Genomic DNA, 53,354 nt, shown 5'->3' with positions numbered 1-53,354 from the left:
TGCCGCGGTTCAGGTCGCATTCGGCAAGCGTCGTGCTAGCCGTCTGGTCAAAGCTGCGGCGGGTCACCTTGCCAAGGCCGGTGTCGAGCCGAGCCGGGGTCTCAAGGAGTTCCGTGTCGAGGGTGAGCAACTCGCCGGTTTCAAGGCGGGGGATGTCATCTCCGCGGAGATCTTTTCCGTTGGTCAAAAGGTTGATGTGACGGGTGTATCGATCGGTAAGGGTTTCTCTGGTCCGATCAAGCGTCATAACTTCTCTTCTAACCGTGCTTCCCACGGTAACTCCATTTCCCACAACTCGCCGGGCTCCATTGGTATGGCGCAGGATCCGGGTCGCGTTTTCCCGGGTAAGCGCATGGCTGGCCAGTACGGCGCTGCTCAGCGCACCACGCAAGGGCTGGAAGTGGTTCGTGTGGATGCCGAGCGTCAGCTTCTGCTGATCAAGGGTGCGGTGCCTGGTGCCAAGGGCGGCGACGTTGTCGTTCGTCCGGCGGTCAAGGCCTAAGGGGAGTTACGCAATGGAATTGAAACTCTTGAACGATCAGGGGCAGGCGGCGGCTACGCTGCAGGCTTCCGATACCCTGTTCGGGCGCGACTACAACGAAGCGCTGGTCCATCAGGTGGTTACCGCCTACATGGCGAACGCCCGCTCCGGCAATCGCGCCCAGAAGGGGCGGTCCGAAGTCTCCAAGTCGACGCGTAAGCCTTTCCGTCAGAAGGGTACGGGTAACGCGCGTGCCGGTATGGCGTCCAGCCCGCTGTGGCGTGGCGGCGGCAAGATCTTTCCGAACTCGCCTGACGAGAACTTCAGCCAGAAGGTCAACCGCAAGATGTATCGGGCTGGTGTGGCTTCCATTCTTTCTCAGCTGGCGCGTGAAGATCGCTTGGCGGTGGTGGAGAGCTTCAGCGTCGAGGCGCCGAAGACCCGCCTGCTGACCCAGAAGCTGAAGGGCATGGGTTTGGAGTCGGTGCTTGTGATTACCGACGAAGTCGATGAGAACCTGTTCCTGTCTGCCCGCAACCTGCATAAGGTTCTGGTGCTCGAGGTCCAGGAAGCCGATCCGGTGTCGCTGGTTCGTTTTCCCAAGGTCCTGGTGACCAAGGGTGCGCTGGCGAAGATGGAGGAAGCCTGGCAATGAGCGCAATCAATCAGGAGCGTTTGCTGCAGGTGCTGCTGGCGCCGCAGATCTCCGAAAAGGCGACTTTCATCGCCGAGAAGAATGAGCAGGTTGTTTTCAAGGTGGCTTCCACCGCAACCAAGCCTGAAGTGAAGGCGGCTGTCGAGTTGCTGTTCAAGGTTGAAGTGAAGTCGGTCCAGATCGCGAATGTGAAGGGCAAGACCAAGCGCTTCGGCCGCTCCATCGGTCGGCGCAAGGACTGGAAGAAGGCGTTTGTCTGCCTGAAGCCTGGCCAAGAAATCAACTTTGCGGCTGGGGAGTAATTGATCATGGCACTGGTAAAACTCAAGCCGACATCCGCAGGCCGTCGTGCGATGGTCAAGGTTGTCAACCCTGACCTGTACAAGGGCCGCCCGTTCGATGGTCTGATCGAGAAGAAGACCAAGAATGCCGGTCGTAACAACGGCGGTCGAGTGACCGTTCGTCACCAGGGTGGCGGCCACAAGCAGCACTATCGGGTGATTGATTTCCGTCGCAACAAGGATGGAGTCGTCGCCAAGGTCGAGCGTCTGGAATACGACCCCAACCGCTCTGCGAACATCGCGTTGCTCTGCTATGCCGATGGCGAGCGCCGATACATCATTGCTCCGCGTGGTGTCGAGGTCGGCCAGCAGATCGTGAGTGGCGCCGAGGCGCCGATCAAGCCGGGTAACGCCCTGCCGATCCGCAACATCCCGGTGGGCTCCACCATTCACTGCGTCGAGATGATGCCGGGTAAGGGGGCTCAGCTCGCCCGTGCTGCCGGTACCTCGGTCCAGCTGCTGGCGCGCGAAGGGGTGTATGCCCAGCTGCGTCTGCGCTCCGGTGAAATCCGTCGCGTGCACGTCGAGTGCCGCGCGACCATCGGTGAGGTGGGGAACGAAGAGCATAGCCTGCGCAAGATCGGCAAGGCGGGCGCGAACCGCTGGCGCGGCATCCGTCCGACCGTTCGCGGCGTGGCGATGAACCCGGTGGATCACCCGCACGGTGGTGGCGAAGGTCGCACCGGCGAGGGCCGTGTTCCGGTCAGCCCGTGGGGGCAGCCCACCAAGGGCTACCGTACTCGCCGCAACAAGCGCACTGACACGATGATCGTGCAGCGTCGTCACAAGCGTTAAGGGGTAACAGATGGCTCGTTCTATCAAGAAAGGCCCGTTCATCGACGCGCACCTCCTCAAGAAGGTGGACGCCGCACGGGCGAGCAATGACAAGCGTCCGATCAAGACCTGGTCTCGCCGTTCCACGGTGCTGCCCGACTTCGTCGGCCTGACGATCGCTGTGCATAACGGCCGTCAGCACATCCCGGTGTATGTGTCCGAGAACATGGTCGGCCACAAACTGGGCGAATTTGCGCTGACGCGTACCTTCAAGGGTCACGCCGCCAGCAAGAAAGCGAAGAGGTAAGAAGACATGGAAACCAAAGCCGTTCTCCGTGGCGTGCGCCTGTCGGCCCAGAAGGGCCGTCTGGTTGCCGACCTGGTGCGGGGCAAGTCGGTCGACCAAGCTCTGAACATCCTCGCTTTCTCTCCCAAGCGTGGTGCAAAGATCATCCGCAAGGTTGTCGAATCCGCTATCGCGAATGCCGAGCACAACGACGGTGCCGACATTGATGCGCTGAAGGTCAAGACGATCTACGTGGAAGAGGGTGCGACGCTGAAGCGTTTCACTGCTCGCGCAAAGGGCCGGGGCAACCGCATTCTCAAGCCCACCTGCCACATCTACGTGTCTGTCGGCGAGTAAGGAGTATTCATGGGTCAGAAAATTCATCCCACCGGATTCCGTCTCGCTGTCACGCGCGATTGGGGTTCCCGCTGGTTTGCTTCCAGCCAGGATTTCTCGAAGATGCTGCACGAGGATCTCAAGGTCCGCGACTACCTGAAGAAGCGCCTGGCGCACGCTTCGGTTGGCCGTGTAATCATCGAGCGTCCGGCCAAGAATGCGCGCGTCACGCTCTACAGTGCGCGTCCGGGTGTCGTTATCGGCAAGAAGGGCGAGGACATCGAAGCGCTGAAGCGCGATCTGCAGAAGATCGTCGGTGTGCCGGTTCATGTGAACATCGAGGAAGTGCGTAAGCCTGAAATCGATGCCAAGCTGATCGCGGACTCCATCGCCCAGCAGCTCGAGAAGCGCATCATGTTCCGTCGCGCCATGAAGCGTGCGATGCAGAACGCCATGCGTCTTGGCGCCCAAGGCATCAAGATCATGAGTTCCGGTCGCCTGAATGGCGCCGAGATCGCTCGTACCGAGTGGTATCGCGAAGGTCGCGTGCCGCTGCACACCCTGCGCGCCAACATCGACTACGGTGTTTCCGAGGCGCATACGACCTATGGTGTGATTGGCATCAAGGTCTGGGTTTTCAAAGGCGAAATGCTTGGTCGCAACGAGCAGCCGGTGGCTGCCGAGCCTGAAGCCGACAATCGCCGTGGTCGCCGGGGTGCCCCGCGTGACGGCGAAGGCCGTCCGGGTCGCCGTCCTGCCCGCCGGGGTGGCGACGGCCAGGGCCGGCAAGAAGAAAGCAGGAGTGAATAATGCTGCAGCCCTCGAGAAGAAAGTATCGGAAGGAGCAGAAGGGCCGTAACACCGGGCTTGCTACGCGCGGTGCCAAGGTCAGCTTCGGCGAGTACGGGCTCAAGGCGGTGGGCCGTGGTCGGCTGACTGCGCGCCAGATTGAGTCTGCGCGTCGCGCGATGACCCGCCACATCAAGCGGGGCGGTCGGATCTGGATCCGGATTTTCCCGGACAAGCCGATCTCCAAGAAGCCCGCTGAGGTTCGGATGGGTAACGGTAAGGGCAACCCCGAGTACTGGGTCGCTGAGATCCAGCCCGGCAAGGTGCTCTACGAAATGGATGGCGTGGACGAAGCGCTCGCGCGTGAGGCATTCCGGCTTGCAGCCGCTAAGCTTCCGCTGGAGACGGTGTTCGTTACTCGCCAAGTGGGGTAAGCATGAAAGCGAGTGAACTCCGCGCCAAGGGCGCAGAAGAACTGAACCAGGAGTTGCTTGAGTTGTTGAAGGCCCAGTTCTCGCTGCGGATGCAGCTGGCGACTCAGCAACTTAGCAACACGAGTCAACTCGGGAAGGTGCGTCGCGACATCGCGCGTGTCCGGACCATCCTGCGCGAGAAGGCGGGTCAGCAATGAGCGAGCAGCAAGTTCAGAAGGTTCGCCGCGCCCTGGTGGGGCGTGTGGTCAGCGACAAGATGGATAAAACGGTGACCGTTCTGGTTGAGCGGCGCGTCAAGCACCCTCTGTACAGCAAGATCATTACCCGCTCTGCCAAATACCATGCTCACGTCGAGAATGGCGAGGCAGTGCAGGGTGATCTGGTGGAAATCGAGGAGTGCCGTCCGCTCTCCCGTACCAAGACCTGGCGTGTGACCCGGGTCGTTGAGAAGGCCCGCGTGATCTGAATTCGGGATCGCGAGCCGGTATTTGAAAACAGCTTGGCGCTGCGGCGTCAAGCTGTTATACTTTTAAATCTTTGCTCCGGTGCTCGCTCGGGGCATTCCACCCTGACGGGTTCCAAGACTGACCGCGGTGCGGGATAAGTTGGAGATAAATTCATGATTCAAATGCAGTCCAGGCTGGATGTCGCCGATAACACCGGTGCGCGTTCGGTTATGTGCATCAAGGTGCTCGGTGGTTCCAAGCGCCGTTATGCCGGCATTGGCGACATCATCAAGGTCACCATCAAGGATGCCGCGCCGCGTGGTCGTGTGAAGAAGGGCGACGTTTATAACGCCGTCGTTGTTCGTACCGCCAAGGGTGTGCGTCGCCCCGATGGTTCGCTGGTGAAGTTCGACAACAACGCCGCGGTTCTCCTGAACAACAAGCTCGAGCCGATCGGTACCCGTATCTTCGGGCCGGTTACTCGTGAGCTGCGCTCCGAGCGGTTCATGAAGATCGTCTCGCTGGCGCCTGAAGTGCTCTGAGGAGTCGGTAGATGAACAAGATCCGCAAGGGTGACGAAGTCATTGTGCTGGCTGGCAAAGATCGCGGTCGCCGCGGTACGGTGCTGCGCCGCGTGGATGACGAGCATGTCGTGGTCGAGGGCGTGAATCGCGTCAAGAAGCACGTTCGTCCGAATCCGCTCAAGGGCGAAGTCGGTGGCATCGTCGAGAAGGACATGCCTATCCATATTTCCAATGTCGCGCTGTTCAATCCGGCGTCCCAGAAGGGCGATCGCGTCGGGGTGAAGGTGCTTGAGGATGGCCGCAAGGTCCGCGTCTTCAAGTCGAACGGCGAGCTGGTTGATGCCTAAGGAGTAACGATGGCTCGCTTGCAACAGTTCTACAAGGATTCTGTGGTTCCCGATCTGCAAAAGCAGTTCGGCTACAAGTCCGTCATGGAAGTGCCGCGCATCACCAAGATCACTCTGAACATGGGTGTGGGTGAGGCGGTTGGTGACAAGAAGGTGCTGGAGAACGCGATCGGCGACATGACCAAGATTGCTGGTCAGAAGCCGGTGTCGACGAAGGCGCGTAAGTCCATCGCGGGCTTCAAGATCCGTGAAGGCTACCCGATTGGTTGCATGGTGACCCTGCGCGGTCCCCAGATGTTCGAGTTTCTGGATCGTCTGATTACCATCGCTCTGCCGCGAGTGCGTGACTTCCGCGGTATTGCTGCGAAGGGCTTCGACGGCCGTGGCAACTACAACCTGGGCGTTAAAGAGCAGATCATCTTCCCGGAAATCGAGTACGACAAGATCGATGCGCTGCGCGGGATGAACATCAGCATCACCACGACCGCGAAGAATGACCAGGAAGCCCGTGCCCTGCTCGGCGCTTTCAAGTTCCCGTTCAAGAATTGAGGCTGACATGGCGAAACTCGCTCTGATCAATCGTGAAGAGAAGCGTCGCAAGCTGGTTGAGAAGTTTGCCGCCAAGCGTGCTGCGCTGATCGCTCAGATCAAGGACACGAAACTGTCCGACGAAGAACGCATGTCTGCGCGCCTGGCGCTGCAGCAGCTCCCGCGCAACGCCAGTCCGTCTCGTCAGCGCAACCGGTGCAGCCTGACCGGCCGTCCGCGTGGGGTGTTCCGCAAGTTCGGTCTGTGCCGTAACAAGCTGCGTGAAATTGCTTTCCGCGGCGAAGTTCCTGGCATGACCAAGGCGAGCTGGTAAGGAGAATTCAAAGATGAGTATGTCCGATCCGATCGCCGACATGCTGACGCGCATCCGCAACGGGCAACAGGCCCAGAAGGTGAGCGTGAGCATGCCCTCCTCGAAGCTCAAGGTGGCGATCGCCAAGGTGCTGAAGGATGAGGGTTACATCGATGACTTTTCGGTGCGGGAAGAGAGCGGCAAGGCTGCGCTCGATGTCGCGCTGAAGTACTACGCCGGCCGGCCTGTGATTGAGCGCATCGAGCGCGTCAGCCGCCCTGGTCTGCGAGTGTACAAGGGGAGCAACGATCTGCCGCGCGTCATGAACGGCCTGGGCGTTGCCATTGTTTCCACGCCCAAGGGCGTGATGACCGATCGTGCCGCCCGCGCTAGCCGGGTTGGTGGCGAAGTCATCTGCCTGGTCGCCTAAGGGGAGCGCAATGTCTCGTGTAGCGAAGAATCCGGTCGCGATCCCGAAGGGCGTTGAAGTCACCATCTCCGCCGCTGAGATCGCGATCAAAGGGCCGCTGGGTACGCTGCGCCAGTCCATTCATCCTGCTGTTAGCGTGGAGAAGGATGGTGAGGCCATCGTTTGCAAGGCAAAGGACGGCGCGGATAACGCCCGTGCGATGTCCGGTACCGTTCGTGCCTTGGTGAATAACATGGTGAACGGCGTGACCAAGGGTTTTGAGCGCAAGCTCACGCTGGTTGGCGTTGGTTACCGTGCCCAGGCTCAAGGTGACAAGCTGAATCTTTCGCTGGGTTTCTCCCATCCGGTGGTGCATCAGATGCCCGCCGGCGTGAAGGTTGAGACGCCCTCCCAGACCGAAGTCGTGATCAAGGGTATCGACAAGCAGCAGGTCGGTCAGGTCGCGGCCGAGGTGCGGGCCTACCGCTCTCCCGAACCCTACAAGGGCAAGGGCGTCCGTTATTCGGATGAGGTGGTGGTGCTCAAGGAAACCAAGAAGAAGTAAGGCGGTTCGTCATGAACAAGAAAGAAACTCGTCTTCGCCGTGCGCGCAAAACCCGCGCCAAGCTCGCGGAGCTCAAGGCGGTACGCCTCGCCGTGTTCCGTTCCAACAGCCACATCTACGCGCAGGTGATTTCCGGTTGCGGTTCCCGCGTCCTGGCTGCCGCGTCGACCGTGGAGCCTGCCGTCCGTGCGCAGGTCGCCAACGGTGGCAACAAGCAAGCGGCCGAAGTGGTCGGCAAATTGATTGCCGAGCGCGCCAAGGCTGCCGGGATCGAGACGGTCGCGTTCGACCGCTCGGGCTTCCTGTATCACGGCCGCGTGAAGGCGCTGGCTGAGGCTGCCCGCGAAGGCGGTCTGAAGTTCTAAGCGAGGATTCGTATGGCTAAGCAGCAAACCAAACGCGCGCAGGCCTCCGAGGAGCGCGATGACGGTCTTCGCGAGAAGATGGTTGCGATCAACCGCGTCACCAAGGTGGTGAAGGGCGGTCGTATCCTCGGCTTCGCGGCACTGACCGTAGTGGGCGACGGTGACGGCGGAATCGGCATGGGCAAGGGCAAGTCCCGCGAAGTGCCGGTCGCCGTGCAAAAGGCGATGGACGAAGCTCGTCGCAAGATGACCAAGGTGGCGTTGAAGAACGGCACGCTGCAGCACACGGTTATCGGCAAGCATGGCGCCGCTTCGGTGCTGATGCAGCCGGCGCCTGGCGGTACCGGCATCATCGCTGGTGGTCCGATGCGCGCAGTGTTCGAAGTGATGGGTGTCACCGACATCATCTGCAAGTGCATTGGCTCGACCAATCCGTACAACGTCGTGCGTGCCACCATCAACGGCCTGCTGGCGATCAACACTCCGGCTGAGATTGCTGCCAAGCGCGGCAAGACAGTCGAAGAGATCCTGGGGTAAGCCATGTCCGACAAGAAGATCAAGGTCACGCTGGTCAAGAGCGTGATCGGCACCAAGCAGTCCCACCGCGCTACCGTGCGCGGTCTGGGTCTGCGTCGGCTCAACCACACGGTGGAGCTGATCGATACCCCGGCCGTCCGGGGCATGATCAACAAGGTGTCCTACCTGGTTAAGTGCGAGGGCTGAGATGCGCCTGAATACCATCAAACCCGGTGCCGGCTCCAAGTCGGCCCGTCGCCGTGTCGGTCGCGGCATGGGCAGCGGTCTGGGCAAGACCTGCGGTCGCGGCCACAAGGGTCAGAAATCCCGCGCTGGCGGTTTCCACAAGGTTGGCTTCGAAGGCGGTCAGATGCCTTTGCAGCGCCGCCTGCCGAAGCGGGGTTTCGTTTCGTTGACGCGTGACCGTAACGTCGAAGTGCGTCTGTCCGAACTGGCCAAGCTCCCGGTTGAAGAAGTCGATCTGCTGGTGTTGAAGCAGGCTGGCGTGATTCCTGCCGACGCGCTCTCCGCCAAGGTAGTGCTGTCCGGCGAGATTGCGAAGAAGGTGGTGCTGCGCGGCGTCGGGGCAACCCGAGGAGCGCGTGCCGCCATCGAGGCGGCCGGCGGCTCTTTCGCCGAGTAAGCAAGGGTAACGATTGTGGCGAATCCTGCAGCCACGCTGGGAAATACCGGGCGGTTCGGCGACCTCAAGCGTCGCCTGCTGTTCCTCGTGGGCGCGCTGATTGTTTATCGCATCGGCGCGCACATTCCGGTCCCCGGCATCGATCCCGAGCGATTGGCCGAACTCTTCCAGTCTCAGGCCGGCGGCATTCTCGGTGTATTCAACCTGTTCTCGGGTGGTGCGCTTTCGCGCTTTACCATTTTCGCCCTCGGGATCATGCCCTACATTTCTGCGTCGATCATCATGCAGCTGATGACGGTGGCTGTTCCGCAGTTGGAGGCGCTGAAGAAGGAGGGCGAGGCGGGACGTCGGAAGATAACGCAGTACACTCGCTACGGCACCTTGGTGCTGGCTTTGGCTCAGTCGCTCGGGATCGCTATCGCGCTCGAGGGCCAGCCCGGCTTGGTGCTGGATCCGGGCTTGCTGTTCCGTTTTGTGACCGTGGCGACGCTGGTTACCGGCACTATGTTCCTCATGTGGCTGGGTGAGCAGATCACTGAGCGCGGCGTGGGGAACGGGATTTCCATCATCATTTTCGCGGGCATTGCTGCAGGCCTGCCGAATGCGATCGGTGGTTTGTTCGAGCTGGTGAGAACGGGTGCGATGCATCCCTTCACTGCGCTGTTCATCTGCGTGCTGGTAGTTCTGGTGACGGGTTTCGTTGTGTTCGTTGAGCGCGGTCAGCGGAAAATCCTGGTGAACTATGCGAAGCGCCAGGTGGGGAACAAGATCTACGGTGGACAAAGTTCTCATCTGCCGTTGAAGCTGAATATGTCGGGAGTGATTCCGCCCATCTTCGCTTCGAGCATCATTCTGTTCCCGGCAACGCTGGGGCAGTGGTTTGGCTCTTCGGAAGGCATGTACTGGTTGCGGGACATCGCTTCCACTCTGTCTCCGGGGCAGCCTATCTACGTGATGCTGTACGCGCTGGCAATCGTCTTCTTCTGCTTTTTCTACACGGCGCTGGTTTTCAACGCCCGTGAGACGGCGGACAACCTGAAGAAGAGTGGTGCGTTCGTCCCTGGCATCCGGCCGGGTGATCAGACCGCTCGGTACATCGACAAGATTCTGATGCGGCTGACGCTGGCTGGTGCGGTCTATATCACGCTGGTGTGCCTGTTGCCGGAGTTCCTGATCCTCAAGTGGAACGTGCCGTTCTACTTCGGTGGGACATCGCTGCTGATCATCGTGGTGGTGACAATGGACTTCATGTCGCAGGTGCAGGCTTACGTGATGTCGCACCAGTACGAGAGTCTGTTGAAGAAGGCTAATTTCAAAGGTGCGGGACTCCCGATCAGGTAACCCATGGCCAAGGAAGACGTCATCGAGATGCAAGGGGAGGTCACGGAAAATCTTCCCAACGCAACGTTCAGGGTAAAGCTCGAAAACGGTCACATGGTGCTGGGGCACATCTCTGGAAAGATGCGGATGCACTACATCCGCATTCTCCCGGGAGACAAGGTGACGGTGCAGCTCACGCCTTATGACCTGACCAAGGGCCGGATCGTGTTCCGGACCAAGTGAATAAGTAGAGATACAGGAGCAAGAACATGCGAGTTCAAGCGTCAGTCAAGCGGCTCTGCCGCAACTGCAAGATCATTCGCCGTAAGGGTGTCGTGCGTGTCATCTGCACCGATCCCCGTCATAAGCAACGCCAGGGTTGATCTAGTCAATCCTCGGTATTAAAATTTAATGTTTCGCGTTTTGGGGTAAACGGATGGCCCGTATTGCTGGGGTAAACATTCCCAACCACAAGCATGCCGAGATTGCGCTGACCGCCATCTATGGGATCGGCCGTACGCGTGCTCAGAAAATCTGCGACGCAGCTGGCGTGGTTCGGTCGGCCAAGATCAAGGATCTGACCGAGTCCGACATGGAAAAGCTGCGTGACGAGGTTGGCCGCTTTGTGGTTGAAGGCGACCTGCGTCGTGAAGTCACCATGAACATCAAGCGTTTGATGGACCTCGGTTGCTACCGTGGTGTTCGTCATCGTCGCGGCCTGCCGGTGCGCGGTCAGCGCACCCAGACCAATGCGCGCACCCGTAAGGGCCCGCGCAAGGCAATCGCCGGCAAGAAGTGATAGGGACGAATAATGGCTAAGAGTGCAACGAAGGTCCGGAAGAAGGTCAAGAAGAACGTCGCGGAAGGTATCGCGCACGTTCACGCTAGCTTCAACAACACCATCATCACCATTACCGATCGTCAGGGCAATGCGCTGTCCTGGGCGACTTCCGGTGGTGCTGGCTTCAAGGGCTCGCGCAAGAGCACCCCGTTTGCGGCTCAGGTCGCGGCCGAGGCTGCTGGCAAGGCCGCGCAGGAGTGCGGCGTCAAGAATCTGGAAGTGCGGATCAAGGGGCCTGGTCCCGGCCGCGAATCCGCAGTGCGTGCGCTGAATGCGCTGGGGATGAAGATCTCCAGCATCACGGACATCACGCCGATCCCGCACAACGGCTGCCGTCCGCCGAAGAAGCGCCGTATCTGACAAGGAGTTGAAACGTGGCTCGTAATCTCGATCCCAAGTGCCGTCAGTGCCGTCGCGAGGGCGAAAAGCTGTTCCTGAAGGGTGAGAAGTGTTTCACCGACAAGTGTTCCGTTGAGCGTCGCGCGTATGCTCCTGGCCAGCATGGCCAGCGCTCGGGCCAGCGTCTGTCTGGCTACGGCGTGCAACTGCGTGAGAAGCAGAAGATCCGCCGTCTCTATGGCGTGCTGGAAGCTCAGTTCCGCAAGGTCTACGCCGAAGCCGATCGCCGTCGCGGTCAGACCGGTGAGAACCTCCTGCAATTGCTGGAAGGTCGCCTGGATTCGGTGGCTTATCGCATGGGTTTCGGTGCCTCCAGAGCAGAAGCTCGCCAAGTCGTGCGTCACAACGGTGTGCTGGTGAACGGCAAGCGGGTAAACATCCCGTCCTACACCGTACGTCCAGGCGACATCATCGAACTGTCCGATCGCGCCAAGGCGCATCTGCGAGTCAAGGCCGCTCTCGAGGCTGCCGAGTCCCGTGGGTTCCCCGAGTGGATTGAAGTTGATGCGAAGGCGGCCAAGGGTGTGTTCAAGGCCTATCCGCAGCGTGCGGAACTGCCTGCGACCATCAATGAAGGCCTGGTCGTGGAACTGTACTCCCGTTAATCGGGCGTGCTAAGTCTGTCCTAGTACCGAGGAACTGCTGATGCAAAGCAATGCACTGCTGAAACCGCGCATCATCGACGTCCAGAGCATTTCTCCTGTGCAGGCACGGGTGACGATGGAGCCGTTCGAGCGTGGCTTCGGACATACCCTGGGGAATGCGCTGCGGCGCATCCTCCTTTCCTCGCTGCCGGGTCATGCGGCGACGGAAGTGTCGATCGAAGGTGTGCTGCACGAGTACTCCACGCTCGACGGCATGCGCGAAGACATCGTCGACCTGCTGTTGAATCTCAAGGGCGTGGTGCTCAAGCTGCATAACCGCAGCGAAACGGTGCTGCGTCTGGCCAAGTCGGGCGAAGGCGTCGTCAAGGCGGGGGATATCGAGATCGGGCACGATGTCGAAATCATCAATCCGGAGCACGTCATTGCGCACTTGGCGCCGGGCGGCAAGCTTGATCTGCAGATCAAGGTCGAGGAAGGCCGGGGTTATGTCCCCGGCAATGCTCGCCCCGTCAGCGGCGAGAGCAAGACCATCGGTCGCATCATGCTGGACGCTTCGTTCAGCCCGGTGCGCCGGGTGAGCTACCTGGTTGAAAGCGCCCGTGTGGAGCAACGTACTGATCTGGACCGTCTGGTGATCGACATCGAGACCAACGGTGCGGTGGATCCTGAAGAAGCCATCCGTTACGCCGCTCGCGTGTTGATGGACCAACTTTCCGTGTTCGCCGATCTGGAAGGTACTCCGGCCTCGGTGGAGCCGCCCAAGCAACAGTCCATTGACCCGGTGCTGCTGCGCCCGGTTGATGATCTGGAACTGACTGTTCGTTCGGCGAATTGCCTGAAGGCCGAGAACATCTACTACATCGGCGATCTCATTCAGCGCACGGAAACCGAGCTGCTGAAGACCCCCAATCTGGGTCGGAAGTCGCTGAACGAGATCAAGGAAGTGCTGGCCTCCCGCGGCCTCACCCTTGGCATGAAACTGGAAAACTGGCCGCCGGCCGGGCTCGAGAAGCTCGGTTGACCGGCGGGAAGTGAGGAAAAGAAATGCGTCACCGCAACGGTCTTCGCAAGCTTAACCGGACCAGCAGCCACCGTCAGGCGATGTTCCGGAACATGGCCAACGCGCTTCTGCGCCACGAAGTCATCAAGACCACTCTGCCCAAGGCCAAGGAACTGCGGCGCGTGGTAGAGCCGATGATCACTCTGGGTAAAAAGCCCAGCCTGTCCAATCGCCGTCTGGCTTTCAACCGTCTGCGCGACCGCGACATGGTCGTCAAGCTGTTCGACGAGCTGGGCCCGCGCTACGCTAGCCGCAACGGTGGCTACCTGCGCATCCTAAAGTTCGGTTTCCGCGACGGCGACAATGCGCCGATGGCGCTGGTCGAACTGCTGGATCGTCCGGAAGGCGAGGCGGTTGATCAGGCAGCCGCTGCTGCGTGATTGGCGTAAGCAAACCGCTTGAATGAAGAAAGGTCGGGGACTCCCGGCCTTTTTTTATTTCTGCAACGAATTTTTTCCAGATGCAGCGTAATTCAGTTCAGGAGAAATCGATGGCGCGGATATTGGTAACCGGTGCGGCGGGCTACATCGGATCCCACACGTGTCTGGAGTTGCTCCAGGCAGGTTTTGAGGTTGTGGCGCTGGATGACCTGTCAAACAGCAGCCCGGTGGCTCTGGAGCGGGTGGCTGCGCTCGCCGACAAGCAGTTTGCTGCGGTACATATCTGCGACGTTAGGGATGAACAGGCCTTGCGCGGGATCTTTGCGGAAGCGGCTATCGACGCAGTGATCCACTTCGCAGCCAAGAAGGCGGTCGGAGAGTCGGTTCGGCTGCCATTGGCCTATTACGAGAACAATTTGGGCGGGGTGCTGGCACTGACCCGGGTGATGGGCGAATTCGGCGTGAAGCGCCTGGTATTCAGTTCGTCGGCGACGGTTTACGGCGATCCGGCGAGTGTTCCGATCAAAGAGGACTTTCCCACGTCGGCGACCAATCCCTACGGGCGCACGAAGCTGATGAGTGAGGAGATTCTGCGCGATGTCGGAGTTGCCGACCCCGAATGGAAAATCGTGCTGCTGCGCTACTTCAATCCGGTAGGGGCGCATGAGAGCGGGCAGATCGGCGAGGACCCCAACGGTCTGCCAAACAATCTCATGCCCTACGTCAGCCAGGTGGCGGTCGGTCGTCTGAAGGAACTGCACGTGTTCGGTGGCGATTACCCTACGCCCGATGGCACCGGCGTGCGGGATTACATCCACGTTGTGGACCTTGCCCAGGGGCATGTGGCCGCACTGCAGCGGATGAAGGATCTGTCCACTGTAACGACGCTGAACCTGGGGACGGGCCGTGGTTATAGTGTGCTCGAGGTAGTCGAGGCTTTCAGTTCGGCTTCCGGCCGGCAGGTGCCTTACCGCATCGTAGATCGGCGCGCGGGTGATGTGGCTGAGTGCTGGGCGGATCCGGCTTTTGCCGCCAAGGTGCTGGGCTGGCGGGCCCAACGGGGACTGACCGAGATGTGCGCGGACTCCTGGCGGTGGCAGAGCGCCAACCCCGAGGGCTATCCGAAGTCCTGACGCTTACCAGTTGCGTTTGATGCGGTTGCGGTACTGCACATCGTGGGGCAGTACCCGCTGCATTTCTTCCAGATGGTTCAACAAGATAGTGTAGGCCTCGGCGAGAGTGTCTTGGCCTAGATGGGGAAGTTCGCTGTGGCGGGCGGTCATGCGAACAACCTGCTCTATGGTCTGGCGGCGCTGTTTTTCTTCCGAGGGCAGAAACACGCCGAGATTGCTCGCCAGCAGGGTCTTCAGGAACTTGGCTCGCCGCTCGATGCGCTGCAGGAAGCGCGCCCGATGGTCAATCTGTAGTTCCGCCATTGCCGCTGCCGCCTATTTCTTTTGGACGAGTTCGATGGTCGTCCTCTCCTGGCCCGGCTGCAAGTGCCGACGGAGGGGCGGCGCTCCCCGACGTATCAGCGGCGAGCAAGCAGGGGGGCAAGGTAGCGACCTGTATGGCTGCCGGGACTAGCGGCAACGGCTTCTGGCGGTCCCTCGCAGAGGATGCAGCCGCCGCCGGCGCCGCCCTCCGGGCCTAGGTCGATCAGCCAGTCCGCGGTCTTGATCACGTCCAGGTTGTGCTCGATGACGACGATGGTGTTGCCGTGGTCGCGCAGGCGGTGGAGGACCTGGAGCAGAAGTTCGATGTCCTGGAAATGCAGGCCGGTGGTGGGTTCATCCAGGATGTACAGGGTGCGCCCGGTGTCACGCTTGGACAACTCCAGCGCCAGTTTGACCCGCTGCGCCTCGCCGCCGGACAGGGTGGTCGCGCTCTGGCCCAGGCGGATGTAGCCCAGGCCGACGTCCATGAGGGTCTCCAACTTGCGCGCGACCGCCGGTACCGGGCGGAAAAACTCCAGCGCCTGTTCCACCGTCATGTCCAGCACTTCGTAGATGGTCCTGCCCTTGTAGCGGATCTCCAGGGTTTCGCGGTTGTAGCGCTTTCCATGGCAGACGTCGCAGGGCACGTACATATCGGGCAGGAAGTGCATCTCTACCTTGATCATGCCGTCGCCCTGACAGGCTTCGCAGCGGCCGCCCTTGACGTTGAAGGAGAAGCGGCCCGGCCCGTAACCGCGGGCGCGCGCCTCCGGCACGCCAGCGAAGAGCTCGCGTATCGGGGTCAGCAGGCCGGTGTAGGTGGCCGGGTTGGAGCGGGGCGTGCGGCCGATGGGCGATTGGTCGACGTTGATGACCTTGTCGAAGGCATCCAGGCCCTCGACCTGATCGTAAGGCGCGGCTTCCACGCTGGAGCCGTTCAGGTGGCGAGCGGCGAGTGCCGCCAGGGTGTCGTTGATCAGAGTGGACTTGCCGGAGCCGGAGACCCCGGTGACGCAGGTTAGCAGGCCGACAGGCAGCTTCAGCGTAACGCTCTTGAGGTTGTTGCCGCGGGCGCCGGTGAGACGCAGCATGCGTTCGGGATCCGGTGTGCGCCGCTCGCCGGGAACGGCGATGCTGCGCTGGCCGGAGAGGTAGGCGCCGGTCAGCGAATCCGGGTTGGAGATGACCGCCTCCGGCGTGCCGGCCGCGACGATGCGGCCGCCGTGCTCGCCGGCACCAGGGCCCATGTCCACCAGATAGTCGGCGCTGCGGATGGCGTCCTCGTCGTGCTCGACCACGATCACCGTGTTGCCGAGATCGCGGAGGCGGCCCAGGGTGACGAGCAAGCGGTCATTGTCGCGTTGGTGCAGGCCAATGGAAGGCTCGTCCAGCACATACATCACGCCGGTGAGGCCGGAGCCGATCTGGCTGGCGAGCCGGATGCGCTGCGCTTCTCCGCCGGAGAGCGTATCCGCTGAGCGATCCAGCGAGAGGTAATCCAGGCCGACGTCGATCAGGAAGCTGAGGCGGTCGGAGATTTCCTTGACGATCTTGTCTGCCACCTGAGCGCGGTGACCACTCAGCTGCAGGGTGTCGAAGAAGTGCTTGCACTGGCCCAGCGGCAGCCGGCTCACCGAGGGCAGCGGCTTGTCGCCGATCAGCACGTGCCGGGCTTCGGAGCGCAGCCGGGTGCCGTGGCACACAGGGCAGGGCTGAGTGGCGCGGTACTTGGCCAGCTCCTCGCGCACGGCGAGGGAGTCGGTCTCGCGGTAGCGCCGTTCGAGGTTGGGAATGATGCCCTCGAAGGGGTGTTCCTTGCTGACCATGCGACCGTTGTCGGAGAGGTAGCGGAAGGCCACCTTGGTCTTGCCGGAGCCGTGCAGCACGGTGTCGCGGATGTCGGCGGGCAGTTCTTCGAAGGGCGTGTCCACGTCGAACTGGTAGTGGGCCGCGAGGCTGGCCAGCATCTGGAAGTAGAACTGGTTGCGCCTGTCCCAGCCGCGGATGGCGCCGGCGGCGAGGGAGAGCTGCGGGTGTGCCACGACCCGCAACGGGTCGAAGAAATCGACTTGGCCTAGGCCATCGCACTTCGGACAGGCGCCGGCCGGGTTGTTGAAGGAAAACAGCCGCGGCTCCAGTTCGGCCAGCGCGAAGCTGCATACCGGGCAGGCGAAGCGGGTGGAGAAGAGGTGCTCCTTGCCGCTGTCCATCTCCAGCGCAATGGCCCGGCCATCGGCATGTGTCAGCGCGGTCTCGAAGGACTCGGCGAGGCGGCTGCGCAGATCGCCGCGGACCTTGAGGCGGTCTATCACCACCTCGACGTTGTGGCGACGCCCCTTCTCCAGCGGCGGCATCGCATCCAGCTCGAAGACCTCGCCATCCACCCGCGCCCGTACAAAGCCCTGGGCGCGTAGTTCGGAGAACAGGTCATGCTGCTCGCCTTTGCGGCCGGTTACCACCGGCGCCAGGATCATCAGCTTGGTGTCCTCCGGCAGAGCGAGGACGTGGTCCACCATCTGCGACACGCTCTGCGCCTCCAGCGCATGCTCCGGGTGGTCCGGGCAGTGGGGCGTGCCGGCGCGCGCGTAGAGCAGGCGCAGGTAGTCGTGGATCTCGGTGACGGTGCCGACGGTGGAGCGCGGGTTGTGGCTGGTGGCCTTCTGCTCGATGGAGATCGCGGGCGACAGGCCCTCGATGAGATCCACGTCGGGCTTCTCCATCAGCTGCAGGAACTGGCGGGCGTAGGCGGAGAGCGATTCCACATAGCGCCGCTGCCCCTCGGCGTAAAGGGTGTCGAAGGCCAGCGAGGATTTGCCCGAGCCGGACAGCCCGGTGATCACGGTCAGCCGGTTACGCGGCAGATCCAGGTTCACATTCTTGAGATTGTGGGTGCGGGCACCGCGGATGCGGATTTCGTCCATGGGCGGCTGCTCGGGAGGAGGGCGGAGGGCAACGTTGGACTATAAGAGAGAAGGGCGCCGTGGGCCAATGTTAGAATGCGTTCTTTTGTCTACCGCCAGCATGTCTTCCTCTGCGCGCGATTCGATGACGGCCGCTGAACGCCGGGCCGGTATCAGCCTGGCGGTGATCTTCGCGCTGCGGATGTTCGGCCTGTTCCTGATCCTGCCGGTCTTTTCCGCCCACGCGCAGCACATTCCGGGCGGCGACAACCTCACGCTGGTCGGCCTCGCCATCGGCGCCTACGGCCTGACCCAGGCCTGTCTGCAGATCGCTTACGGCGCCGCGTCAGACCGCTTCGGTCGCAAGCCGGTGATCTTCTTCGGCCTGCTGCTGTTCGCCGTCGGCAGCGTGGTCGCCGCCTGTGCGGACGGTATCTACGGCATCATCGCCGGCCGGGTGCTGCAGGGCGCGGGCGCGATTTCCGCTGCGGTTACCGCGCTGGCCGCCGATCTCACCCGCGACCAGCACCGCACCAAGGTGATGGCGATGATAGGTTCCAGCATCGGTCTGGTATTCGCCCTCTCGCTGGTGGGCGCGCCGCTGCTGTATGCCTGGGTTGGCATGAGCGGCCTGTTTTGGCTCACCGCCGCGCTGGCCCTGTGTGCGATGGCGGTGCTGGGCTGGGTGGTGCCCGGGGCGCCGCAGGTGCCCAGGGCCAATGCAGGCCGCTTCGTCGATGTGCTGCGCGACGGGCAATTGATGCGGCTCAACATCGGCGTTTTCGTGCTGCACCTGATTCAGACCACGATGTGGGTCATGGTGCCGGCGGCGCTGATCTCCACCGCCGGCCTGCCGGTGGCCGAGCACTGGAAGGTGTATCTGCCGGCGGTGCTGGTGTCCTTCGTCTTCATGGTGCCGGCCATCATTTTCGCCGAGCGCTACAACCGCATGAAGCTGGTGTTCAATACTGCGGTAGCGCTGCTGGTGGTCGTGCAGCTCGGTTTCTATGCCTTCGGCCACGGGGTCTATGCGCTGGGCCTCTGGCTGACCTTGTTCTTCATTGCCTTCAACGTGTTGGAGGCCACGCAGCCATCCTGGATCTCGCGCATCGCGCCGGCGGATGCCAAGGGGACCGCGCTGGGCGTCTACAATACGCTGCAATCCACCGGACTTTTCCTCGGCGGTGCGCTGGGCGGCTGGCTGGCGCAACACCAGGGACCGGCGGCCGTCTTCCTGTCCTGTGGCGGGCTCGCGCTGCTGTGGCTGGCCCTGGCGGCAACAATGAACCCCCCGCCCGTGCGCGTCGTTCCGGCCGCAAGCGGCGGCTGAAAGAACCTGATGATTGCCCGGCGCGGGCGGTCTGCATCTCGAAATCAAAGGAGAACCGATGGCTTCCGTTAACAAAGTGATTCTGGTCGGCAACCTGGGGGCTGATCCGGAAAGCCGTTTTGCCCCGTCGGGCGACGCGATCTGCAATATCCGCCTCGCCACGACTGAAAGCTGGCGCGACAAGGCCAGTGGCGAGCGCCGTGAGGCCACCGAGTGGCACCGGGTCAGCTTCTACGGCAAGCTGGCCGAGATCGCCGGGCAGTACCTGCGCAAGGGCAGCCAGGTTTATATCGAGGGCAGCCTGCGCACCCGCAAGTGGCAGGACCAGAGCGGTCAGGATCGCTATACCACCGAGATCCGCGCCGACGAGATGAAGATGCTGGGTCGCCGTGAAGGTGGCGACGCCCCGATGCGTGGGGGCGACAGTGGCGGTTATGGTGGTGGCTACGATGCACCGGCGCCGCAGCAGTCCCGCGCGCCGGCACCGGCCTCCCGCCCCGCGCCGGCCAGCAACGCCAACAGCAACAGCGGTGGTTTCGGCGATTTCGACGACGACATCCCGTTCTGATCCCATTCCTGCCGGATGCAAGGGCCCGCGGCCGATGGCTGAGGGCCCTTTGTTTTTTCGGCTTGCCGTTTTGCCGGCCAGTGCGTGCTGCTCCAGGCACCCTGGCAGGCGACCCCTTGTCCGGTTGGCATCGCCGAAAGCGCGTTGGGGCGTCGGTCTGCATTACACTCGATAATCGAAACGCAAGTTGCTGCAGGCGCGCGGACTGCTTGCCTGCGGCCTGTTCCCTACCGTAGCCGCTCGCGGCACGTGACGAGGAGTGGTGCCGGAGCGTGGAGCGTCGTCGTTTTCTCGCCACCTTGCCTGCCTTGCCGATCAGCGCGACGCTGCCGCTTGCGCTGTCTGGCTGCGCTCTCACTCGCCCCCCCTTGTTGGTGGGGGCTTGCCCCTGGCCTGGCACAGCCAGCCTGAGGCTGGCGGAGTCCGAGGCGCTGCTGCCTCCCGCTTGTGCCCGTCTGCTCGATTTCCCCAATGCTTCCATGGTACTGGCGGCCTTTCGCAACGGCAGCCTGGACGCGGCGGTGGTGACGCTGGATGAAGCCCTGCTGCTGGCTGCACACGATCAGGCGCCGCGGCTGGTCTGCGTGGTAGATTTTTCCGAGGGCGCGAGCGGTCTGCTGACGCGGCCTCCGGCCGAAGGCCTGGGCTCCCTGCGGGGTGCCCGCGTTGGCGTCGAAACGGAAGCAGGAGGTGCCTACCTGGTCGCGAAGGCGCTGGAGCGCGCCGGCATTGGACTCGATGAAGTGGTCTTCGTGCCGTTGCCGCTGGATCGGCATGAAGATGCTTACCTTGAACGGCGGGTGGATGCGCTGGTCAGTGCCGAGCCGGTGCGTTCCCGCTTGCTGGCCCTGGGCGCGCGCGAGTTGTTCTCTACCCGGGAGATGGCCGGGGAGCTCGCGAACGTGATCGTGGTCCGCGAACTGCAGCTTGCCAGCCGCCGGGCCGATGTCCGTTGTCTGATCGCTGGCCACTTCGCCGGGCGTGAGCGCTTGTTGGCAGACCCGCGAGCCGCCGCGCAGGCGCTGGGACCGCGAGCCGGCCTGCCGCCGGAAGCCTTCAGCCTCGCCTTGCAGGGCCTGCGCCTGCCGGATCCTGCGGAGAACCGCCGCCTTTTTGCCAGCGGCGAGCTGGCCGAGGTCCTTGGACAGGTGGCGCTCACGCTGCACAACTACCGCTTGCTGCATGCCCAGGTGCCTGGAGAGAGCCTGCTCGATTCCAGCCTGATCGAGGAGGTATGAGGTGGTCAGCTACCTGCCCCTGCGCCAATTGCTGCTTGGCATCGTTCTGGTGTTCGGCGTGCTGGTGGCTGCCGGCCAGTTTGCCTTCATCCTGAACAGCTATTCGGAAGATGCGCGTACCCGGGTGGAGATGATCGCCCGTCATTCCGGCGGCACCCTGGCGGCCAACCTGGAGGCGGCACTGGCCGAGGGAGAGGGCCGCTATGCGCGCCAGCTGGTGGCGCAGAGGGTGACCCTGCCGCACCTGGTCTATGCCGCCTTCGTCGGTAGCGGCGAGCGTATTGTCGCCGCCACCAGGCCGGGGCTGGAGGGGCACACGCTGGCGGAGGTCGGCTTGCCGGCGCCGCCATCGGCGCTGGTGAGTGCGGCGCGACGCACCTTGGCCGGTCAGGTGGCGGGCGATCGAGGCAGCGACCGGCTGTGGGGTGTCTTCCCGGTGCGGCTGCCGGCGCCGGTGGGGCAGATCCGCTCCACCCAGGCGGGCTACGCGGTGATCCTGATGGATACCGGCGCGCTGCTGCGCTCGGCCCGCCAGCAGGCCTTGCGGCAAAGCCTGATCGTCCTCCTGCCCATCCTGCTGTTGTCGCTCGGCATCGGCGCGCTGGTGAAGGTGCTGCTGACCGACCGCATCGAGCAACTGCTGGCTTACACCCGCTCCCAGGCGCGTGGCGGCAATCTGCCGCGGCCAGTGTCAGGCAGCGACGAGTTGGGTTTGCTCGGGCGCCAGCTGTCTTCGCTGATGCGCGAGGTGCTGGATTCGCGTGACTACCACGTCCGCCTGCTGGACCGCATGCCCAACCCCATCTGGCGCGCGGACGCGGCGGGGGCCTTCGATTACTTCAACCAGGCCTGGCTGTCCTCCACCGGGCGCGAGTTGGCGCAGGAGCTTGGTGAAGGCTGGCTGGCGGGGATGCATCCGGACGACCTCGCCAGCTGGCGGCAGATTTTCCGCGCTGCGCTGTCGGCACGCCGGCCGTTCTCCACCGAGTACCGCCTGCGTTTCCGCAATGGCGATTACCACTGGATGGCGAGCCATGCCGAGCCCATCCTCGGCGGGGACGGCCGTTTCCTCGGCTACATCGGCAGTTGCTTCGACCTGCAGCAGGATCGCGACGCCGCTGCCGCCATCGCCGCGAGCGAGGCGCGTTTCCGCGGGCTGGTCGAGCGCACCCTGGTCGGCGTCTACCTCGTTCGCGATGGCCGCATGACCTATGCCAATCCGCGGCTGGCCGAGTGGTTCGGCTATGAGGTGGAGGAGATCATCGACCTCCCCATTGCCCGCCTGGTGCATCCGAACGACCTGCCGCGGGTGACCGAGCAACTGCGACGCCGGACCGCCGGCGAGGTGGACTTTGTCCAGTACGAGTTCCGCGGCATGCGGCGCGACGGCAGTTCTTTCCCGGTGGAGGTGTATGGCAGCCGGATCGACTACGAGGGCGGCCCGGCTGTCATCGGCGCCTTGCTGGATCTTACCAATCGCTACCGCGACCAAGCGGCGCTGAAAGCCGCGGCCGCCGTGGTGGAAGCCAGCCCGACGGTGCTGTTCCGGTGGAGGCTGTCACCCGGCTGGCCGGTCGCCTACGTTTCCGAGAACGTCCATCGCTGGGGGTACAGCACTAGCCAGCTGACGGCGGAGGATTTCCGCTTCATCGACCTGGTGCATCCGGACGATAGGGAGCGCGTCGAGCAACCGGGCGCCGAGGGAGACAGCCTCCTGCGGGAGTACCGCATCCGCACCGGCGACGGCAGGTACATCTGGGTGGAAGAGCGTGGCAGCCTGCAGCGCGATGCCGACGGCCAGTTGGCCGAGCGCACCGGCCTGCTCACCGATGTCACCGAACGCCATCGTACCGATGCAGCGATGCGCGAACTCAACGCCGAACTGGAAGCGCGGGTGGAGCAGCGTACTGCGCAGTTGGCCGTGCTGAACAAGGAGCTGGAGACCTTCGCCTACTCCGTGTCCCACGACCTCAAGGCACCATTGCGTGGCATCGACGGCTACAGCCACCTGCTGATGGAGGATTACGCCGGCCAACTGGACGAGGAGGGAAAACTTTTCATCCGCCATATCCGCTCCGGCGTGAAGCAGATGGCACGGCTGATCGACGACCTGCTCGCATACTCCCGCATGGAGCGCCGCACCTTGCAGCGGACCGAGGTAAACCTGCCCGACATGGTGCGTGGCATACTCGCTGAACGGGCCGCAGAGCTGGAAAGCGGCCATACCCGCATCGAAGTGGACGTGCCGGAGCTGAGGGTGCAGGCGGACCCCGACGGTCTGGCGCAAGTTCTGCGAAATCTCGTTGATAACGCTCTCAAGTACTCAAAGGATGCCGCTTCTCCCGAAGTCCGTATTTCGGCGCGGGCGGAGGGAGAGCGCTGTCATGTACGTGTCCAGGACAATGGAATCGGATTCGACATGAAATTCCACGACCGCATTTTCGAGATATTCCAGCGTCTGCAGCGGGCGGAGGACTACGCCGGCACCGGGGTTGGCCTCGCCATCGTGCGCAAGGCCGTCCAGCGCATGGGCGGCCGGGTGTGGGCCGAGGGCGCGGTGGGGCAGGGCGCCACCTTCCACCTGGAGCTGCCGTTATGAGCGACGTGCTGCCCACCGCTCGCCCTATCCTGCTGGTCGAGGACAATCCGGCCGACCTGGACCTCACCCGCCGTGCCTTCAACCGGCGACATCTGGTGAACCCGCTGCTGGTCGCCCGCGATGGCCAGGAAGCGCTGGATTTCCTGCCGCGCTGGAGCGCCGGCGAGCCGCTGCCGCTGGTGGTGTTGCTGGATCTCAAGCTGCCCAAGGTTCATGGTCTGGACGTGCTGCGCCAGTACAAACGCGAAGAGGTATCGCGCAGCGTGCCGGTGGTGGTGCTCACGACCTCGGACGAGGACGCCGACATCGAGACCGCCTATACCCTGGGCGCCAACTCCTACATCCTGAAACCGGTCGATTTCGACAAGTTCACCCAGGTTGCAAGCCAGATCGAGCTCTACTGGTGCGCGCTCAACAAGCCCGCCCGGGCTTGAGGCGGCGGCCGAGGGTACGGATGAAAGTCCTTTACGTCGAAGACAATCCGGTCGATGCCGATCTGGTCTGCCGGGGGCTTGGGCGCGGCATGCCCGCCGCGGTGCTCGAACTGGCGAGCAGCGTGGCGCGCGGCATGGAGCGGCTCAAGCTGGAGTCCGGCTACGACGTGGTGGTGGCCGACCTTGCCCTGCCCGACGGCAGCGGCATGGACCTGTTGAACTGGGTGCGGGAGCAGCGGCTGCCGCTGGCCTTCGTGGTGCTCACCGGCTCGGGCGACCAGGGCGCCGCTGTGGCGGCCCTGAAGGCGGGAGCGGACGACTACCTGGTCAAGGATGGCGACTACCTGGAGCGACTGCCGCGCACGCTGGAGGTGGCGCTGAACCGCTCGCGCGCCGAGCAGGCCCATCGCAGCCGGCCTATCCGGGTGCTCTACGCCGAGCACCACCGTTTCGACATCGACCTCACCCGGCGGCACCTCCTGCAGAGCGCGCCCCATCTGCGCATCCACAATGTGGCGACCGCGGATGAAGTCCTCGCCAAGCTGCCGACCGCTCCGGGGCTGTCCTGCGATTACGACGTGGTGCTGCTCGATTTCCTGTTGCCCGGCATGAACGCGCTGGACATCACCAAGGTGCTGCGCGAGGAGCGCGGGCTGGACCTGCCCATCGTCATGGTCACCGGCCAGGGTAGCGAAGAGATCGCCGCCCAGGCGCTGCGCCTGGGCGTGTCCGACTACCTGGTGAAGCACGACAGCTATCTGCACGAACTGCCGCTGGTGCTGGACAAGGTGTTCCGTGAGGCCGAGCTTATGCGCGAGCGCGCAGCGTTGCGCCGGACCAGCGAGCGTCTGCAGGAAGTGCTCGCCACCAGCCCGTCGGTGAATTACACGATGGAGTTGCGCGATGGCACCTGGCAGCTCACCTGGATCAGCGACAACCTGGCCCGCCTCACCGGTCACGAGACGGCCGCTGCGCTGCGGCCGGGGTGGTGGGCGAGCTGTCTGCACCCAGCCGAGCAGACGCTGGCGGGCACCTTGCCGGTGGACTTGCACGCCGGCGACCAGCGCGTGCGCGAGTACCGCTTCCTTCGCAGCGACGGCGAGACGATGTGGCTGCGGGATGAAGGCAGGCTGGTGCGGGACAGCGAAGGGGCGCCCCGGCGCATCGTCGGCGTGTGGAGCGACATCAGCGAGCAGCGCATCGCCACCGAGCGCTTGAGGCTGAACGCAGCGGTGATAGAGAGCACCCACGATGGCGTGCTCATCACCGACCTCGAAGGACGCATCGTCTCGGTCAATCGGGCTTTCACGGTTGTCACCGGCTATGAGCGGGATGAAGTCATCGGCCGCAATCCGCGCTTCCTTCAATCCGGCCGTCACGACCGCAACTACTACCAGGCGATGTGGGCGGCACTGACCGCAACCGGCTACTGGCAGGGCGAGTTGTGGAACCGCCGCCGCAACGGCGAGCTGTATCCGGAGTGGCTCACCCTGAACGCGGTGCGCAACGAGGCGGGGGAAGTCAGCCACTACGTCGGCGTGTTCACCGACATCAGCAAGCTCAAGCAGACCGAGGCCAGGCTGGATTACCTCGCCCATCACGACCCGCTCACCGATCTGCCCAACCGCCTGCTGGTGCTCTCGCGCCTGGAGCATGCCTTGGAGGTCGCCCAGCGCCGCGGCAAGCGGGTGGCGGTGATGTTTCTCGACCTCGACCGCTTCAAGACGGTAAACGACAGCCTCGGCCATTCGGTGGGCGATGAGCTGCTGTGCGAGGTGGCCGGCCGCCTGCGCCGCCGGCTGCGCGATGAGGACACCCTGGGCCGTCTGGGCGGCGACGAGTTCATGGTGCTGCTGGAGCAGGTGGAGACGCCCGGGGATGCAGCCGTCGTGGCGCAGAACCTGATCGAGGAGCTGGCCGAGCCTTTCTCCCTTTCGTCCGGCCACGAGGTGTTCATCCACGTCAGCGTCGGCATCAGCCTGTATCCGGACGATGGCTGGGAATTCATGGAGCTGGTGCGCAACGCGGATGCGGCGATGTACCGGGCCAAGAGCCAGGGCCGCAACACCTACGGCTTCTACACCGAAGACCTGACCCGCTATGCCAGCCAGCGCCTGGACCTGGAAACCCGCCTGCGCCGGGCGCTGGCGCAGGCGGAATTCGTTGTCTTCTATCAGCCGGTGCTGTCGGTGGCCGACGGTCGCCTGCTGGGCGCCGAGGCGCTGGTGCGCTGGCAGCCGGCGGGGGAGGCGATGATCTCGCCGGCGGAATTCATTCCCATCGCCGAGGAAACCGGCCTCATCCTGCCGCTGGGCGAATGGGTGCTGCGCGAGGCCTGTCGCCAGGCGCAGGCCTGGATTTCCGCCGGCCTTGCTTTCGGTTCGATGGCGGTCAACCTGTCCGCGGCCCAGTTCAAGCGCCAGGATGTGGGCGCCATGCTGCGCGAAGTGCTGGAGGAAACCGGCCTGCCGGCCGGGCGGCTGGAACTGGAGATCACCGAGAGCAACCTGATGGATCAGGGCGAGCGGGCGGCGGCAATGCTGGATCGCCTGAAGGAGCTGGGCCTGCGGCTGGCCATCGACGACTTCGGCACCGGCTATTCCAGCCTCGCCTACCTCAAGCGCTTCGCCATCGACAAACTCAAGATCGACCGCAGCTTCGTCAAGGACCTGGCCGATGACCGCAACGACCTCGCGATTGCCGCCGCGGTGGTCGCCATGGCGAGGGCCCTGGAGATCAGCGTGCAGGCGGAAGGGGTGGAAACCGCCTCCCAGCTTGCGCTGCTGGCGACGCTGGGCTGTGGCGCCTACCAGGGCTACCTCTGCAGCCCGCCGGTGCCGGCGGCGGAGTTCGAGGCGCGTTTCCTCCGCCACCGCTGATCTCGCGGTTGCGCCGCCCTGCGCCGCCGGGAGGGCGGCCCGGCGGCGAGCCGCCCCGCGTCAGCGTGCGTCCAAGGCCCGCCGCATCCGCGCCAGCGCCTCATCCAGCGTCGCCCGCGGGCAACCGAAGTTGAGCCGCAGGAAGCCGGGCAGCCCGAAGGGGCGGCCGTCGGACAGGCCGACGCCCGCGGCCTCGAAGAAGGCCGCCGGATCTGCCAGGCCGCTGTCGCGACAATCCAGCCAGGCGAGATAGGTCGCCTCCGGCCGGTTGGTGCGCAGGCCCGGCATGGCCGCCACCGCCTCCATCACCCGTTCGCGGTTGCCGCGCAGGTAGTCGAGCAGCGCGCTGCGCCAGGCGCCGCCGTCTCGATAGGCCGCTTCGGTGGCCACCAGCCCCAGCACGTTCACATGCGGCACGATGCCGCGCATTGCCCGCCGGTAGCGGGACCGCAGGCCGGCGTCCGGAATGATGGCGAAGGCGCAATAGAGCGCAGGGATGTTCCAGGTCTTGGAGGGCGCCATCAGCGTGATGCTGCGGCGGGCGATCTCCGGATTGAGCGCGGCCAGCGGAACATGCGGCTTGTCCTCGTCCAGCACGAGGCCGCAATGGATCTCGTCGCTGCAGACCACCAGGTCCCGGCGTTCGGCGAGGTCGGCCAGCCACTGCAACTCTTCCTGGTCGAACACCCGGCCCACCGGGTTGTGCGGGCTGCATAGCATGAACAGGCGGGTGTCTCCTGCCAGCGCTTGCTCGGTCGCCAGCCTGTCCCACTCCCAGCGGGTCGGGCCTTCGATCAGCGGTGCGGTGATCAGCCGGCGCTCGCTGTTGTCCGGTGCTGACAGGAAGGGGGGATAGACCGGCGTGGCGGTGAACACGCTGTCCCCCGGCTGGCCGACGGCGCGGCAGGCGAGGTTGAAGCCGGTGACCACGCCCGGCAGCCAAATCAGCCATTCCGGCTCGATCTGCCACGCATGGTCGCGAGCGAGGCCGGTGGTGACCGCTTCCGTCAGCGAGGGCCAGGCATCGGTGTAGCCGAAAATGCCGTGGTCCAGCCGCGCCCGCAGCGCCTCCAGCACGGCAGGCGGCGCAGTGAAGTCCATGTCCGCCACCCACAGCGGAAGGACGTCACGACCGGCATAGCGGCCCCACTTCTCGCCGGGAACGGTACGGCGGTCAGGTTGTCGGTCGAAATCGAAATCCATGGCGGGAACCGGGGCGGCGGTGGCGATAGGGGCGCACAGTTTAACGTCCCCTGTCCGCCGGCCGGCGCATTCCGCCCCTTGGGCAGCGTGGCCGGGGAGCGCTTTTTGTTACTCGGATAGAATCGGGCAAAACAGTTCGAAGGAGGGAGGAAGGCAATCGTGCATGATCTCTGTGCGCATCCCGACGGCATCTATACAGTGGACTCCGGTTACGGCCGGCCACTGCTTGCCGCCATCCACATCATCGTCCACCGTGGTCGCGCTGCGGTGGTGGATACCGGCTGCAACGCATCGGTGCCACGGGTATTGGCTGCCCTGGCCGGCCTGGGCGTGGCGCCGGACGCGGTCGAATGGGTAATGCTGACCCATGTTCACCTGGACCACGCAGGCGGTGCCGGCAGCCTGATGTGCGCGCTGCCCCGGGCCAGGCTGCTGGTCCATCCGCGGGGCGTTCCGCACATGGTCGACCCCACCCGGCTGTGGCAGGGAACCGCCGCGGTGTATGGGGCGGAGCGCGCCTTCTCGCTGTATGGCCGCCTGGTGCCGGTGGAGGAAGCGCGCATCGTCGCCGCGGTGGAGGGGCAGGCGCTGGAATTGGCGGGGCGCGTCTTCGAAGTGCTGGAAACGCCGGGGCACGCGCGCCATCACATCGCCATCTGGGATGCGCAGGCGCACTCCTTCTTCGCCGGCGATACCTTCGGCCTTTCCTACCGCGAGCTGGACGTCGATGGCCGCGCTTTCATCTTCCCCAGCACCACGCCTACCCAGTTTGATCCGAACGCGCTGCATGCATCGGTAAACCGCATGCTGTCGCGTTCGCCGCAGGCCATGTTCCTGACCCACTACAGCCGGGTGACCGACATCCCGCGACTGGCGGACGACCTGCACCGCCTCATCGACACCCAGGTCGCGGTGGCAAGGGCCGCTCGCGGAGATGGCGTGGCGCGCCATGTGGAAATCCTCGCCGGCCTGGAGCAGATCGTGCGGGAAGAGTCGGAGCGGCAGGGCTGGCTGCTGGCGGAGGATGCGGTGCTGGAGTTGCTGCGCGACGACCTGGAGCTGAATGCGCAGGGGCTGGGCGTCTGGCTGGACAGCCAGAAGGCCCGTTTGCCGGCGGCAGAGATCGTCTGATCATCCGGCCGCGGAGAGTTCGGGCGCCGTGCCTGGCTCCTGCCGGTCGCGCGCGGCACCGGCCGCCGACTGCAGGACTCGGTGGAGGCTCGGGGGTGGAGTAAGATCGCTCGGATCTCCCGTTCCCGCCTGTCTCCCATGTCGCTCCCGCTTGCTCCCGAACGTTCCCTGCCTTCCCTTGCGGGAGAGGCTGATCCCGCTCGCCGCTTCGGCGGACTGGACCGCCTCTATGGCGTGGGGGCGGTGGAGCGGTTGGCGCAGAGTCATGTCTGTGTCGTTGGCATAGGCGGCGTCGGCTCCTGGGTGGCGGAAGCACTGGCGCGCAGCGGTGTGGGCCGTCTGACCCTGGTCGATCTGGACAACGTCGCCGAGTCCAACATCAATCGCCAGATCCACGCATTGGACGGAACGCTGGGCCAGCCCAAGGTGCAGGCGATGGCGGAGCGCATTGCCGAGATCAATCCGGCTGCCCGGGTCGTCCAGGTGGAAGATTTCCTGACGCCGGAGAATGCGGCCGGGCTGCTGCAAGGCATGGACCATGTGGTGGACGCGATCGACAACGTGCGTGCCAAGGTCGCGATCGCCGCGGTGTGCCGCGCCCACGGCCTGCGGCTGGTGATGGCCGGTGGGGCAGGGGGGAAGGCGGATCCGACACGCATCCGCGTCGACGACCTCGCCCGCACCGAACAGGATCCCCTGCTTGCCAAGGTGAGGGCCGCGCTTCGCAAGAACCACGGATTTCCACGTGACCCCCGGCGCAAGTTCGGAATCGAAGCGGTGTATTCGGTGGAGCCGCTGCGCTATCCCATTGCCGCCTGTGCTCCCGGCCAGGCGCCGCAGGGGCTGGCCTGCGCCGGCTATGGTTCCAGCGTGGCGATGACCGCCAGCGTGGGCCTGTTCGCCGCGGCTCGGGTGCTGGGTCGGTTGGTGGAACAGGAGCCGCAGCCATGAGCGGGCGCCAGGGCGTGATCCTGTTCGGGCATGGCGCGCGCGATCCCGCCTGGGCCGGGCCGATGCAACGCATGCGCGAACGTATGCGAGCGCTCGCGCCGGAGCTGGAGGTAACGCTGGCCTTCCTGGAGTTGATGTCCCCCTCGCTAGCGGAGGCGGCAGAGGCCTTGATCGCCGGCGGCTGCCAGCGCCTGGTGATCCTGCCGGTATTCCTGGCACAAGGGGGCCATCTGAAGCGCGATCTGCCGGCGCTCCTGGCGGAACTTGCGGCCCGTCATCCGCAGGTGGAGTTCAAGCTGGAGCAGGCTGTGGGTGAGGCGGAGCCTGTCGTGGCGGCTATCGCGGATTACGCCTGCGCCTGCGCGCGCACGCCTTCGCGCTGATTTCGCCCGAATGCGGGCATATGTCCGCGATTCCCGGCGGGGCAGGCCGGCTACAATCGGGCATCGTCATCTGCGGGGTTGCCAATGAATGCTCGCTCCACTCCTCCGGATCGTCGGCTGGACCGGCGCATTCCCCTCGGTTGTTCCGCGTCCATCTTTTTGCCCAACGGCGAGGTGGTGGCGGCCGAGTGCGTGGAAATCAGTGTTGGCGGAATGACGATACGTGCGGCCTATGTGCCCGGGGAACTGGAGGTGATCGAGGTGGCCGTTGCCTCGCCCGGCGCCCAGCTCGACCGTCCGCCGCTGGTGACCCGCCTGCAGGTGAAGCGTTGCCACGCGGTTGGCGATGGCATCTACGAGATCGGCGGCGCCATCGTCCGCGTACTGGGCTGAACCGGGCGGAGCCGCGCGGCGTTCAATATTTCCCCGGCCTGCGCGGCAGGTGACCGCCCAGGGTGAAGCCGGCACGGAACAGGGCAGGCAGCAGGCGCCGGTTCTCGCGCCGGGCGCGGGCAAAACGTAGTAGCTCGGCATGCAGCGGCGCCTCGTTGGTGTAGGGCAGCAGCGGTTGGTTCTCGTCCACCTCCCCCCGGCGAACACACTCCTGCGCCAATGGTGCAAAGCGCAAATTCACTTCCAGATCGAACACATGCCGCTCGAGAAAGCGCACCAGTTCGAACAGCACCACGGTGGCTGTCAATACGAGGAAAGGAAAAACCGGAACAGAAGTGGTTTCGGTAACGCCTTCGCCTTCGGCGAGGGCAAAGCGCCCCACGGCAGTCACCAGCCCGAGGATGACCAGCAGATAGACGCTCAACCTTGAGGCGAATGCCCGGCGGCGGGCGTTCTCCCGTACGCGCATGTCGAAATGCAGCTTTTCCAACTGGCGGTAGTCTTCCGCGCTGCCCTTGAACCAGGAGGGCACACCCCGGCTCGCATTCGATTGCTCATACATGATGGCTCTCCTCGCGCGGACGTCGCTGTGTGCGGCGTTCCTGTTCGATGCAATACCGGTATCTGCGCCCCAACAATAGCAATGGATTCCATTTCTGCCAACGTGGGTATTGGCTGGGTGGTCGCTATCGTCCGGCGTACGGCGAGCGCACGCCAGAAAGGCATGCTGCGATGCGGTAAAGACGTAAGGAAAGCGTGAGGAAAAACTCAGCGGCGCCGCAGTAGTTGATGCACCGCCACTGCCGCGATGCCCAGCAGGCAGAGCAGGGACCAGTTGGCGATGGAGAGGCTGAGGAAGGTCCAGTCCACCACGCTGCAGTCGCCCGAGCCGCCAAAGATCATCGGCAGGGACTCGGCGAGGGGGAAGCTGTCCAGCATATAAGCCAGGTCGGGGCCGCACTCGGCGAATTCGGGCGGATAGAGTTGTATCCAGCTCTGCCTGGCGGCAACCCCGGCGCCGGCGAGGGCGGCGATCAGGATCAGTGCGATGTAGACCTTGCGGCCTGGCCGAGCCGGTCCGTGAATGCCGGCGATGAGCGACACCAGCGCAATGGCGACGAAGGCATAGCGCTGCATGATGCACATCGGGCAGGGCTGCAAGCCGACGGCGTGCTGGAGGTAGAGCCCGAAGCCCAGCAGGCCGAGGCAGACGAGGAAGAGGGCGAGGAAGGGGCCGCGTGGGTAAGGCAGGAAGGTGGCAGGCATGAGGGGCGTAGGTAAGAGATGAGAAGGGGCTGGGGCTAGTGGGCGCCGAAGTCGAGATGCTAGCGCCAGCCGGCGGCGAGCGCATTTCGTGCGTGTGGCGGATGGGAAAGTTCCCGGCGCGGACGCGGGATTAGTCCCGTACGGGGCTCAGCGCGGTCCCCAGCATGTCGAGGAAGGCGCGCGTCTTGGTTGGCATCAGCCGGCGTCCGGGGAACACGGCCCAGGCGGTGGCCGAGGGCAGGTTCCACTCGGGCAGGATGCGGCGCAATTCGTCCCGTCGTACGTGGGGTTGGGCGAAGTACTCGGGCACGGCAACGATGCCGGCGCCGGCGCGCGCCAGGCGGATCAGTAGTTCCGGCGAATTGGCGATGCTGCGGCCGGGCGGCGTGCCCGTCCATTCATGGTCGCCGCGGCGCAGGCACCAGGGCGCCGGTTCGCCATTGCGGCCGAGGAGGTGCAGGCAGTCGTGGCTCGCCAGCGCTTCTGGCGTTGCCGGCGCACCGCGGGTGGCGAGGTAGTTGGGCGAGGCATACAGCCCGGAGGGATAGATGGCGATGCGGCGGGCGGCCAGGTTGGCGTCGTCCGGCAGATCGCCCATGCGCAGGGCGAGGTCGAAATTCTCGCCCAGCAGGTCCACCCGCCGCGGCGACAGATCCAGTTCCAGCGTGACCCCCGGATGCAGGGCGACGAAGGCGGCCAGCATGTCCACCAGTAGCAGGTTGGCGAAGTCGCTGGGCATGGAGACGCGCAGCCGTCCGCTGGGCCGGGCCTGCCGGTGCTCCGCTAGCGCCGCGACCGCATCCACCTCCGCCGCTACCTGGCGGGCATGCTCCAGCAGGCTGTGGCCGAACTCGGTGAGGTTGAGGCGCCGGGTGGTGCGCTGGAGCAGGCGTTCGCCCAGCCGCTCCTCCAGCAGGCCGATGCGGCGGGAAACGGTGGACTTGGGCAGCTCCAGCCTTTCGGCGGCGCGGGTGAAGCTGCCGGCTTCGGCCACACGGGCAAATATCAGGAGGTCGTTGGCGTCGTATTGTTCCATTTTTGAGTCAATGTTATCCGATATGGCGGATTTATCCTTTCGGTGGTGAGTAATAAAGTGTGCTCCATGCAGCACCCCCCACCCGAACAAGGAGAGCAAAATGAACATCCTGCAAATCAATGCCAGCGCCCGCAGCGTCGGAGCCAATTCCACCCGTGTCGCCGAGCGCATCGTCGCCCGCCTGCGCGCGGCGAATCCGGATGCCAGCCTCACGGTCCGCGATCTGGCCGCCAACCCCCATCCGGTGCTGGACGAGGCCGCGCTGGGCGCGCTCTTCACGCCGGCCGAGCAGCGCAGCGCCGAGCAGGCCGCGCGGGTGGCGCTGGATGATGCGCTGATCGCCGAGATCCAGGCCGCGGATACCGTAGTGCTGGGGGTGCCGATGTACAACTTCGGAGTGCCGGTGCAGTTGAAGAACTGGATCGACGCCATTGCTCGCGCCCGCGTCACCTTCCGCTATACCGAGAACGGTGTGGAAGGCCTGCTGAAGGGCAAGAAGGTATATGTGGCGCTGGCCCGCGGCGGCCGCTATCGCGACACCCCGGCCGACAGCCAGGTGCCCTACCTCAAGACCGTGCTGGCTTTCCTTGGCATGACAGACGTCAGCTTCATCTACGCCGAAGGGCTGGCGCTGGGTGAAGAGGCAGCGGTCCAGGCCTTTGCCGAGGCGGAAGCGGACATGGACGCCGCCTTCGCCTGAACCCGTGTCGCACCCCTGAACAGGAGACCATCATGACGACCACGACAGAGACGATGCGGCCCGACACGGTGAATCGCTCCCGCGAGGTGGAGCGCCTGGTGGCCGGGCAGGCCACCTCGGACGGCGCCGGGGTGAAGCTCACCCGGGTGCTTACCCAGCCGCTGCAGCGCCGGCTGGACCCTTTCCTGATGCTGGATGCCTTTCGCAGCGATGATCCGGATGACTACATCGCCGGCTTTCCGGATCATCCGCACCGCGGCTTCGAAACGGTGACTTACATGATCGCCGGCCGCTTGAGGCACCGCGACAGCGCCGGCCATGAAGGGCTGCTGCAGAACGGCGGCGTGCAATGGATGACGGCCGGGCGAGGGGTGATCCACTCCGAGTTGCCGGAGCAGGAGGATGGCCTGATGGAAGGCTTCCAGCTGTGGCTGAACCTGCCGGCCGGGGACAAGATGAGGGACCCTTGGTACCGCGACTTCTCCGCCGCCGACCTGCCCGCCTTCACGACCGACGATGGCGCCGAGGTAACCGTCATCGCCGGTGCCAGCCACGGCGTGGAGGGGGCGGTGAGCCGCGAGGGCACCCAGCCGCTCTACCTGGACCTGCAACTGCCGGTGGGCGGCCGTTTCGCCCAGCGGCTGCCGGCCGGGCACAATGCCTTCCTCTACGTCTATCGCGGCGCGCTCACCGTCGCCGGGCGGGAGATCGGCGAGCGGCGGATGGCGGTGTTGGGGAACGCGGCGGACCGGGACGGTGTGGTGGTCGAAGCGGGCGCCGAGGGGGCGCGCCTGCTGCTCATCGCCGGCCGGCCGTTGAACGAGCCCATCGCCCAGTACGGTCCCTTCGTGATGAACACCGAACAGCAGATCTACGAAGCCCTGGCGGATTTCCGCGACGGACGTTTCGGCGGCTGATTCGCCGACCGCCCCGGCCAACGGCGCCCCGCGATGCTTCAAGGCACGCGGGGCGCCGCTTTTTCAGGGGCGGTGGAGGAGGGGCGATTGTCGTATCCCGGCCCCGGCTGCCATCCCGGCCGGAGCTTGTCGCAAAAGCGACAGCCCCGTTCCCGCAAGCGATTGAATTGGTGATGAAAAACGGATGGCATCCGGCTTGCTTCGAAGGGGGAAATCTTTCCCTCCAGGAGCCTAGCCATGCCCAAGCCGAAGAAGCACGTACTCGTCTGCGTCCAGGGGCGCCCGCCCGGCCATCCCCGCGGCTCCTGTCAGCAGAAGGGCTGCATGGATGTCTTCCAGGCTTTCCAGGAAGCCTTCCAGGCGCGCAACCTGTGGAATGACTTCGCGGTGACCAACACCGGCTGCCTCGGCCCCTGCATGAGCGGGCCCAGCGTGCTGGTCTATCCGGACGCGGTGATGTACGGCGGCGTGGCCGTCGGCGACGTGAGCGCCATCATCGACGAGCACCTGATCGGCGGCGCGCCGGTCGAGCGCCTGAAAGTGCCTGCGGAAATCTGGGGGTAAGGACATGGAAACGCCAATTCAGCCAGAAGCCCTGTCGGGCGAGCCGACCTACCCGCCCGGCACCATCGTGTTCGCGGTGGACGACATCCACAACGACGGCAGCCTGCCGGGCGTGCCCGAGGGCGAGTTGCTGGCCGCGGCCGGCACCCGCGGCGTGGTGGTGAAAGTGGGGCACATCGAGGAAGTGCTGGATGTGGAGGTGTTCGTCGTCCGCTTCGAAGCGGCGGACGGCGTGCTCGGGCCACCGGTGGGCTGCTTCGTCGAGGAGATCGGCCGGGAGGCCGGCGCCGCGGCGCCGGTTCTATCCTGAGCAAGCTGGAAGGGCGCATGCGCATCGCGGTCGCCACCCGCGAGTTCCTGGAAGTGTCCGGGCATGCGGGCAAGACGCGCGAATGGCTCATCTACGATTGCGCGCCCGGCTGCCCGCTGCCGGTGCCCGCGCGCATCACGCTGGAGAAGGCGCAGCTTTTCCACTACTTTGACGACGTCGGCCCGCATCCGCTGGATGGCGTCGACCTGGTGGTGGCGGGCAGCGCCGGCGACGGCTTCCTGCGCCACATGGCCAAGCGCGGCGCGGAAGTGTTGCTGACCGGCGAGAGCGAGCCGCAGGCGGCGCTGGAAAAGTTGATCGCAGGCGAGGCGCTGGCGGACACCCGCTTCGATCCGACACGGGCGCTGTGCGCACTGCGCGATCTCTTTTCCCGGCACTGAGCTCCAGCCGCTGACTTTCCTCCACGGTGGGCAGTGCCGACCAACCAGGAGTAGGGCTTCCATGCGTCATCCGGTTCTGAGCGATCAAGAGTTGGCGGCCCTGCTTGCCGACGACGTGCCCTGCGGCGATCTCACCACCGACAGCCTGCGCATCGGCGCGCGGCCGGCGCGGCTGAGCTTCTGCGCCCGTGGGCCGATGACGGTCTGTAGCGTGGAGGAGGCCGCCCGCCTGTTCGAACTCAACGGCGCGCGGGTGCGGCTCGAAGCCCGCTCGGGTGAAAGCCTGTCCTTCCAGGCGCCCATCCTCACCGTGGACGGCAGCGCGGAGGTGCTGCACCGCACCTGGAAGACCGCCCAGGTGCTGGTGGAGTGGGCCAGCGGCATCGCCAGCGTGGCCGCGGCCATCGTCCAGGCGGCCCAGCACAAGGGCAAGCGGGTGCCGGTGGCCTGCACCCGCAAGACGGTTCCCGGCACCAAGGCGCTGTCGGTGAAGGCGGTGCGCTGCGCCGGTGCCACCATGCACCGGCTGGGCCTTTCGGAGACCCTGCTGGTCTTCCCGGAGCATCGGCTGTACCTGGACGAGTCGCCGGCGGTGACGGTGGCGCGCCTGCGGGCGGCGGAGCCGGAGAAGAAGGTGGTGGTCGAGGTCGGCACGGTGGACGAGGCGCTGGCCTGGGCGCAGGCCGGCGCCCATGTAGTGCAGACCGAGAAATTCCCGCCGGACCGGGTTGCCGAGTGCCGCGCCGCGCTGGATGTGCGCCAGCTGCCTTGCCTGCTCGCCGCCGCCGGTGGTGTGAAGGCGGACAACGCCGAGGCCTATGTCGCGGCGGGGGCGGATCTGCTGGTCAGTTCGGCGCCCTTCTCGGCGCCGCCGCGGGACGTCAAGGTGCAGTTCTTCGGGGATATGTAGCCGGCCCCGTCGTCATGCAGGGCCAGGAGCTGGCTGCCATCCCTGGCGTGGCGGAGCCGAACTGCCGGGCGCATGAAACGGGGGGAGCGGAGCCGCTTCCCCTTCTTCGTTCACGGCGCCTTCGCCAGGGCCGCCAGGGCCGCCACCTGCGCCTGGATGGGGCCGGGCACCGGCTGCTCGCCGGCGAGCACCGCCTGGATCAGGCGCACGTTGTCGGCAATGGAGGGATTGTCCGGCAGGCCGGCCAGCGGCGGCGCGCCGCCTTCCTCGCCTTCCACGGCGATCCGGCCTTCACCGTGTTCGTACACGGCGAGCGTCGGGCAGCGGCGGGGGTTGGCGTAGATCTCCCCCTCGGTACCGCGCAGCAGCATTGCCGGCCCGGCGTCGGCACGCAGGAAGGCGTCCATGCGCTCGAGGTACTCCGGGTGCGTCACCGCTACCACCCGCACGCTGCGTCCGCGCGCCGGGTCCAGCAGCTTGGCCATGATGTGGCCGCTGCCGCGCAGGCCGAAGCGGGTGCGCAACGCCAGCAGGCGGTCCAGCCCCGGCAGCAGTTGTTCGACGCCGATGCAGGCGAGGCGGTGCTCGGCAAGCTGTGCGGAAGCGGCGACTGCGTCCGCCGCGCGCTCCAGGCCGAGGGCGGACAGCAACTCGAAGGGGCTGACGCGGGATTCGAAGTCGTGCCGGCCCTGGATCAGCACCGGCACGCCTTCGCGCGCCAGCAGCAGCGCCACCAGCGGCATCAGGTTGGGCTGGCGGCGGGCGCCGTTGTAGGTCGGCAGCACCACGCAACGCGGGCCGGGCGGCACGGCGACCTGGGCGGTGCGCGCGTCCATCGCCTGTTTGAAGCCCAGCAGTTCGTGCAGCGATTCGCTCTTCACCCGCAGTGCGATCAGGATGGCTCCCAGCTCCAGGTCCGGCACCTTGCCGTCCAGGATGTCGCCGAAAAGCGCGGCCGCGGCGGCCACGTCCAGAGGCCGCGCGCCCTTGGCGCCACGGGCGATTTCCTTGATGATTGGGGCGTAAGTCATGGCCGCATTATCCGCCCGGCGGCGCGCCCGCGGTAGCCGCGTGCGCGGTGGCCTCCCATCCCTCGCAAGGAGTGCAATCCCAATGGAAGTCGGATTCATCGGACTCGGCCTGATGGGCCGCCCCATGGCCCTCAATCTGCTCAAGGCCGGCCACAAGGTGCATGTGTGGACCCGCCGCCAGGAATCCATGGCGCCGCTGCTGGAAGCCGGTGCCCAGGGCCACGCCAGCGCGGCCGAGGTGGCGGCGCTGGTGGAGGTGACCATCTCCATGGTGGCCGATGCGCCGGACGTGGAGCAGGTGGCGCTGGGTGCCGGCGGCGTGGCCGAAGGCGCGCGGCCGGGGCTGGTGCACGTGGACATGAGCACCATCGCGCCGGCCGCGGCGCAGGCGGTGGCGGCGCGCATGGCGGAGAAGGGCATTGCCATGCTGGACGCGCCGGTGTCCGGCGGCGAGGTGGGCGCCATCGCCGCCACGCTGACCATCATGGTGGGCGGCGAGCAGGCCGCCTTCGACAAAGTGAAGCCGCTATTCGAGGCCATGGGCAAGTCGGTGACCCGCATCGGCGACTCCGGCGCCGGCCAGGTGGCCAAGGCCTGCAACCAGATCCTGACCGGCGTGGGCGTGGCGGCGGTGGCCGAGGCGCTGAATTTCGCCACCCGCAGCGGCGTGGACGCAGGCCGGGTGCGCGAGGCCTTGCTCGGTGGCTTCGCCTATTCGCGGGTGCTGGAGAACCACGGCCAGCGCATGCTGGACCGCAACTTCAAGCCCGGCTTCAAGGCCTGGATGCACCAGAAGGACATGCGCATCGTCATGGAAGAAGCGCATCGCCTCGGCCTCGCCCTGCCGGCGGCGGCGGCCACCGCGCAGATGTTCAACGCCATGGTGGGCAGCGGCCTGGGCGAGGACGACTCCATCGGCGTGCTCAAGCTGCTGGAGCGCATGAGCGGCGGGGCCGGCGAATGAAGCTGGGCTTCGTCGGCCTGGGGGCGATGGGGCGGCCGATGCTGGGCCACCTGATCGCCGCCGGGCACGAGCTGGCGGTGTGGGCGCGGCGGCCGGAAGCGGCGGCCGAGGCGGCCCGGGCCGGAGCCGCGGTGTGCGCCACACCGGCCGAGCTGGCGGCGCGCAGCGAGGTGGTGTTCTCCATCGTCACCACCGGCGCCGATGTGATCGAGGTGGCCTTCGGCGGGAACGGCCTCGCCGAAGGTTTCCGCCGCGGCGGCGTGCATGTGGACATGAGCACCACCTCGCCCACGGTCGCGCGCGAACTGGCCGGGCGCTACGCCGGGCTGGGCGTGGACTGGCTGGATGCGCCGGTTTCCGGCGGCGCGGCGGGCGCGCAGGCGGCCACGCTGGCCATCATGGCCGGCGGCGAAGCGGCGGTGCTCGCCCGGGTGCAGCCATTGCTGGCGACGCTGGGCAGCCGAGTGGTGCATGTGGGCCCGGCCGGCGCCGGCCAAGTGGCCAAGGCCTGCAACCAGATGGTCATGGTGTCCGCCATAGAGGCCTGCGCCGAGGCCATGCGGCTCGCCGCCGCCCACGGATTGGATGTCGCTGTGGTACGCCAGGCGTTGATGGGCGGCTCGGCGGCCTCGCGCATGCTGGAGGTGATGGGCGGGCGCATGGTGTCGCGGGATTTCTCCGCCGGCGTGGAGGCGTGGCTGCACCACAAGGACTTCGGCATCCTGCTGGGAGAGGCGCATCGCCTCGGCGTGCCGCTGCCGATCGCGGCGCAAGTGTGGCAGCAGCTCAACGCGCTGATGGCGCTGGGCTGGGGACAGGATGACACCGCCAGCCTGCTGCGGGTGCTGGAGTTGGCCGGCGGGACTTGAGTCCTTCTTGAAGCCCTTCTTGGGACGCGGGCCAGGGAGACGAAGAGCGCGCTACGTCGAACCGGAACGTAGCCGCCCCTCGCGGTGCGCCCCCTCTGCCTGGCGCTCTCCCGCGACGAAGAGGGAGTAAGGCGGCGAGCGCCAGCCGCGGCCGGGCAGGCTCATCCGCGCCGAGCGTGACCTCAGGCCGGCTCCACCGGCAGCGGCAGGCCGACCAGATGCGCGGCGCGCAGGCCGGCCAGCAGCGCGCTGATCTCCTCGCCCGGCAGCGGCCGGCTGGAGAGGAAGCCCTGGTAGATGTCGCACTGCCATTCGCGCAGCAGCCGCAACTGCGCCACGCTCTCCACGCCCTCGGCCACCACGGCCAGACGCAGGCTGTGGGCCATGGCGACCACGGTGCGGGCGATGGCGGCGTCGTCCGGCTCTTCGACGATGTCCTTGATGAAGGAGCGGTCGATCTTCAGCCGGTCTATGGGGAAGCGGCGCAGGTAGGCGAGGCTGGAGTAGCCGGTGCCGAAGTCGTCCACCGCGATCTGCAGCCCCAATGCCTTGCAGCGGTTGAGGATGTCGGAGCTGCGCTCGGGGTCGCGCATCACCAGGCTTTCGGTCAGCTCCAGCTCCAGCAGCCGCGCCGGCAGGCCGGTTTCCTCCAGCACCTGGGCGATCAGTTCCGGCAGCTTGCTCTGGTCGAACTGGCGGGCGGAGAGGTTGACCGCCACCGGCGCTTCCAGCAGGCCGGCTGTCCGCCAGGCCTGGGCCTGGGCGCAGGCGGCGCGCAGCACCCATTCGCCTATCGGCACGATGAGGCCGCTGTCCTCGGCGATGGGGATGAAGCGGTCCGGCGGCACCAGCCCGCGCTCCGGGCTGTTCCAGCGCAGCAGGGCCTCCATGCCGACGATTTCGCCGCTGGCCACATCCACCTGCGGCTGGTAGTGCAGCACGAAGGCCTGTTGTTCCAGCGCCTGGCGCAACTGGTTCTCGATCACCAGCCGCTCGGAAACGTGGCTGGAGAGCTGGCGGGTGTAGAAGCGGAAGCCGTTGCGGCCTTCCTCCTTGGCGGAGTACATGGCGGCGTCGGCGTGCTTGATCAGCGTTTCTTCGTCCGGACCATCGTCCGGATAGAGGGCGATGCCGATGCTGGGGGTGATGGTGAGCTGCTGGCCGCGCACGTCGAAGGGCCGGCGCAGGGCCTGCAGCACCCGCTCGGCGACCTCCGCCGCCTCGTTCCGCGATTCCAGTGCCGGCAGCAGGATGACGAACTCGTCGCCACCCATGCGCGCCACCGTGTCCTCGCCGCGCACGCAGGTCATGAAGCGCTGGGACACCGCCTGCAGCAGCAGGTCGCCGGCGTGGTGGCCGAGCGAATCGTTCACGTATTTGAAGCGGTCGAGGTCCAGGAACAGCAAGGCCAGCCGTTCGCCGCGGCGGCGGCAGGTGTCCAGCGCCTCGGTGAGGCGCAGGTTGAGCAGGCTGCGGTTGGGCAGTTCAGTGAGGGCGTCGTAGTGGGCGAGGAAGCGGATGCGCAGCTCTGCCGCCTTGCGGTGGGAGACGTCGGCGACGATGCCGAGATAGCCGAGCAGGTGGCCGTCCGCCTGCAGCGGCGAGATCGACAGGCTGGCGGGAAAGCGGCTGCCATCGCGCCGCTGCAGCGTCAGCTCGTGCGGCTCGACGATGCGGCTGCCGCGGCTCTCCGCCACCAGGCTGGGGAAGCCCTTGGTGTCGTAGCGGCTTTCCAGCCGCGCCATGTCGTCGTCCGGGTAGAAGGCCTGCAGCGTGAGGTGGCCGATGACCTCCGTCGCCGGCCAGCCGAAGATGCGCTCGGCGGCCGGGTTGAAGAGCTGGATCAGGCCCTTGGCGTCGGTCGAAATGATGGCGTACTCGGAGCAGTCCAGGATCGCGCTCTGCAGCGCCCCGTTCTTGCGCAGCGCGGCTTCGGAGCGCATGCGCTGGTCCACCTCCGCGCCCATCGCGGCGTTGCTGCGGGCGAGCTCGCGATTGGCCTGCTCCAGCGCGGCGGTCTGGCGCGCCACCTGCCGGCGGATGGCGCGGTTGCGGCTCTGCAGGACGAAGGCGAGGGCGGCGGCGAGCAGGCCCAGCAGCGGGGCGCCCACCTGCAGCGCCTGTACCGAGGGGCTGGGCTCCAGCGCGTAGTGGCCTGGCAACGGCGAGGCTTCCACCAGCCAGCTGCGCTCGCCGCCGTCTATCGCTTCCGCGTACACCATGGGCGCCGGGCGCAGGCCCGGGTCCTGGTACAGCGGCGTCGGCCGGCCGTTGGCGATCTCGATGATCTCCAGGCCGATGTCCAGCGCATCGCTGCGGTCGGCCAGCAGGCGGGCAATCTCCCGCCGGCCTTCCTCGCCGCCGGCCTGAATCGCCGGGGCCTGGAATTCCCGCCGCAGGCGGGCGATTTCCTGCGCTGCCAGCTGCTGGAAGCGCGACCAGGTGTGGGTCTGCTCCATCTCCAGCGCGCGGTCGCGGAAGTAGTCGATGCCGGTCCACACCAGCACGAACAGGGCCGCGGGCAGGGCGAGGTGGCAGGCGGTGGCGACCAGGCGGGAGAGGGCGGGGTGTGTCATCGGCGGATGGCGGCGGGCCTCAGCCCTCGCTGCCCGGCGCTCTCGGGCGGCCGTACCAGCGGAAGCGCTCTACCACGTCGGCCATCTCCTCCTCCGACAGCAATACCGGTGCGCCCAACTGGCAGGTGCGCCAGTACTGCTCGCACAGGGTTTCCAGCTCCACGGCCAAGGCCAGGGCGTGATCCAGATCGCGTCCCCAGACCACCATGCCGTGGTTGCCGAGCAGGCAGGCGCAGCGCTCCTGCAGCGCGGCGATGGCGGCGTCGGACAGGGCCTGGGTGCCGAAGGTGGCGTAGCTGGAGCAGCGCACCGTGCTGCCGCCGAAGCGGGCGATCATGTAGTGGAAGGGGGGGATGTCCCGCCGCTGACAGGCCAGCGCGGTGGCGAACGGGGGGTGGGCATGCAGCACCGCGCCGGCGGCGGGAAAGGCGGCGAAGATGTCGCGATGGAGCAGCCATTCGGAGGAGGGCGCGCGGCTGCCGCGGGCCTCGCCGGCGGCGGTGATCTCCACCAGGTCGTCGTCGCCACAGACCTCCGCGGCCATGCCGCTGGGGGTGACCAGGAAGCCGCCGCCGGCCAGGCGGACGCTGGCGTTGCCGGAGGTGCCGACGTTGAGCCGGGCCGCGCTCATTGCGCGGGCGGTGGCGAGCAACTGGCCGCGCAGGACGGCTTGCATGCTCACCGGACCGGTCCTCCATCGCTGCACTCCAGTACGCCGGCCTCGCCGCGCCGGCCGCCTGCACAGGCGTGGAGCGCCATCAGCCGACCCACGGCCTTCGGCAGTGGCCCGTTTTCCTCCGATGGCTTTCGGCAGCCGCTCATGCGGCCTCCGGGGCTGCGCGGTCGGTGTAGCGGCTCGCCAACTCCTGCGGGGCGATGGCACCGCGCTCGGTGATGATGGCGGTGATGAGCGCGGCTGGGGTGAGGTCGAACGCCGGGTTGAGCGCCGCAGTGTCGGCCGGCGCCAGCTGCAGCGTCCGCTCCTGGCCGTTCTCGTCCAGGCCGCGCAGGCTGCTCACTTCCCCGGCGCCGCGGTGCTCGATCGGGATGGCGGCGCCATCGGCGCAGGCGAAATCCAGCGTGGAATACGGCGCCGCAATGTAGAAGGGCACGTCGGCGGCCCTGGCGGCGAGAGCTTTCAGATAGGTGCCGACCTTGTTGGCGGTGTCGCCATTGGCGGCGATGCGGTCGGCACCGGTGATCACCAGGTCCACTTCGCCCCGGGCAAGCAGCAGGCCGGCGGCGTTGTCGGCGATCAGCGTGTGCGGTACGCCCGCTTCACGCAGTTCCCAGGCGGTGAGAAGCCCCTGGTTGCGCGGCCGGGTTTCGCTGACCAGCACATGTACCGGCAGGCCGGCGGCCTGGGCGGCATACACCGGCGCCAGCGCGGTGCCTGCGCCCAGCGTGGCCAGCCAGCCCGCGTTGCAGTGGGTCATCACGGTGAGCGTGCGTCCCGGCCGGCCGCTGGCCTGGCGCAGCAGGGCGAGGCCGTGCTCGCCTATGGCCTGGCAGGTGGCGGCGTCGTCGGCGCAGATGGCTTCCGCTTCCGCCCAGGCGGCCTCACGCCGTTGTGCCGGCGGCAGCGGCCGCAGCCTGGCCGCCATGCGGGCCAGTGCCCAGTGCAGGTTCACCGCGGTGGGCCGGGTGGCGCCGAGCAGGCGCAGGGCAGCCTCCAGCGTGTCGTCGTCGGCCGCTTCCTTCAGCGCCAGGGCGACACCGAAGGCGGCGGTGGCGCCGATCAGCGGTGCGCCGCGTACCTGCATGCTGCGGATGGCGTGGGCCGCGCCGGCGACGTCCTGCAGTTCGACCCAGGCTTGCCGGTAAGGAAGTGCAGTCTGGTCGAGGATCAGGACCCCGTCGCCATGTCGGCACAGGGTGGGTACGGGCTGAACAAACATGGAGGCGTGGATTCCGGCACAAGGCGGCCTGCGTGGTCGGCGCCGGCGCGTGGTCGCGCACGACGGCCAGCCTGTCTCCGGAGATATATCGTTTTCGTGGCCCGAGAATGTGCCAGCGCTGCGCCATCACCGCAAGCGCCGGCGTCCGCTTGCGGCCCGGGCCGGCAGTGGCCATGGCGGTCGCATCTTGCCAAAGTGGAATCGACCGTTCTCGGGCAGCGGGTTGGGTGACGGGAAGGCGGCGGCCTTGCCCCTTGCCGTCGCTCTGCGACAATGGCGCTCTTTTCCCGCCTGTGTCGTAACGCCATGCCCAGCTTTCCCGCGCCCATCGTTTCCCGCCTGCCGCACGTCGGTACCACCATCTTCACGGTGATGTCGAAGCTGGCGCAGGAGTGCGGGGCGATCAACCTGTCCCAGGGCTTTCCCGACTTCAACGCCGAGGACGCGCTGTTCGAGCGTGTTGCGCACTGGATGCGCGCCGGCCACAACCAGTATGCGCCGATGACCGGAATGCCGGCGCTGCGCCAGGCCATCGCGGACAAGATCGCCGCCCTGTACGGCACGGCATACGACGTGGATGCCGAAGTCACCGTTACCGCCGGCGCCACCCAGGCCTTGTTCACCGCGGTGACCGCCTGCGTGCGCCCCGGCGACGAGGTGATCGTGTTCGAGCCGGTGTACGACGCCTACGGCCCGGCGATCGAACTGGCCGGCGGCACCATCGTGCCCATCCGCCTTTCGGCGCCGGACTACCGGCCGGACTGGAACGCGATGGCGGCGGCCATCGGTCCGCGCACCCGCATGATCATGATCAACTCGCCGCACAACCCCACCGCCACCGTGTGGACGGCGGAGGACATGGAGCGGCTGGCGGCGCTGACCCGCGGCACCGGCATCGTGGTGCTGTCGGACGAGGTCTACGAGCACATCGTGTTCGACGGGGTCGCCCACCAGAGCTGCGCCCGCCACCCGGAGCTGGCGGTGCGCAGCATCATCGTCTCCAGCTTCGGCAAGACCTATCACGTCACCGGCTGGAAGGTGGGCTATGTGGTGGCGCCGCGCGAGCTGATGGCGGAGTTCCGCAAGGTGCACCAGTTCAACGTGTTCTCGGTGAATACCCCGGTGCAGCTGGCCCTCGCCGACTACATGGCCGACGCCGGCCGGCATCTGGCGCTGGCCGGCTTCTACCAGGAGAAGCGGGATTTCTTCCGCAACGCGCTGGCCGGCTCGCGGTTCGAGCTGCTGCCTTCCGCCGGTACCTACTTCCAGCTGGTGCGCTACGGCCGCATTTCGGATCAGGGCGATGCGGATTTCTGCCAGTGGCTGACGCGCGAAGTCGGCGTGGCCGCCATTCCGGTATCCGCCTTCTTCGCCGACGGCCGCGACGAGGGGGTGATCCGCTTCTGCTTCGCCAAGAACGAGGCCACGCTGACGGCGGCTTGCGAGCGGCTGTGCAAGGTGTGAGGGCGGCCTCCGATGGCTTGTTCGCCGGCGCTGCGGTTTGAATAGGTCGTTGAGCCAGCGATCGAGCGCGAAAGCAGTTCCCTCTCACGCAGGGGCAGGGGCTCCCCCTGCGACTTTCTCCAGCCATCAGGGCCGGCTGACGACTGACGGCCGGCGCTGCCGGGCGCCTTGGCGAGGGCAAGCCCGTCCCCGCCATCGCAGGGCGCGTCAGCTGGGCTGCCGGCAGCAGCCCTGTCCCTGATGCACAGCGGGGGAGGGGGAGCCGTCCACCGCGACAAGCGCCGCCGTAGCTCCATGCCGCGGCGGCTGTAATACCCCCGCCGGCGGAAGTGGGCATACGGCCCGCATGCTAAACTCCGCCGCTTCCCGCAACCCTTCCATCCGGCTCGCCTGGGCCTGCCTCCACCGTGCGCAATCTGCTTCTCTTCCTGCTGGTCCTGTTCGCGGTCTGGTGGATCCGGCGCAAGTTCGCCGCCATCGGCGCGGCGCGGCGTGGCGCGCAGGAGAACCGCCGCGAGCGCGGCGGCATCGCCGGGCCGGAGCGCATCCTGGAATGCGCCCACTGCGGCATCCACGTGCCCGAGAGCGAAGGGCTGGTCGAGCAGGGCCGCTTCTACTGCTGCGAGGCGCACCGGCGCCTGGGCGCGGGCAAGCGGGAGGACTGAGGCGTGACCGGTTCCGGCATCGCCGGCATCGACCTGCCCCGCTGGCGCTCGCTGCGCTACTTCAACATCTTCCGCCTGGTGCTCGCCGGGCTCTTCATCGTCGCCGGGCCTCAACTCAACCTCGGCGCGGATTATCCAACGGCCTACCTCGCCACCGCCTGGGCCTACCTCGGGCTGGTGCTCACGTTCGGCTTTCCCGATCTGTTCGAGCGCCTCGGCGTGGAGCGCGTCATCCGCCTGCAACTGCTCGTCGACGTCGTCGCCCTCAGCCTCATCATGTGGGCCAGCGGCGGCTATCGCAGCGGCATGCCGGTGCTGATGATGATCATGCTGGCGGGCGCCGGCCTGGTGGCCGAAGGGCGCATGGTGCTGTTCTTCGCCGCGCTCACCACCGTCGCGGTGCTCGGCGACAACGCCTGGCGCACGCTGGCCGGACGCGAGCCGGTGGATTTCCTGCAGCTCGGCATCGTCTGCATGGGCTTCTTCGGCATCGCGGTGGTCTCCCGGCTGCTGGCGCTGCGGGCCAAGGCCAATGCCTCGCTGGCGGCGGAGCGGGGCGAGGAGCTGGCGAAGCAGCAGTCGGTGAACGAACGCATCATCCGCGACATGCAGGATGGCGTGATCGTGCTGGGTGCGGATGGCCGCGTGCGCCAGGCCAACCCCCGGGCGGCCGCGCTGCTGGGCTTGTCCGCGCTGGAAGGCCTGCTGCTTGCCGATGTCGATCCCGTCTTCGCCGGCATCGCAGTGGAGTGCGGCGATGATGGCCGCCTGATGCGGCTGGGCCTGCCGGCGCGCCTGCTGCGCTGCCGGGTGGTCTGCGGCGAGCTGGGCACGCCGGCCGAGGGCGATACGCTGATCTACCTCACCGACTTCGAGGAGATCCAGCGCAAGCTGCAGCAGCTCAAGCTCGCCGCCCTCGGCCGCCTCACCGCCAGCATGGCGCACGAGATCCGCAACCCGCTGTCCGCGATCACCCAGGCCGCGGAACTGCTGCAGGATGAAAAGCGCACCGAGATGCAGGCGCGGCTGACCCGCATCGTCAACGACAACGCCCGCCGCATCGAACGCATGATCCGCGATGTGCTGGCGCTGGGCCGGCGTGAGCAGGCGGAGCCGGAGGCGGTGCCGCTGGCGGCCTTCATCGAGGAGCTCATCGCTGCCCACAGCCTCGCCGGCGAGGCGGAGCGGGCGGTGTATCGCATCGAAGTGGCGCCGGAGGTCACCCTGGCGCTGGACCGTGCCCATCTGCACCAGATCCTCGACAACCTGGTCGCCAATGCCCGCCGTTACTGCTCCAGCGGCGAAGGGGCGGTGCGTTTGTACGCCGAGCCCTTTCCGGACGGCCGGGTCGGGCTGCATGTGCGGGACGACGGCGCCGGCGTGCCGGACGAGGTGCGCGTCCATCTCTTCGAACCCTTCTTCACCACCCATCCCAAGGGCACCGGCCTCGGGCTCTACATCGCCCGGGAACTCGCCGAAGCCAACGACGCGACGCTGGAACTGGTGGGCGGCGAGGGCGGCGCGCATTTTCTGCTCATTGGCCGGGCGCGACCATGAGACGGCTTCATCCGCGAGCGGTGCCGGCTTGCGGCGGCCAAGGGCGGGTGGCTATCCTTTTTTCGTGTCCGCTCCGGGGCTGCACGCGTAGCGCGCATCGATCTCCCCGAGCTGGCGTAAGCACTCCTAACTCCAGGCCCCAGGGCGCTCCGCCGGGCCAGCCACAGCCATCCACACCATGACGATTCAAGAGCGACGCAACCGCCCCGCCGGCCCGGAAGTACTGGTGGTGGACGATGAAGAAGACATCCGCGAACTGCTGGAACTGTCGCTGCTGCGCATGGGGCTGGGCTGCGACACGGCGGGTTCGGTGGCCGAGGCCAGGGAACTGCTGGGGGCTCGCCGCTACCGCCTGTGCCTGACCGACATGCGCCTGCCCGATGGCGATGGACTGGACGTGGTGAAGCACATCCAGGGCAACCTGCCCGGCCTGCCGGTCGCGGTGATCACCGCCTTCGGCAGCATGGAAACCGCGATCCGGGCGCTCAAGCTGGGCGCCTTCGACTTCGTCACCAAGCCGGTCGAACTGAAGGCGCTGAAGGAACTGGTCGGCCACGCGCTGAAACTGGGAGGCGAGGCGGGCGTGGCGGCGGCAGGCGGGCGCAGTTTCATCGGCAGCTCGCCCGCCGTGGAGCAGCTACGCGGCCAGATCGAGAAGCTCGCGCGCAACCAGGCGCCGGTGTTCATTCACGGCGAGTCCGGCACCGGCAAGGAAGTCATCGCCCGCCTGATCCACAGCCTGGGCGCACGCGCGAAAGGGCCCTTCGTTCCGGTCAACTGCGGCGCAATTTCGCCGGAACTGATGGAGAGCGAATTCTTCGGCCACCGCCGCGGCAGCTTCACCGGCGCCACGGCCGACAAGGAGGGCCTGTTCCAGGCCGCCAACGGCGGCACCCTGTTCCTGGACGAGGTGGGCGAGCTGCCGCTGGCCATGCAGGTCAAACTGCTGCGCGCCATCCAGGAGCGCGCCGTCCGCCCGGTGGGCGCCCACGGAGAGGAGGCGGTGGACGTCCGCATCCTCTCCGCCTCCCACCGCGACCTCGCCCAACTGGTCAGCGAAAACCTCTTCCGGCAGGACCTCTACTTCCGCATCAACGTCATCACCCTAAGGGTGCCGCCGCTGAGGGAGCGGCGCGAGGACATTCCGGAACTCGCCGCCCATCTGCTGGCGCGCCTGGCCGCGCGGGACGGCAGCCCGGTCCGCTCGCTCACGCCCGCTGCGCTGGACGCCCTGACGTCCCATCCCTTTCCGGGCAACGTCCGCGAGCTGGAGAACCTGCTGGAGCGCGCCTGCGCGCTGTGTGAGGGGGAATGCATCGACATTGGCGATATCGAGCTCCATCCCACGGAAGGCTTGATGCACTCAATCGGCGCCTTCGAGCCATTCGGTGCGGATGAAGATGCCGACGCCGACAGCGATGATGAACGCATCCGGGTGTTGCGGGCCTTGGATGAAACCCGCTGGAATCGCTCAGCGGCAGCAAGAAGGCTGGGAATGACGCTCAGGCAGTTGCGGTATCGGTTGCAGAAGTGGGGGATGGAGTAGGAGTGCATTGGTGCCCAATGCACGAATTGCGTGCTGGTGTGTTAGGTCTGCTTTAACGCTTCATGGTTGTAACGTCGAGGAGCATGGATGGTTCCGTTGCTTGTTGATAGGAAAGGTGAGAAGGATGGTCCGCTAGCAATTGCTTTCTGTATGAGGTACGTCGGATTACCTTTCCAAAAACGACAAGGCCACTATTGCTAGCGGCCTTGTCGTTTAGTCAACCGTCAATCAACTCCGCTTCAAAACTGTCGTTGTATCATCCCGTCAGGCTTTGAGCAGATACCTATGCGGAAGAGGCATTAAGTCGGTGCAGTGCAGGTGCCAATGCTGTTCTTCGTTATGGAGCTCACAATTTCAGCTGGCTGGGTAACATTGGTCGCAATGCACCAAGTCACATTGGTATCGCCGAAGGTGGGCGTGAATGAAATTTTCTTGCTGTCGACGTCGGTGGATATGCCTGAGGCAAAGGTCAGCGTAATAACTCCATCAGTAACGGATGCCGCGGATACCTCCTTAGTGGCGGTAAAGGCGGGAATGGACGTAGGTGTGGCCGCGACGGTGGTGTCGCATGACGTAAGTGTTCCACCGGATTCTTGACCGCACATGGCAACAGCCGTCTTCAGGGAGTCCACTGCAGAGAGAGCATTGGCGACCTTTGCACGGATCGTATAGTTTTGATACTGCGGGATTGCAACGGCAGCCAGAATGCCGATGATCGCCACGACGATCATCAGTTCGATCAGGGTGAAGCCTTGTTGAACCTTTTTCATTTGTTGCTCCTTGGCAATGAAAACGAAGAACGGGTGCTTGATTCGTGTGCGGTCAGCTATCAGCAGATTGCATGCCAGCGGGAAAAATGGGGAAAACGCGCGGGAATTGCCGTCCGGGGGCATGGAATACGTCATTTGGTGACATGGGCGTTGAACGGCTTTGTCAAAAGTTGACAGTCGAGCAACCGGGCCGAGGTGCTCGCTCATGGTTGCGGTACGAGGCGGCGCCGCGGCACCCAGGCGCTACCCGTACAATTCCCCGTTTGTCGAGCCGGAGCTTCTTCGATGGACCAACGTTTGAGTCTGGACGCGGGCGGTTGGTGTCCGGCCTCGCTGGCGGTGGCGTCCCCCAACTTTGATGCCCGCCCGGAGGCAGGGAAGCCCAGCCTGCTGGTGGTTCACGCCATCAGCCTCCCCCCCGACCAGTTCGGTGGGCCCCACGTCGAACAATTATTTACCAACACCCTGGACCCGCTCGGGCATCCTTACTTCGCTCCGATCCACCACTTGCGCGTCTCGGCGCACTTCTTCATCCGGCGGGACGGGGCCTTGCTGCAGTTCGTGTCGACCGAGATGCGGGCCTGGCATGCGGGGGTGTCGTCCTGGAAGGGGCGGGAGCGGTGCAACGATTTTTCGATCGGGATCGAGCTGGAGGGGTGTGACACGCAGCCCTTCGAAGCCGGGCAGTACGCGCGCCTGGCGGCGTTGATCCAGGTCTTGCGGGAGCGCTATCCGATCGAGGCGGTGGTGGGGCATTCGGACATCGCCCCGGGGCGGAAAACCGATCCGGGGCCGTATTTCGAATGGGATAGATTGGCCGGCTTGTTGGAGGTGGAGGCAGGACGCCTGCCGGGCGACTTTGACAAAGCCCAGGAAAATCAATAGAATCCGCGTCCGCTGCGTTGCAGCATTGGTTTGAAATAGATTCGTAGTCAGGTTTTTTACGGTGCGGTGCCGCCTCACATCCCGTGAGGGCACAACTTCATGGACGTTCGCACCACGGAGTCCGTCGTCTGGTTGCGGCGATGGGCTTGAGACCTACTGGCGACCGAGCGCCTCGATCCGCTTGAGAAGGCTTACCGGCCATCTCGCGGTCCTTCCTCCCCTGTTACCGCAGGGGATTCGTTTGCGCCTTACCCGGGCGCTTGCATTCGGGCACTCCGGCCACAGCACGGAGGACACCATGGTTCACGCAACTCAAATCGCAGGCTGGGCCCGCAGGGCTGGCGCTTGCGTGCTTCATCTTGCCCACGGCGGGTTGTTGGCTGCGGGCATTGTCGGTGTATTGATCTTTGCCGCCGGGCGCCTTGAAACGGCTCCCGTGGGCTTCGAGGACGCAGCGCTGGGTTCCGCCCATGCCGCGCCTCTGGCGCAGGCTCCTGTTGCGCCGGCCCCGGTTGCGGTGGTGGATGAGCCCTCGCTTTCCAAGGAGATGCTGCGGGTCCGCGACTGGATCGCGCGCCGCTACAACGTTTCCACGGTGGCCCTGGAGCCCGTCCTGGCTGCGGCCGAGACTGCCGGCCGGGGCGTGGGGATAGATCCGCTGCTGATCGTGGCGGTGATGGCGGTGGAGTCCCGCTTCAATCCCTTTGCCGAGAGCCAGATGGGGGCTCAGGGCCTGATGCAGGTCATCCCGCGTTTCCATATGGACAAACTGGCTGCCGATGAAGGCGGCGAGGCCTTGTTCGATCCGGAAGTGAATGTGCGGGTGGGCACTCAGGTGCTGTATGAAGGCTTGCGCCGCTACGGCAGCATGCAGGCCGCGCTGCAGTACTACGGCGGTGCCTTGAGCGACCCGGAGGCTGCGTACGCGCGCAAGGTGATGGCGATCAAGCAGCGGCTTGTGACCGCGGCGGGGCGCCGGCCCGCTGCTGCTGGCGCTTGAGTTGAGCTTGCACGGCGGCTGAGGCTGGCTGCTCACCCTGCGGATGGCGTCCGTTCCGGCTTGCCCGTTCTGGGCGGGTGGAGCGGACGCCATTTTTCGCTTCGCGCCCCACTTCAGCCCAGGCAGCGGGCGATCCGGTCGACGGCTTCGCGCAGGCGGGCGCCATTGGTGGTGTAGGCGATGCGCAGGTGTTCCCGGGCGCGGTGTTCGCCGAAATCCAGCCCCGGCGTCAGCGCGACGCCGGCCTCTTCGATCAGGCGGCGTGCGAGGCTTTCGCTGTCGGGCGTCAGCGCGGAGGCATTGGCGTAGATGTAGAAGGCGCCTTGGGGCTCGGTGCCGATGTCGAAGCCGATCTGGCGCAGGGCGGGCAGCAGGATGTCGCGCCGCTCGGCAAAGGCCTGGCGACGTTCCTCCAGCAGATCCAGGGTGCCAGGGGCAAAGGCGGCCAGGGCAGCGTGCTGGGCGGGGGTGGAAGGGGAGATGAAGAAGTGCTGGGCGAGTTTCTCGATCTCCCGCACATGGCTTTGCGGGGCCACCAGCCAGCCCAGGCGCCAGCCGGTCATGCCGAAGTACTTGGAGAAGCTGTTCACGACGAAGAGCGTGTCGGATGCAGCAAGGGCGGGATTGGAAAGCACGGTGGAGGCGGGCACGCCATAGGTGAGCCCCTGGTAGATCTCGTCCACCAGAAGCAAGCCGTTGCGTTCGCTGACGCAGTCGTGCAACCGTGCCAAGGCTTCGGCCATGAGCAGGGTGCCGGTCGGATTGGCCGGGCTGGCGACCATGAGGCCGCGGGTGTGCGGCGTCCAGTTGGCCGCGATCTGGCTGCTTGTCGGTTGGTAGCCGGTGTCGGCATTGACCGCCAGCGCGACCGGTCGGCCTTCGAAGCTGCGGACCAGGTGCCGGTTCGACGGATAGCCGGGATCCGGCAGAAGCCATTCGTCGCCGGGATCGGTCGTGGCTGCCAGCGCGAGCATCAGCGCGCCGGAGGCGCCGCTGGTGATGATGATGCGCTCGGGCGGCACCTCGGCGCCGAAGCGATCCCGGTAGAAGCGGGCGATGGCCTCGCGCAGGCGCGGCAGGCCAAGCGCGGGGGTGTAATGCACCTCGCCGGTGGCGAGGAAGCGGGTGGCGGCTTCCACCACCGGAGGCGGGGTCGGGAAGTCGGGCTCGCCAACTTCCATATGGATGATGTCGCGCCCGGCGGCCTCCAGTTCCCGGGCGCG

The 53,354-nt window shown here is 65.9% G+C and carries 65 protein-coding genes (2 of these 65 cut by a window edge); 53 read left to right on the top strand and 12 right to left on the bottom strand.

Translation table 11 applies throughout. The annotated features are described in order from the left end of the window. The 29 genes from rplC to galE all read left to right on the top strand — a co-directional run. A protein-coding gene (rplC, locus tag C7389_RS08905; RefSeq protein WP_133590476.1) for a 50S ribosomal protein L3 crosses the window boundary here: on the top strand, positions 1-502 show its 3' portion. It extends 137 nt beyond the left edge of the window; the window shows 502 of its 639 coding nt (coding positions 138-639); its start codon lies beyond the left edge, outside the window; the stop codon is at positions 500-502. Positions 503-515: 13 nt separating this feature from the next. Next, positions 516-1,136, top strand: a complete 621-nt coding sequence (gene rplD, locus C7389_RS08900) for a 50S ribosomal protein L4 (RefSeq protein WP_133590474.1) — start codon at positions 516-518, stop codon at positions 1,134-1,136. Beyond that, positions 1,133-1,438, top strand: coding sequence for a 50S ribosomal protein L23 (gene rplW / locus C7389_RS08895; RefSeq protein WP_133590472.1), 306 nt, complete (start codon positions 1,133-1,135; stop codon positions 1,436-1,438). Before rplD ends, rplW begins: the two co-directional genes overlap by 4 nt. A 6-nt stretch (positions 1,439-1,444) precedes the next feature. Then, positions 1,445-2,272, top strand: coding sequence for a 50S ribosomal protein L2 (rplB, locus tag C7389_RS08890; RefSeq protein WP_133590470.1), 828 nt, complete (start codon positions 1,445-1,447; stop codon positions 2,270-2,272). 10 nt (positions 2,273-2,282) lie between these two features. Continuing rightward, positions 2,283-2,558, top strand: coding sequence for a 30S ribosomal protein S19 (rpsS, locus tag C7389_RS08885; protein ID WP_011767136.1), 276 nt, complete (start codon positions 2,283-2,285; stop codon positions 2,556-2,558). Between the two features lie 6 nt (positions 2,559-2,564). Beyond that, complete coding sequence (rplV, locus tag C7389_RS08880) at positions 2,565-2,894, top strand: 50S ribosomal protein L22 (protein ID WP_133590468.1); 330 nt, start codon at positions 2,565-2,567, stop codon at positions 2,892-2,894. Positions 2,895-2,903: 9 nt separating this feature from the next. Then, positions 2,904-3,683 carry a 30S ribosomal protein S3 gene (rpsC, locus tag C7389_RS08875; protein WP_133590466.1) on the top strand — a complete coding sequence of 260 codons (780 nt, stop codon included), beginning with the start codon at positions 2,904-2,906 and terminating at the stop codon, positions 3,681-3,683. Then, complete coding sequence (gene rplP, locus C7389_RS08870; RefSeq protein WP_133590464.1) at positions 3,683-4,096, top strand: 50S ribosomal protein L16; 414 nt, start codon at positions 3,683-3,685, stop codon at positions 4,094-4,096. Before rpsC ends, rplP begins: the two co-directional genes overlap by 1 nt. Before the next feature lie 2 nt (positions 4,097-4,098). Further along, positions 4,099-4,293, top strand: coding sequence for a 50S ribosomal protein L29 (gene rpmC, locus C7389_RS08865; protein ID WP_133590462.1), 195 nt, complete (start codon positions 4,099-4,101; stop codon positions 4,291-4,293). Then, positions 4,290-4,562: a 30S ribosomal protein S17 gene (gene rpsQ / locus C7389_RS08860; protein WP_133590460.1), complete on the top strand. Its 273-nt coding sequence runs from the start codon at positions 4,290-4,292 to the stop codon at positions 4,560-4,562. Before rpmC ends, rpsQ begins: the two co-directional genes overlap by 4 nt. Positions 4,563-4,715: 153 nt before the next feature. Continuing rightward, complete coding sequence (gene rplN / locus C7389_RS08855; protein WP_133590458.1) at positions 4,716-5,084, top strand: 50S ribosomal protein L14; 369 nt, start codon at positions 4,716-4,718, stop codon at positions 5,082-5,084. A gap of 11 nt (positions 5,085-5,095) precedes the next feature. Next, positions 5,096-5,413 (top strand): 50S ribosomal protein L24, encoded by a 318-nt coding sequence (rplX, locus tag C7389_RS08850; RefSeq protein WP_133590456.1) that lies wholly within the window; start codon positions 5,096-5,098, stop codon positions 5,411-5,413. Positions 5,414-5,422: 9 nt separating this feature from the next. Next, on the top strand, positions 5,423-5,962 hold the full coding sequence (gene rplE / locus C7389_RS08845) for a 50S ribosomal protein L5 (RefSeq protein WP_133590454.1): 540 nt from the start codon (positions 5,423-5,425) through the stop codon (positions 5,960-5,962). 7 nt (positions 5,963-5,969) lie between these two features. Beyond that, a complete protein-coding gene (gene rpsN / locus C7389_RS08840) occupies positions 5,970-6,275 on the top strand; it encodes a 30S ribosomal protein S14 (RefSeq protein ID WP_133590452.1) in 306 nt (101 codons plus the stop codon). A 13-nt stretch (positions 6,276-6,288) separates the two neighbouring features. After that, positions 6,289-6,684 (top strand): 30S ribosomal protein S8, encoded by a 396-nt coding sequence (gene rpsH, locus C7389_RS08835; RefSeq protein ID WP_133590450.1) that lies wholly within the window; start codon positions 6,289-6,291, stop codon positions 6,682-6,684. Positions 6,685-6,694: 10 nt separating this feature from the next. Further along, the gene (gene rplF / locus C7389_RS08830; protein ID WP_133590448.1) at positions 6,695-7,228 is read left to right on the top strand and encodes a 50S ribosomal protein L6; all 534 of its coding nucleotides are present in this window, start codon (positions 6,695-6,697) and stop codon (positions 7,226-7,228) included. Between the two features lie 11 nt (positions 7,229-7,239). After that, a complete protein-coding gene (rplR, locus tag C7389_RS08825; RefSeq protein WP_133590446.1) occupies positions 7,240-7,593 on the top strand; it encodes a 50S ribosomal protein L18 in 354 nt (117 codons plus the stop codon). 12 nt (positions 7,594-7,605) lie between these two features. Beyond that, on the top strand, positions 7,606-8,130 hold the full coding sequence (gene rpsE / locus C7389_RS08820) for a 30S ribosomal protein S5 (protein ID WP_133590444.1): 525 nt from the start codon (positions 7,606-7,608) through the stop codon (positions 8,128-8,130). 3 nt (positions 8,131-8,133) lie between these two features. Beyond that, entirely contained in the window at positions 8,134-8,316 is a 183-nt protein-coding gene (rpmD, locus tag C7389_RS08815; protein ID WP_133590442.1) for a 50S ribosomal protein L30, read from the top strand. Position 8,317: 1 nt separating this feature from the next. Beyond that, complete coding sequence (rplO, locus tag C7389_RS08810; RefSeq protein WP_133590440.1) at positions 8,318-8,752, top strand: 50S ribosomal protein L15; 435 nt, start codon at positions 8,318-8,320, stop codon at positions 8,750-8,752. A 15-nt stretch (positions 8,753-8,767) separates the two neighbouring features. After that, positions 8,768-10,093 (top strand): preprotein translocase subunit SecY, encoded by a 1,326-nt coding sequence (secY, locus tag C7389_RS08805; protein ID WP_133590438.1) that lies wholly within the window; start codon positions 8,768-8,770, stop codon positions 10,091-10,093. A 3-nt stretch (positions 10,094-10,096) separates the two neighbouring features. Beyond that, positions 10,097-10,315 carry a translation initiation factor IF-1 gene (infA, locus tag C7389_RS08800; protein WP_011767119.1) on the top strand — a complete coding sequence of 73 codons (219 nt, stop codon included), beginning with the start codon at positions 10,097-10,099 and terminating at the stop codon, positions 10,313-10,315. A 26-nt stretch (positions 10,316-10,341) separates the two neighbouring features. Further along, positions 10,342-10,455 carry a 50S ribosomal protein L36 gene (rpmJ, locus tag C7389_RS08795; RefSeq protein WP_004258276.1) on the top strand — a complete coding sequence of 38 codons (114 nt, stop codon included), beginning with the start codon at positions 10,342-10,344 and terminating at the stop codon, positions 10,453-10,455. 53 nt (positions 10,456-10,508) lie between these two features. Continuing rightward, a complete protein-coding gene (rpsM, locus tag C7389_RS08790) occupies positions 10,509-10,871 on the top strand; it encodes a 30S ribosomal protein S13 (RefSeq protein WP_133590436.1) in 363 nt (120 codons plus the stop codon). Positions 10,872-10,883: 12 nt separating this feature from the next. Next, positions 10,884-11,273 carry a 30S ribosomal protein S11 gene (gene rpsK / locus C7389_RS08785; protein WP_133590434.1) on the top strand — a complete coding sequence of 130 codons (390 nt, stop codon included), beginning with the start codon at positions 10,884-10,886 and terminating at the stop codon, positions 11,271-11,273. A 14-nt stretch (positions 11,274-11,287) separates the two neighbouring features. Continuing rightward, positions 11,288-11,917, top strand: a complete 630-nt coding sequence (gene rpsD / locus C7389_RS08780; protein ID WP_133590432.1) for a 30S ribosomal protein S4 — start codon at positions 11,288-11,290, stop codon at positions 11,915-11,917. Between the two features lie 40 nt (positions 11,918-11,957). Continuing rightward, positions 11,958-12,938 (top strand): DNA-directed RNA polymerase subunit alpha, encoded by a 981-nt coding sequence (locus C7389_RS08775; protein WP_133590430.1) that lies wholly within the window; start codon positions 11,958-11,960, stop codon positions 12,936-12,938. A 23-nt stretch (positions 12,939-12,961) separates the two neighbouring features. Then, positions 12,962-13,357 (top strand): 50S ribosomal protein L17, encoded by a 396-nt coding sequence (gene rplQ / locus C7389_RS08770; protein WP_133590428.1) that lies wholly within the window; start codon positions 12,962-12,964, stop codon positions 13,355-13,357. A gap of 110 nt (positions 13,358-13,467) precedes the next feature. Further along, positions 13,468-14,490 carry a UDP-glucose 4-epimerase GalE gene (galE, locus tag C7389_RS08765; RefSeq protein WP_133590426.1) on the top strand — a complete coding sequence of 341 codons (1,023 nt, stop codon included), beginning with the start codon at positions 13,468-13,470 and terminating at the stop codon, positions 14,488-14,490. Positions 14,491-14,493: 3 nt separating this feature from the next. On the opposite strand, the gene C7389_RS08760 is transcribed toward galE, so the two are convergent. Both C7389_RS08760 and uvrA read right to left on the bottom strand, forming a co-directional pair. Further along, positions 14,494-14,793 (bottom strand): hypothetical protein, encoded by a 300-nt coding sequence (locus C7389_RS08760; RefSeq protein ID WP_133590424.1) that lies wholly within the window; start codon positions 14,791-14,793, stop codon positions 14,494-14,496. A 95-nt stretch (positions 14,794-14,888) separates the two neighbouring features. Beyond that, positions 14,889-17,714 carry an excinuclease ABC subunit UvrA gene (uvrA, locus tag C7389_RS08755; RefSeq protein ID WP_133590422.1) on the bottom strand — a complete coding sequence of 942 codons (2,826 nt, stop codon included), beginning with the start codon at positions 17,712-17,714 and terminating at the stop codon, positions 14,889-14,891. 124 nt (positions 17,715-17,838) lie between these two features. On the opposite strand from uvrA, the gene C7389_RS08750 reads away from it, so the two are divergent. The 6 genes from C7389_RS08750 (at position 17,839) to C7389_RS08725 (ending at position 26,741) form a co-directional block, all read left to right on the top strand. Further along, entirely contained in the window at positions 17,839-19,023 is a 1,185-nt protein-coding gene (locus C7389_RS08750; protein WP_133590420.1) for an MFS transporter, read from the top strand. Positions 19,024-19,081: 58 nt separating this feature from the next. Next, a complete protein-coding gene (gene ssb, locus C7389_RS08745) occupies positions 19,082-19,591 on the top strand; it encodes a single-stranded DNA-binding protein (protein WP_133590418.1) in 510 nt (169 codons plus the stop codon). Positions 19,592-19,863: 272 nt separating this feature from the next. Beyond that, complete coding sequence (locus C7389_RS08740) at positions 19,864-20,829, top strand: ABC transporter substrate-binding protein (protein ID WP_342773501.1); 966 nt, start codon at positions 19,864-19,866, stop codon at positions 20,827-20,829. A gap of 1 nt (position 20,830) precedes the next feature. Beyond that, positions 20,831-23,428 (top strand): PAS domain-containing sensor histidine kinase, encoded by a 2,598-nt coding sequence (locus tag C7389_RS08735; RefSeq protein ID WP_133590414.1) that lies wholly within the window; start codon positions 20,831-20,833, stop codon positions 23,426-23,428. After that, complete coding sequence (locus tag C7389_RS08730; RefSeq protein WP_133590413.1) at positions 23,425-23,862, top strand: response regulator; 438 nt, start codon at positions 23,425-23,427, stop codon at positions 23,860-23,862. The genes C7389_RS08735 and C7389_RS08730 overlap by 4 nt, the downstream gene beginning before the upstream one ends. 20 nt (positions 23,863-23,882) lie before the next feature. After that, positions 23,883-26,741: an EAL domain-containing protein gene (locus tag C7389_RS08725; RefSeq protein WP_133590412.1), complete on the top strand. Its 2,859-nt coding sequence runs from the start codon at positions 23,883-23,885 to the stop codon at positions 26,739-26,741. A gap of 60 nt (positions 26,742-26,801) precedes the next feature. Here the strand turns inward: C7389_RS08725 and C7389_RS08720 are convergent, their stop codons facing one another. Next, positions 26,802-27,944, bottom strand: coding sequence for a MalY/PatB family protein (locus C7389_RS08720; RefSeq protein WP_133590410.1), 1,143 nt, complete (start codon positions 27,942-27,944; stop codon positions 26,802-26,804). Positions 27,945-28,103: 159 nt separating this feature from the next. Here C7389_RS08720 and C7389_RS08715 point away from each other — a divergent pair, with 159 nt between their 5' ends. The 4 genes from C7389_RS08715 to C7389_RS25415 all read left to right on the top strand — a co-directional run bounded on the left by C7389_RS08715 (position 28,104) and on the right by C7389_RS25415 (position 30,802). Then, entirely contained in the window at positions 28,104-29,075 is a 972-nt protein-coding gene (locus C7389_RS08715; protein ID WP_133590408.1) for an MBL fold metallo-hydrolase, read from the top strand. A 138-nt stretch (positions 29,076-29,213) separates the two neighbouring features. Continuing rightward, positions 29,214-30,026, top strand: a complete 813-nt coding sequence (locus tag C7389_RS08710; RefSeq protein ID WP_133590406.1) for a tRNA threonylcarbamoyladenosine dehydratase — start codon at positions 29,214-29,216, stop codon at positions 30,024-30,026. Continuing rightward, complete coding sequence (locus tag C7389_RS08705) at positions 30,023-30,409, top strand: sirohydrochlorin chelatase (protein WP_133590405.1); 387 nt, start codon at positions 30,023-30,025, stop codon at positions 30,407-30,409. Before C7389_RS08710 ends, C7389_RS08705 begins: the two co-directional genes overlap by 4 nt. A gap of 213 nt (positions 30,410-30,622) precedes the next feature. Then, complete coding sequence (locus C7389_RS25415; protein WP_246034687.1) at positions 30,623-30,802, top strand: hypothetical protein; 180 nt, start codon at positions 30,623-30,625, stop codon at positions 30,800-30,802. 22 nt (positions 30,803-30,824) lie between these two features. Here the strand turns inward: C7389_RS25415 and C7389_RS08695 are convergent, their stop codons facing one another. From C7389_RS08695 to C7389_RS08685, 3 genes are all read right to left on the bottom strand, one after another. Beyond that, entirely contained in the window at positions 30,825-31,364 is a 540-nt protein-coding gene (locus C7389_RS08695; protein ID WP_133590403.1) for a hypothetical protein, read from the bottom strand. Between the two features lie 206 nt (positions 31,365-31,570). Continuing rightward, positions 31,571-32,068, bottom strand: a complete 498-nt coding sequence (locus C7389_RS08690) for a disulfide bond formation protein B (protein ID WP_133590402.1) — start codon at positions 32,066-32,068, stop codon at positions 31,571-31,573. Between the two features lie 130 nt (positions 32,069-32,198). Then, positions 32,199-33,104: a LysR family transcriptional regulator gene (locus C7389_RS08685; RefSeq protein ID WP_133590400.1), complete on the bottom strand. Its 906-nt coding sequence runs from the start codon at positions 33,102-33,104 to the stop codon at positions 32,199-32,201. Between the two features lie 100 nt (positions 33,105-33,204). Here C7389_RS08685 and C7389_RS08680 point away from each other — a divergent pair, with 100 nt between their 5' ends. The 6 genes from C7389_RS08680 (at position 33,205) to modD (ending at position 36,906) form a co-directional block, all read left to right on the top strand. Beyond that, positions 33,205-33,804 carry an FMN-dependent NADH-azoreductase gene (locus C7389_RS08680; RefSeq protein WP_133590398.1) on the top strand — a complete coding sequence of 200 codons (600 nt, stop codon included), beginning with the start codon at positions 33,205-33,207 and terminating at the stop codon, positions 33,802-33,804. Positions 33,805-33,836: 32 nt separating this feature from the next. Continuing rightward, positions 33,837-34,721, top strand: coding sequence for a pirin family protein (locus tag C7389_RS08675; protein WP_133590396.1), 885 nt, complete (start codon positions 33,837-33,839; stop codon positions 34,719-34,721). Positions 34,722-34,958: 237 nt separating this feature from the next. Beyond that, entirely contained in the window at positions 34,959-35,285 is a 327-nt protein-coding gene (locus C7389_RS08670; RefSeq protein ID WP_133590394.1) for a (2Fe-2S) ferredoxin domain-containing protein, read from the top strand. A 4-nt stretch (positions 35,286-35,289) separates the two neighbouring features. Further along, complete coding sequence (locus C7389_RS08665) at positions 35,290-35,595, top strand: nitrogen fixation protein NifZ (RefSeq protein ID WP_133590392.1); 306 nt, start codon at positions 35,290-35,292, stop codon at positions 35,593-35,595. 17 nt (positions 35,596-35,612) lie between these two features. Further along, a complete protein-coding gene (locus tag C7389_RS08660; RefSeq protein WP_133590390.1) occupies positions 35,613-35,996 on the top strand; it encodes a NifB/NifX family molybdenum-iron cluster-binding protein in 384 nt (127 codons plus the stop codon). A 61-nt stretch (positions 35,997-36,057) separates the two neighbouring features. Next, a complete protein-coding gene (gene modD, locus C7389_RS08655; protein ID WP_133590388.1) occupies positions 36,058-36,906 on the top strand; it encodes a ModD protein in 849 nt (282 codons plus the stop codon). Between the two features lie 110 nt (positions 36,907-37,016). Here modD and ybiB read toward each other — a convergent pair whose 3' ends face one another. Then, entirely contained in the window at positions 37,017-37,937 is a 921-nt protein-coding gene (gene ybiB, locus C7389_RS08650; RefSeq protein ID WP_133590386.1) for a DNA-binding protein YbiB, read from the bottom strand. 82 nt (positions 37,938-38,019) lie between these two features. On the opposite strand from ybiB, the gene C7389_RS08645 reads away from it, so the two are divergent. Next, complete coding sequence (locus C7389_RS08645) at positions 38,020-38,901, top strand: 2-hydroxy-3-oxopropionate reductase (RefSeq protein ID WP_133590384.1); 882 nt, start codon at positions 38,020-38,022, stop codon at positions 38,899-38,901. Beyond that, positions 38,898-39,770: an NAD(P)-dependent oxidoreductase gene (locus C7389_RS08640; protein WP_133590382.1), complete on the top strand. Its 873-nt coding sequence runs from the start codon at positions 38,898-38,900 to the stop codon at positions 39,768-39,770. The genes C7389_RS08645 and C7389_RS08640 overlap by 4 nt, the downstream gene beginning before the upstream one ends. Before the next feature lie 182 nt (positions 39,771-39,952). On the opposite strand, the gene C7389_RS08635 is transcribed toward C7389_RS08640, so the two are convergent. The 3 genes from C7389_RS08635 to mtnA all read right to left on the bottom strand — a co-directional run bounded on the left by C7389_RS08635 (position 39,953) and on the right by mtnA (position 44,244). Beyond that, complete coding sequence (locus C7389_RS08635) at positions 39,953-42,346, bottom strand: putative bifunctional diguanylate cyclase/phosphodiesterase (RefSeq protein WP_133590380.1); 2,394 nt, start codon at positions 42,344-42,346, stop codon at positions 39,953-39,955. 19 nt (positions 42,347-42,365) lie between these two features. Next, positions 42,366-43,022, bottom strand: a complete 657-nt coding sequence (locus tag C7389_RS08630) for a class II aldolase/adducin family protein (protein ID WP_133590660.1) — start codon at positions 43,020-43,022, stop codon at positions 42,366-42,368. Positions 43,023-43,164: 142 nt separating this feature from the next. Further along, positions 43,165-44,244: an S-methyl-5-thioribose-1-phosphate isomerase gene (gene mtnA, locus C7389_RS08625; protein ID WP_133590378.1), complete on the bottom strand. Its 1,080-nt coding sequence runs from the start codon at positions 44,242-44,244 to the stop codon at positions 43,165-43,167. A 306-nt stretch (positions 44,245-44,550) separates the two neighbouring features. On the opposite strand from mtnA, the gene C7389_RS08620 reads away from it, so the two are divergent. The 4 genes from C7389_RS08620 (at position 44,551) to C7389_RS08605 (ending at position 49,476) form a co-directional block, all read left to right on the top strand. Continuing rightward, complete coding sequence (locus C7389_RS08620; RefSeq protein WP_133590376.1) at positions 44,551-45,708, top strand: pyridoxal phosphate-dependent aminotransferase; 1,158 nt, start codon at positions 44,551-44,553, stop codon at positions 45,706-45,708. Between the two features lie 407 nt (positions 45,709-46,115). Beyond that, complete coding sequence (locus C7389_RS08615) at positions 46,116-46,373, top strand: PP0621 family protein (RefSeq protein WP_133590374.1); 258 nt, start codon at positions 46,116-46,118, stop codon at positions 46,371-46,373. Positions 46,374-46,376: 3 nt separating this feature from the next. Further along, positions 46,377-47,930 (top strand): sensor histidine kinase, encoded by a 1,554-nt coding sequence (locus C7389_RS08610; protein WP_133590372.1) that lies wholly within the window; start codon positions 46,377-46,379, stop codon positions 47,928-47,930. Between the two features lie 178 nt (positions 47,931-48,108). Then, a complete protein-coding gene (locus C7389_RS08605) occupies positions 48,109-49,476 on the top strand; it encodes a sigma-54-dependent transcriptional regulator (protein ID WP_133590370.1) in 1,368 nt (455 codons plus the stop codon). A gap of 299 nt (positions 49,477-49,775) precedes the next feature. Here C7389_RS08605 and C7389_RS25680 read toward each other — a convergent pair whose 3' ends face one another. Continuing rightward, positions 49,776-50,453, bottom strand: coding sequence for a pilin (locus tag C7389_RS25680; RefSeq protein ID WP_281275369.1), 678 nt, complete (start codon positions 50,451-50,453; stop codon positions 49,776-49,778). 78 nt (positions 50,454-50,531) lie between these two features. Between C7389_RS25680 and ampD the strand changes: the two genes are divergently transcribed. Together ampD and C7389_RS08590 are read left to right on the top strand one after the other, a co-directional pair. Continuing rightward, positions 50,532-51,131: a 1,6-anhydro-N-acetylmuramyl-L-alanine amidase AmpD gene (ampD, locus tag C7389_RS08595; protein WP_133590368.1), complete on the top strand. Its 600-nt coding sequence runs from the start codon at positions 50,532-50,534 to the stop codon at positions 51,129-51,131. 298 nt (positions 51,132-51,429) lie between these two features. Continuing rightward, positions 51,430-52,131, top strand: a complete 702-nt coding sequence (locus tag C7389_RS08590; protein WP_133590656.1) for a transglycosylase SLT domain-containing protein — start codon at positions 51,430-51,432, stop codon at positions 52,129-52,131. Between the two features lie 113 nt (positions 52,132-52,244). On the opposite strand, the gene C7389_RS08585 is transcribed toward C7389_RS08590, so the two are convergent. Further along, positions 52,245-53,354, bottom strand: partial view of a pyridoxal phosphate-dependent aminotransferase gene (locus tag C7389_RS08585; protein WP_133590366.1) — the 3' portion only. 57 nt of this gene lie beyond the right edge of the window; the window shows 1,110 of its 1,167 coding nt (coding positions 58-1,167); its start codon lies off the right edge, out of view; the stop codon is at positions 52,245-52,247.

It is taken from the genome of Azoarcus indigens, assembly GCF_004361735.1.
Lineage (GTDB): Bacteria > Pseudomonadota > Gammaproteobacteria > Burkholderiales > Rhodocyclaceae > Azoarcus > Azoarcus indigens.
The sequence above is the reverse complement of the archived record's forward strand: the minus strand, read 5'-3'. Positions and strand labels throughout refer to the sequence as shown.

What these genes read in the sequence shown, in the direction of transcription:
- rplX (WP_133590456.1), top strand. Translation starts at nt 5,096, where the DNA reads ATGAACAAGATCCGCAAGGGTGACGAAGTCATTGTGCTGGCTGGCAAA.
- rplD (WP_133590474.1), top strand. Translation starts at nt 516, where the DNA reads ATGGAATTGAAACTCTTGAACGATCAGGGGCAGGCGGCGGCTACGCTG.
- C7389_RS08680 (WP_133590398.1), top strand. Translation starts at nt 33,205, where the DNA reads ATGAACATCCTGCAAATCAATGCCAGCGCCCGCAGCGTCGGAGCCAAT.
- C7389_RS08720 (WP_133590410.1), bottom strand. Translation starts at nt 27,944, where the DNA reads ATGGATTTCGATTTCGACCGACAACCTGACCGCCGTACCGTTCCCGGC.
- rpsH (WP_133590450.1), top strand. Translation starts at nt 6,289, where the DNA reads ATGAGTATGTCCGATCCGATCGCCGACATGCTGACGCGCATCCGCAAC.
- rpsS (WP_011767136.1), top strand. Translation starts at nt 2,283, where the DNA reads ATGGCTCGTTCTATCAAGAAAGGCCCGTTCATCGACGCGCACCTCCTC.
- C7389_RS08620 (WP_133590376.1), top strand. Translation starts at nt 44,551, where the DNA reads ATGCCCAGCTTTCCCGCGCCCATCGTTTCCCGCCTGCCGCACGTCGGT.
- ampD (WP_133590368.1), top strand. Translation starts at nt 50,532, where the DNA reads ATGGACCAACGTTTGAGTCTGGACGCGGGCGGTTGGTGTCCGGCCTCG.
- C7389_RS08690 (WP_133590402.1), bottom strand. Translation starts at nt 32,068, where the DNA reads ATGCCTGCCACCTTCCTGCCTTACCCACGCGGCCCCTTCCTCGCCCTC.
- C7389_RS25415 (WP_246034687.1), top strand. Translation starts at nt 30,623, where the DNA reads ATGACGATACGTGCGGCCTATGTGCCCGGGGAACTGGAGGTGATCGAG.
- rpsC (WP_133590466.1), top strand. Translation starts at nt 2,904, where the DNA reads ATGGGTCAGAAAATTCATCCCACCGGATTCCGTCTCGCTGTCACGCGC.
- C7389_RS08630 (WP_133590660.1), bottom strand. Translation starts at nt 43,022, where the DNA reads ATGCAAGCCGTCCTGCGCGGCCAGTTGCTCGCCACCGCCCGCGCAATG.
- C7389_RS08675 (WP_133590396.1), top strand. Translation starts at nt 33,837, where the DNA reads ATGACGACCACGACAGAGACGATGCGGCCCGACACGGTGAATCGCTCC.
- rplB (WP_133590470.1), top strand. Translation starts at nt 1,445, where the DNA reads ATGGCACTGGTAAAACTCAAGCCGACATCCGCAGGCCGTCGTGCGATG.
- C7389_RS08665 (WP_133590392.1), top strand. Translation starts at nt 35,290, where the DNA reads ATGGAAACGCCAATTCAGCCAGAAGCCCTGTCGGGCGAGCCGACCTAC.
- ssb (WP_133590418.1), top strand. Translation starts at nt 19,082, where the DNA reads ATGGCTTCCGTTAACAAAGTGATTCTGGTCGGCAACCTGGGGGCTGAT.
- C7389_RS08685 (WP_133590400.1), bottom strand. Translation starts at nt 33,104, where the DNA reads ATGGAACAATACGACGCCAACGACCTCCTGATATTTGCCCGTGTGGCC.
- rpsK (WP_133590434.1), top strand. Translation starts at nt 10,884, where the DNA reads ATGGCTAAGAGTGCAACGAAGGTCCGGAAGAAGGTCAAGAAGAACGTC.
- rplO (WP_133590440.1), top strand. Translation starts at nt 8,318, where the DNA reads ATGCGCCTGAATACCATCAAACCCGGTGCCGGCTCCAAGTCGGCCCGT.
- rplF (WP_133590448.1), top strand. Translation starts at nt 6,695, where the DNA reads ATGTCTCGTGTAGCGAAGAATCCGGTCGCGATCCCGAAGGGCGTTGAA.
- rplE (WP_133590454.1), top strand. Translation starts at nt 5,423, where the DNA reads ATGGCTCGCTTGCAACAGTTCTACAAGGATTCTGTGGTTCCCGATCTG.
- C7389_RS08645 (WP_133590384.1), top strand. Translation starts at nt 38,020, where the DNA reads ATGGAAGTCGGATTCATCGGACTCGGCCTGATGGGCCGCCCCATGGCC.
- infA (WP_011767119.1), top strand. Translation starts at nt 10,097, where the DNA reads ATGGCCAAGGAAGACGTCATCGAGATGCAAGGGGAGGTCACGGAAAAT.
- rplR (WP_133590446.1), top strand. Translation starts at nt 7,240, where the DNA reads ATGAACAAGAAAGAAACTCGTCTTCGCCGTGCGCGCAAAACCCGCGCC.
- rplV (WP_133590468.1), top strand. Translation starts at nt 2,565, where the DNA reads ATGGAAACCAAAGCCGTTCTCCGTGGCGTGCGCCTGTCGGCCCAGAAG.
- rplN (WP_133590458.1), top strand. Translation starts at nt 4,716, where the DNA reads ATGATTCAAATGCAGTCCAGGCTGGATGTCGCCGATAACACCGGTGCG.
- C7389_RS08760 (WP_133590424.1), bottom strand. Translation starts at nt 14,793, where the DNA reads ATGGCGGAACTACAGATTGACCATCGGGCGCGCTTCCTGCAGCGCATC.
- rpsE (WP_133590444.1), top strand. Translation starts at nt 7,606, where the DNA reads ATGGCTAAGCAGCAAACCAAACGCGCGCAGGCCTCCGAGGAGCGCGAT.
- C7389_RS08705 (WP_133590405.1), top strand. Translation starts at nt 30,023, where the DNA reads ATGAGCGGGCGCCAGGGCGTGATCCTGTTCGGGCATGGCGCGCGCGAT.
- rplP (WP_133590464.1), top strand. Translation starts at nt 3,683, where the DNA reads ATGCTGCAGCCCTCGAGAAGAAAGTATCGGAAGGAGCAGAAGGGCCGT.
- rpsN (WP_133590452.1), top strand. Translation starts at nt 5,970, where the DNA reads ATGGCGAAACTCGCTCTGATCAATCGTGAAGAGAAGCGTCGCAAGCTG.
- rpmC (WP_133590462.1), top strand. Translation starts at nt 4,099, where the DNA reads ATGAAAGCGAGTGAACTCCGCGCCAAGGGCGCAGAAGAACTGAACCAG.
- C7389_RS08750 (WP_133590420.1), top strand. Translation starts at nt 17,839, where the DNA reads ATGACGGCCGCTGAACGCCGGGCCGGTATCAGCCTGGCGGTGATCTTC.
- C7389_RS08605 (WP_133590370.1), top strand. Translation starts at nt 48,109, where the DNA reads ATGACGATTCAAGAGCGACGCAACCGCCCCGCCGGCCCGGAAGTACTG.
- rplW (WP_133590472.1), top strand. Translation starts at nt 1,133, where the DNA reads ATGAGCGCAATCAATCAGGAGCGTTTGCTGCAGGTGCTGCTGGCGCCG.
- rpmJ (WP_004258276.1), top strand. Translation starts at nt 10,342, where the DNA reads ATGCGAGTTCAAGCGTCAGTCAAGCGGCTCTGCCGCAACTGCAAGATC.
- galE (WP_133590426.1), top strand. Translation starts at nt 13,468, where the DNA reads ATGGCGCGGATATTGGTAACCGGTGCGGCGGGCTACATCGGATCCCAC.
- ybiB (WP_133590386.1), bottom strand. Translation starts at nt 37,937, where the DNA reads ATGACTTACGCCCCAATCATCAAGGAAATCGCCCGTGGCGCCAAGGGC.
- C7389_RS08590 (WP_133590656.1), top strand. Translation starts at nt 51,430, where the DNA reads ATGGTTCACGCAACTCAAATCGCAGGCTGGGCCCGCAGGGCTGGCGCT.
- C7389_RS08640 (WP_133590382.1), top strand. Translation starts at nt 38,898, where the DNA reads ATGAAGCTGGGCTTCGTCGGCCTGGGGGCGATGGGGCGGCCGATGCTG.
- modD (WP_133590388.1), top strand. Translation starts at nt 36,058, where the DNA reads ATGCGTCATCCGGTTCTGAGCGATCAAGAGTTGGCGGCCCTGCTTGCC.
- C7389_RS08660 (WP_133590390.1), top strand. Translation starts at nt 35,613, where the DNA reads ATGCGCATCGCGGTCGCCACCCGCGAGTTCCTGGAAGTGTCCGGGCAT.
- C7389_RS08730 (WP_133590413.1), top strand. Translation starts at nt 23,425, where the DNA reads ATGAGCGACGTGCTGCCCACCGCTCGCCCTATCCTGCTGGTCGAGGAC.
- C7389_RS08710 (WP_133590406.1), top strand. Translation starts at nt 29,214, where the DNA reads ATGTCGCTCCCGCTTGCTCCCGAACGTTCCCTGCCTTCCCTTGCGGGA.
- mtnA (WP_133590378.1), bottom strand. Translation starts at nt 44,244, where the DNA reads ATGTTTGTTCAGCCCGTACCCACCCTGTGCCGACATGGCGACGGGGTC.
- C7389_RS25680 (WP_281275369.1), bottom strand. Translation starts at nt 50,453, where the DNA reads ATGAGCGAGCACCTCGGCCCGGTTGCTCGACTGTCAACTTTTGACAAA.
- rpsM (WP_133590436.1), top strand. Translation starts at nt 10,509, where the DNA reads ATGGCCCGTATTGCTGGGGTAAACATTCCCAACCACAAGCATGCCGAG.
- rplQ (WP_133590428.1), top strand. Translation starts at nt 12,962, where the DNA reads ATGCGTCACCGCAACGGTCTTCGCAAGCTTAACCGGACCAGCAGCCAC.
- rpmD (WP_133590442.1), top strand. Translation starts at nt 8,134, where the DNA reads ATGTCCGACAAGAAGATCAAGGTCACGCTGGTCAAGAGCGTGATCGGC.
- C7389_RS08775 (WP_133590430.1), top strand. Translation starts at nt 11,958, where the DNA reads ATGCAAAGCAATGCACTGCTGAAACCGCGCATCATCGACGTCCAGAGC.
- uvrA (WP_133590422.1), bottom strand. Translation starts at nt 17,714, where the DNA reads ATGGACGAAATCCGCATCCGCGGTGCCCGCACCCACAATCTCAAGAAT.
- C7389_RS08670 (WP_133590394.1), top strand. Translation starts at nt 34,959, where the DNA reads ATGCCCAAGCCGAAGAAGCACGTACTCGTCTGCGTCCAGGGGCGCCCG.
- C7389_RS08725 (WP_133590412.1), top strand. Translation starts at nt 23,883, where the DNA reads ATGAAAGTCCTTTACGTCGAAGACAATCCGGTCGATGCCGATCTGGTC.
- rpsQ (WP_133590460.1), top strand. Translation starts at nt 4,290, where the DNA reads ATGAGCGAGCAGCAAGTTCAGAAGGTTCGCCGCGCCCTGGTGGGGCGT.
- C7389_RS08695 (WP_133590403.1), bottom strand. Translation starts at nt 31,364, where the DNA reads ATGTATGAGCAATCGAATGCGAGCCGGGGTGTGCCCTCCTGGTTCAAG.
- C7389_RS08635 (WP_133590380.1), bottom strand. Translation starts at nt 42,346, where the DNA reads ATGACACACCCCGCCCTCTCCCGCCTGGTCGCCACCGCCTGCCACCTC.